Here is a 57,671-nt window from a genome sequence, read left to right on the forward strand (position 1 = left end):
TTCGGTTCCGGGGCGTTCGCCGATGTTGCGGACAGTCAGCCGCAGTGTGGTCTCGCCGTCGGTGGCGAGCTCCGGGGCGTCGCACTGCGGTTGGCCCCAACTGAACGTGGTGTAGGACAGGCCGTGACCGAACGGGTACAGGGGGGTCGGGTCCACGGTGCTGGGGAAGCCGTGCCGACCGAGCGGCGGGGCGAGGTACGGGGCGGGCTGACCGCCGGGACTGCGCGGCACCCCTACGGGCAGGCGCCCGGAGGGGTCGACGCGGCCGGAGAGGACGCCCGCGACGGCACCGCCGCCCTCCTGTCCGGGGAAGAACGCCTGCACGACGGCGGCAGCCCGGTGGACCCAGCGGCCGAGCGCATAGGGCCTTCCGCTGAGTACGACGATGACGACCGGCGTGCCGGATGCCATCAATTCGTCCAGCAACTCGGCCTGTCCGTATGGAAGCTGCAGGTCCTCGGCATCGCAGCCCTCGCCCGACGAGCCTCGCCCGAACAGACCCGACCGGTCCCCGACCACGGCCAGGCAGACGTCGGCCGCCGCCGGATCATCCGCGAACACGGCGGTCGGCAGCTCGGCGCGCAGAGCCTCAGCGAGAGTCAACACCTCGACACCTGTGGGTAGTTCGGGATGGTGCACGCCCACGTGCCGGGGGAACGTGTAGCAGCCGAGCATGGCCGCCTGCTCGTGGGCGAGCGGACCGTGGAGGGCGATGCGCAGCCCATCGCCCAGCGGCAGCATGCCGGAGTCGTTGGCGAGCAGGACGACGGACTCCTCCGCGACCTTCTTTGCCAGCTCCCGCATGTGCGGCGGGTTCAGGTCGACGGGCGCGCCGCCCGCGACGGGCTCCCGGTCGGGGTCGAGCAGCCCGAGTTCGCACTTCTGCGTAAGGACGCGCAGCGCGGCCCGGTCGAGCAGGTCCACGGGGAGCGGGACCGCGGGGTCGAAGCAGCGGGCCGCCGGCAGTTCCACGTCGACCCCGGCCGCGAGGGCGAGCCGCGCGGCGTGGCCCTCCCCGTCGGCGACCCGGTGCGCTTCCTCCAGCAGCGAGACGCCGTAGTAGTCCGACACCACGGTCCCGGTGAACTCCCACTGCTTACGTAGCAGTTGGGTGAGGAGCTCGGCGTGGGCGTGGGCGGGGAGGCCGTCGACGTCGTTGTAGGCGGGCATCACGGAGCGGGCGCCGCCGTCGCGCACCGCCATCTCGAACGGGGGCAGAATCACGTCCGCGAGTTCGCGCGGGCCGAGCGAGGCGGGCGCGTGGTTGCGGGCGGCGCGCGAGGCCGAGTACCCGGCGAAATGCTTGAGCGTGGCGACGATCCCTGCGGCCTCAAGACCCCGCACGTAGGCGGTGCCGATGGTGCCGACGAGGTACGGGTCCTCGCCGATGCACTCTTCGGTGCGACCCCACCGCGGATCCCGTACGACGTCCAGGACCGGGGCGAGGCCCTGGTGGATGCCGACCGCGCGCATCGACGTACCGATCGCCTCGGCCATCTCGGTGATCAGCGCTGGGTCGAAGGTGGCGCCCCAGGCGAGCGGGGTGGGGAAGACAGTGGCCTGCCAGGCCGTGAAGCCGGTCAGGCACTCCTCGTGGGCGATCGCGGGCACCCCGAACCGGTTGCCCGCGCGGATCGTGCGCTGCAGCTCGGCGAGGCGGGCGGCGCCTTCTGCGGGGTCGACGGGGACTGTGCCGAAGGGGCGGGTGAGGTGGCCCAAGCCGTAGGGAAGGAGCGCGTCGAGGGCGGCGCTGTGGGCCGCGTAGGTGTTCTGGCCGGGGGCGACGTCGGCACCCTCGGTGTCGGCGCCGATCCAGACGCTGGACAGCTGGGCGGTCTTCTCCTCGGTGGTCATCCGGGCGAGCAGGTCCGCCGCCCGGGTATGGGCGGGCAGAGTGGTGTCCTGCCATGGCGCGACCATGGAGCTCCTCAAGTGCAGTACGAGTAGGGGGCGTTGTTCTGCAGAGCTCAGCCCTTGGTGGCACCCATCGTGATGCCGCCGATCAACTGCCGTTCGGCGACGGCATAGAAGGCGAGGGCGGGCACCATGGCAAGGACGAGATAGGCGAATACGCGGGCGATGTCGGCGGCGTACTGGCCCTGGAACTGCTGGACGCCGATGGGGATCGTCCACCAGGTCTGCTCGCTGAACACCAGTAGCGGGAGCAGGAAGTTGTTCCAGCTGCCGACGATGGCGAGGATCGACACGGTGCCGAGAGCGGGCCGCGCCATGGGCAGCAAGATCCGCCAGAAGAAGCCGAAAGCCGAGCAGCCGTCGAGGGTGGCGGCCTCCTCGATTTCTCCGGGTATCTCCCGGAAGAAGCCGCGCAGGATGACGATGGTCATGGGCAGGCCGAACGCGGCCTGCGGCAAGATGACGCCCCAGGGGTTGTCGAGCAACCCGAAGGTGCGCAGCAGAACGAACAGCGGCAGGATCGCCACGGCGAACGGGAACATCAGCCCCACGGTGAAGAGAGTGAAGAGCACCTCCCGCCCACGGAAGGCGAATCGGGCGAGCGCGAAGGCGGCGAGGGCCGCGGCGCCCACCGTCAGCACGGTCGTGCCTACGGCGATCAGTGTGGAGGAACCCAGCATGCGCCAGAACGAGCCGGAGGCGAGTACGTCGGTGTAGTTGGACGTCACCCACGACGAGGGCAGGCCGAACGTGTTGCGGGAGAGCTCGTCGGTGGACTTGAACCCGGACACGAACGCGTACAGCAGCGGCGTGACCATGGCTACGCCGACCAGCCACACGATCACGTACAACGGCACGGAGCGCAGCCTTCTGCGCGCGCCCGCGCTCATCGGGAGGCTCGCATGGTGGTGAGGGCTCCTTCGGTGTCGCGGCGCAGCACGGCACGCTGGTAGATGACGGCGAAGACGAGGCTGATGAGGAACATGCCGATGCTGATCGCGCTGGCGTAGCCCATCTGGTAGCGCTTGAAGCCGAACTGGAACATGGTCACGGCCATGGTCTCGGAGTGGTGGTCCGGACCGCCCTGCGTTATCACCCACACCAGGTCGAAGAGCTGAATGGCGCCGATCACGGAGAGGAAGACGCTGATGCGGACCGTCGGCCCGAGCAGCGGCAGGGTGATGTGACGGAATCGTTGCCAGGGGCCTGCGCCGTCGATCCGGGCCGCCTCGTGCAGTTCGGCGGGTATGCCCTGCAGTCCGGCCAGGAAGAGCATCATGTGGAAGCCGAAGTATTTCCATGTCATGACGAGGAACAGGGTCGGCAGCACATGGTTCTGGTCGGCGAACCACAGTCCGCCGAGGCCCTCGAGGCCGACCGCGCCGAGCACCTGGTCGGCGAGCCCGTCGTCCGGCGCGAAGATCATGGAGAACAGGACGCCGGTGATGACCTCGGACAGGATATAAGGGGCGAAGAACAGCATCCGGTAGAGGGCACGCCCGCGCAGTTTCTGGTTGAGCAGCACGGCCATGCCGAGCGCGAACGGCAGTTGCACGCACACCGAGAACAGCACGAGCAGCAGGCCGCGCCACAGGTCGCCGATGAAGACCGGGTCGCGGAGGAGCCGGCTGTAGTTGTCGAGGGCGATGTAGTCCGAAGGGGCCCCGAATCCACCCCAGTTGAAGAGGCTGACGTACAGCGCGTACGCGATCGGGGCAAGCACGAGTGCGCCGAACAGGAGCAGGGCGGGCAGGGTAAAGCAGAAGGCGGTCAGCCAGTCGACGACCCGCTGGCCCAACGGTCGGCGTGCTCTCGTGTCCGGTTGCTTCGGTGGAACGGTGGCGGGCGTGGGGCCCTTCACGGTAGTGGAGGTCATGTCGGCTACTGGCTCTTCGCGACCTGGGTGACCGAACGGGCGACCTGCTCGGGTGACTTGGACCCGGCGATCAGGGCGGCCACCGAGTCGTTGACCTCCTGGCCGACGGCGGGCGGGTACGCCTGGTCGAGGTAGAGCTGGAATCCGGTCGCCTTGCCGAGGGCATCGGAAACGAGCTTGAGGCTGGGGTCGGTCAATGCGCTCGTGGCGTCCTTGACGACGGGCATCATCGAGCCCTTCGACACGAGGATGCGGTCGGACTCGGCCGTCATGAAGAACTTCAGGAAGTCCGCGGCCGCCTTCGGCGCGCCCTTGCGCACCGCGTAGCCGCCACCTCCGCCGAAGACATCGGTGGCCGCGCCCTTGCCGCCGCCGACCGCGGGGAACGGGAAGAACCCGAGGTCCTTGCCGATGCCCTTGCCCGCGTCGGCCTGCACGACGGGCGCCCACTGGCCCATCAGCTCCATCGCCGCCTTGCCGTTGCCCATGGCGGCTGCCTCGCCGGTGGGCGTCGAGTACGCGGCACCGAGAAAGCCCTTCTGGAACGGCTGGAGTGCGACGAGCTCCTTGAGGTGCTCGCCCGCCTTGACGAAGTCGTCACCGGTGAAGTCCTTGGCGTCAGCAGCCTTCTGCATGCCGTCGACCCCGGTGATCCGCATGGCCAGGTACGCCCAGTAGTACATGCCGGGCCACTTCTCCTTGCCCGCGAAGGCGATGGGGGTGATCCCGGCGCTCTTCAGCTTCTTGACCGCGTCGAGGTAATCCGCCCAGGTGGCCGGCGGAGCACTGATGCCCGCCTTGGCAAACAGCGCCTTGTTGTACCAGAAGCCCACCGCACCGATGTCGAAGGGCACGGCGTACGTCTGCCCGTCGAACTGATACGCCTTGACCGACGCCGGCACGAGGGTGTCGTTCAAGGAGCTGACGGACGACGTGAGGTCCTCCACGAGGCCCGCATCAATCTGCTGCTTGAGAACGCCGCCGCCCCACGTGTGATAGATGTCCGGCAGCTTGCCGGAACTGGTCAGCGCTGTCATCTTCGACTTGTAGGCGTCGTTCTCCAGCATGACGAGCTTGATATGCACGTCGGGGTGCGCGGCCTCGAACGCCTTGGCCCGCTCGGGCCAGACTGACTTCGACGGCTCCGTGGTCTGGATGTTCCACCACTCCACGACGGTCCGGCCCTTGCTGTCGGTGGTCGCGGACCCGGAATCCGAGCAAGCGGAGAGGCCGGCCGCGCCCAGCCCCACTGCCGACGCTGTCCCCAGGAACCGGCGACGGGAGAAGGCGAAGGATGCGGCGTCGGATGCGGACGCGACGGCTCGGTCGAAGGCTGACATGGTGTACCTTCCGAAAACTTTCCGAGAATTATCGGGGGACGGCCATGGAAGTTACGGGCATGCGTCGGGGGTGTCAACGACCCTGACAAGAAAGTGCGTTGACACCCCCGGAGCACGCCGTTCCGTTACGCGCGGCGCGGCGGTGCGGTGCTCGCGCGGATCACCAGCTCGGTGGCGAGTTCCACCCGCGGAGAGGCGGGCTCGACGTCCCGTGCGAGGTCGAGGAGCATCCGCGCCGCCAACTTTCCCATGTCGGACAGAGGTTGGCGGATGGTGGTCAGCGGCGGCGCTGACCAGCGCACCTCCGGCAGATCGTCGAAACCGACGATGCTCATGTCCTCCGGCACCCGAAGACCGCGCCGCCGCAGCGCCTCGATCGCGCCGAGCGCCATCTGGTCGCTCGCGGCGAAGATCGCGGTCGGCGGTTCGGACAGCTCCAACAACTGCTCCGCGCCGGTGAATCCTGACGCGTGGTAGAAGTCGCCGGGTACCACGAGCGCGTCATCGACGGCCACGCCCGCCACATCCAACGCGGCCCGATAACCGTCGAGCCTGGCCCGGGAACACAGCAGCCGCGGCGGCCCCTCGATGAACCCGATCCGGCAGTGCCCGAGGTGCAGCAGATGCTCGGTCGCCGCCATCCCACCCGCCCAGTTGGTGGCGCCGACGGTGGGGGCCTCGGTCGCCGGTGATCCGGCAGGGTCGACCACCACCAACGGCACACCCAGGGAACGCAGTTCCTCGTGAAGCCCGGGTTCGAGCGCCGACGTCACCAGGATCACGCCGTCCGACGCCCGGGCGCGCAGGTTGGTCATCCACTGCCACGCGGCGCCCGCCCGATCGTGAAGGGCAGAGACCACCGTGCCCATACTCGCCTCGTGGGCGACCTCCTCGACACCACGAATGATCTCCACGGCCCAAGGGCTGTCGAGATCGTTGAAGACCAGGTCGAGCAGGGCCGCCCGGGCCCCGGGGGCGGCCGGTCGGCGCTGGTAGCCGTGACGGTGCAGCAGGTCCTCGATACGGGCCCGGGTGGCGGGCGAGACATCGGAGCGACCGTTGACGACCCGCGAGACGGTCGGCACGGACACTCCGGCCTCCCTCGCGATCTCGGTGATCGTCACCTTGGCCGGCCTGCCCGGGCCCTGTGTGGCTGTCTTGCGCTGAGTGCCTTCCCCGGCCACCATCCCCACCTCCGTAGCTGTACTTCCGGAATGTATCCGGGCATCTACCGGGAACCGTAGGACATGCCGTCGGCCGCCCGCCGGTCGCCCCACACTTCCGTCCGACACCTCGGACATACGCGTGCTCTACTTCACGCTGTGTAACCATTCAGAATGCCGCACAGCAGTGACGCCGTGACCAGCACCGCTGCCGGGTCAGGGACGAACCCGGCGACGGCGGCGCGGACCTCCCACGTCCACTCCGGAGAGGGCGCGCATGGTGGGCGCTGGACCGCCGGGGCCTCGGCGTGGGGTGGCACCGCCGCTGCCGTACCGGCCGCGGTAGTCCACGAGCAGATGCGCATATCCGGCGCTCACCCAGGCCCGGCACCGACGCGGCAGTGGCCCCGGCGGCCTTCCGGACGCAGGTCCAGAAGTGGAGCCACCGTGACGTTTCACGTGACGAGTCCGGAAGCTCGGTGAAAGGCACCGTCTGCTGACGGTCCCTCGCTCCGGGTGCCGAACCGGATACCCGGGGTCTCCCCCGGTCCGTTCAGCTCTTCGGCGGGGCCGTGCTCTCGCGGAAGATGCGGGTGGCGGCGTTCTCCACCCCCGCCCGGGGCACGTCCTCGCCGCGGCCCAGGGCCGGTGCCGGCTCGAGGCGGCCACCGCCAACTCCGCCAGAGGGCTGGCAAGCCGTGCTCAGGGGCGGGTCCACCAAGGCCACGGCCTAGCTCACCCGCGGCCTGGTAGACCCCCATGGCCTGCAAGTCGGTGGACAATTCGCGCCGGAGAGCTGGTCGCGTACCGCCGTGCAGCGGTCCTCGCGGGCGAGGAGGGTCTTGACACCAGGTCCGGATCTACCGCCAGGCCCGGCTTCCGTGAGTGCGGAGGTGCAGCCGCCCAATCGCGCGACTCAGAGCGGACGAGGCCTCCCTCCACCAGGCTCTGCTCTGCGAACACCGCCTCCTCCAAGCCCTGTTCGCCGGCCGTGACGAGTCTGCAGGCATGAGCGTTTCCTGAAGGAGCTTCTCCATCCTTCAACCTGAGATAGGCGACGCCAAAGTGGAGCCAGGTTCATCCTGGCTCCACTCCATCGTGCGGGCGTGTCACTGGAACTGTGCGAAGAACCTCCAGATCTCTCCCTTGGTCCAGGTGGCAACGCCGCTCTCGTTGGAGGAGCCGTCGACCGGACCGGGTATGTGGCCTCCGTCGAACGCGGCCCATTGGACCGGGTACCCGGAACGGCAGCCCGAGTAGGAGGTGGTGATGTGCGTCCGACTGCCCGGGGCGGGCTCGCGCGGGCTCTGGGCAGTGCAGCCGTTGTTGCTGACGAACCTATCGCGCAGGGACCGTCCTTGGCCGATGTTGAGGACGGAGTCGCTGATGCCGTGGATTCCGAAGTAGGCGATGGGCTGGGTGCCGCCGCTGCACCCGCTGATCTGGCCGCCGGAGATGACCGCGACGGCCCTGAAGACGTTCGCCCGGGTGCATGCGATTGCGTAACTCATACCGCCGCCCCAGCTGAAACCCGTGGCGAAGCGCTGTGCCGTGTTGACGCAGAGGCCGCCCTCGATTCGCTGGATCATGTCGTCGACGAAGGTGACGTCCTCACCGCCCGAATTGGCCCAGCCGTTGCCGAAACCCTGGGGTGCGACGAGGATCGCGCTGTCGTTCGACTGTTCCTGCTGGCCGTAGTAGGACCAGGCGCTCCCGCTCGTTCCGCCCGAGGCGACGTCGCCGGCGGTTCCGCCTCGCCAGTGGAACGCGAAGATCAGCCGGTAGGGGTGGCTGTTGTCGTAGTTGGCGGGAACCCTGAGGATGAAGCTGCGGCTCTTGCCGTTGCTCTGGATCGTGTGCGTGCCGCTCGCCAGAGTCGGGGCGCTACCGCATCCGCCGCCGCCATCGGACGACAGCTTGACCATCTGCCATTGCTGGTTGGCCCCGCCCCAGTCGGTGTACTGGACGACGTTGCCGCCGCCGGCGGTGGAGGCTCCCTGCACCTCCGCGGCCTTGCCGCTGTTGCGGTTGATCAGCCGGACGTGGCCCGCGTCGGAGTCGGCCAAGCGGAACTGCTGGTTGGCTCCGTTGCGGTCGGCCCACTGCGCGATCGCGGCACCGTCGGCGGTCGAGTCGCCGGCCACGTCGAGTACCTTGCCCGAATTCCGGGACTTGAGCCGGTAGAAGCCGCCGCCGGAGTCCACGAACTGCCACTGTTGGTTGGATCCGTCGTGACGCGTCCACTGGCTGACCCGCGCGCCGTCGGCGGTGGACACGCCAGAGACGTCCAGCGCCTTACCGCTGTTGCGATTGACCAGGACGTACCAGGCATTGGTGTCCACCGTCGCCGCCTCGGCGGGCGCCGGGTTCACGGCGACGAGCATGCCGATCGCGAGGGTCGCCGCCACCACGGCGGCGACCCGGGACCACCAGCGATGTCTTTGTGGAGGGGCGGGGAAAGCCGCGCCGTAGGTCTTCATCGATTCACCTTTTCGCTGTGGCACGTCAGGTGCGGGTCCAGCGTTGGTTGCTGCCGTTCGAGCAGGAGTAGAGCTGGATCAGGGTTCCGTTGGCGGTGCCGTTGCCGACGGCGTCGAGGCAGAGGCCGGACTGGACGCCGACGATGGATCCGTCGGAGTTGAGGCGCCATTTCTGGTTGTCGCCGCCCCAGCAGCTGTAGATCTGGACTTTGGCCCCGTTGCCGGTCCCTGCGGCGTCCAGGCACTTGCTGCCGTAGACCTTGAGCTCACCGGCGTCGGTGTACGCCCACTGCTGGTTGGTGCTGCTGTTGCAGTCCCGCAGCTGCAGCTGGGTGCCGTCGGTGGTGCTGCTGCTGGGCACGTCCAGGCAGCGGCCCGACCCGACGCCCTTGATCTGTCCGGAACCCGAAGGGGGCGTGGTGGAGCCGCCGTTGAGTGCGTTGAGGACCGCGGTGTAGGCGGGCTTCTTGCTGCCGTCGCCGTTGAACAGCAGCGGCGTGTCCTGCGAGCGCCAGGAGTCGGTGTCGCGCACGCCCCAGACGGTGACGCCGAGGCAGCGAGAGACGGCCAGGCAGTCGTTGGTCACGCTGGCGTAGGTCGAGGCCGGGGCGCCCTGGATGTCGAGTTCGGTGATGGCCACGTCGACGCCGAGGGCGGCGAAGTTCTGCAGAGTGGTGCGAAAGTTGCTGTTGTAGGGACTGCCGCTGTTGAAGTGCGACTGGAAGCCGACGCAGTCGATGGGCACGCCGCGCTGCTTGAAGTCCCGGACCATGGCGTACATGGCCTGGGTCTTGGCCCAGGTCCAGTCCTCGACGTTGTAGTCGTTGTAGCAGAGCTTGGCCGCCGGGTCGGCGGCGCGCGCGGTGCGGAAGGCGACCTCGATCCAGTCGTTGCCGGAGCGCTGCAGGTTGGAGTCCCGCCGGGCTCCCGAGCTGCCGTCGGCGAAGGCCTCGTTCACGACGTCCCACTGGGTGATCTTGCCCTTGTAGTGGGCCATCACGCCGTTGATGTGGTCATTCATCGCCTGGCGCAGTGTGCTGCCGCTGAGGCTCTGCATCCAGCCGGGCTGCTGGGAGTGCCAGGCCAGGGTGTGGCCGCGCACCTGCTTGCCGTTCTGCACCGCCCAGTTGTAGACGCGATCAGCGGAGGTGAAGTTGAACTGGCCCCGCTGCGGTTCGGTGGCGTCGATCTTCATCTCGTTCTCGGCCGTCACCGAGTTGAACTCACGGCCGGCGATCGTCGTGTACGCCGAGTCGCCCAGCTTGCCCGAGGCGATGGCGGTGCCGAAGTACCGGCCGCTCTGCGCCGCCGCGGCGCCGAGCGTGCTCTCGGCGGCGTGTGCGGTCGGCGGGGCCACCAGTGTGGCGACCGCACCGAGGACTCCGACGATCAGCGCCAAACACAGACCGCCGATCTTCCGGCGGATCGTGGGTGGGCGAATGGCATTTGAGCCCATGACTGAGCCTCCGGGAGAGAAAACATGGAAGGATTAAAGCGCGGCAGAATGAATCCGCGTCAATGACGCCCGCGTCCATTAGCAAAGGACGCTGACCACCAGGGCGTAAAGATCCAAGGCCGGCACCCGACACCTGGCTCTTCCGGGCGGACGGGCGACACCGCTTCGGGACTCAGTGTGGAAATTCCGCCGGAACATGTCAAGAGTTTCGAGAAAGTTTCGAGACTCCTTCCCTCCAGGCATCCCAGAGCGGCTTTCGTTTGCACAAAAGGTCATCGAAGGATTTCGAAAGGAATCACCCGGACCGGGCTGTCGCCGAAGGGCCGCGTACGGATTGCACGTGAAGTCGCGCCCCCAACTTCAACGGCGGCGGCCGCTCCGGGACGGCGAATATCGGCCTCCCAGAGATGCGAACTGACGGAAATACTCGTTTACGGCCCCTCGACGTCGGCGATACGTGTGGCCAGATATGCCCAGTTGCGCATCCCGGGCCACTTCTCTTTGTCGGCCGGCGCGATCGGGGTGTACCCGGCGTCCTTGAGCTTCTTGACCATGTCGAGGAAGTCGGCCCAGGTGGTGGGCGGGGAGTCGTCCCCGGCCTTCTTGAAGGGCGCCTTGTCGTACCAGAAGCCGACGGCGCCGATACCGAAGGTGTCGGCGTACATCTTGCCGTCGAACTCGTACGCCGTCCGCGAGGCGTGCACGAGCGTGTCGACCCAGGGCTCGACGGAGTCGGTGATGTCCTCGACGAGCCCCGCGTCGACCTGCTGCTCGAGGACGCCGCCACCCCAGGTGTTGTAGATGTCCGGCAGCTCCTTCGAGTTGGTCAGCGCGGTCATGTCCGACTTGAACGCGTCGTTCTCCAACATCACGATCTCGATGCACAGGTCTGGGTGCTCGGCCTGCCACCGATCAACGCGGTCCGGCCCGAGCTGTCCGTGGTGCCGGAGTCCGAGCAGGTGGTGAGCACCATAATGCTCAGACCGGCCACCGAGTCGGCGCCTCACTCGCCCTGACCACCAGTTCCGTCGCCGGTTCCACCCCTGGCGAGGCAGGGGCGACGGACGAGGCCAGGCAGAGGACGGGCCGGCTCCCCAACATACGCATAACAGACAAAGGTGACGGTCGTCGTGAGCGGCGGTTCTCGTTCTCGGCGCACCTCCAGCCCCGCCGAGAACGAGAACCGCACTCACAGCCTGACCACCACACCAATGGTGTCCGTCAATGCGGAACAAGCTCCATCCAAAAATTCTCCGGACCCCTTCCGGAAACCGTCGAACATGACATCGACCGGCCGTCGGACAGAGCCGGACATCCGTACGGGCACCCGCTGTACGCAGTGCTGTGTCAAGTCCTGGCCCCTCAGGACGCCGCGCAGTCAGGAGATTTGACAGCTCGCCGTGTGCGCGTACCCAGCATTGGCCCAGATCAGCCGCTCGAGCGGGGCCCCGACCGCGCCCGTACCGGCGAACCCAACGACTGCGGACAGGAGTACCCACAGGGGAATGACTGTCACACTGGGTCAACGAACTTTCCGGTCGCCTACCTGGCCGTCGTGCCGGCCGCGCGTTCTCGATGGAGTCCGGCCCGGTCGTAATTCCGTTGCCGGTACACCGGCGTCTGCGATCGAATGCCTTCATGACTCATGACGGCCCTGCGGACCATCTGGAGCAAAACCGCCGCTACTGGGATGACGAGGCGGCCGCGTGGCACGGACCGCTCGCCCGCGATCACTGGTCGCAGGTGGAACCGCGCTGGGGATTATGGGCAACTCCTGAGTCGCAGGTCTCCGTGCTTCCCGACGGCATAGCCGGGATGCGCACCATAGAGCTGGGCTGCGGTACTGCCTACGTTTCCGCTTGGCTGGCCAGAGCGGGAGCCCACCCGGTCGGGATCGACCTCTCGGAGAAACAGCTCGCCACGGCTCACACGATGCAGGCGGAGTTCGGCATCGATTTCCCCCTCGTCCTGGGCAACGCTGAAAAGGTGCCCTACGAGGAAAACACGTTCGGCCTGGCGATCAGTGAATACGGCGCCTCCTTGTGGTGCGACCCTTACCAGTGGATCCCGGAGGCCGCCCGGCTTCTCGCTCCTGGCGGCCAACTGGTGTTCATGCGCTACTCACCGCTGTTCGCGCTGTGCGTGCCGCCCGAGGGACCGGCGTCCACCACCCTGTCCCGCCGACAATTTGGCCTGAATGGGCTGGACAAAGGGAATCACGTGGAGTTCATCCTGCCGCATGGTGAGATGCTTCGTCTGCTGCGCTCCTGCGGCTTCGTCGTTGAGGATCTGATTGAGATTCAGGCACCCCAGTCTGCGCACCAGGACTACGCAGAAGTTTCCGCCGGCTGGGCTCAGCAATGGCCCAGCGAGGAGATCTGGAAGGCTCGCCTGACAGGCTGACGGCTCCTCTGAGCTTGTTCCGCTATGACGGACACCTTGGGTGTGGTGGTGAGGTTGTGAGTGCGGTCCCGCACTCCGGCGGGCGCCGTAGGAAATCTGTCCCCCAACGCCCGTCCGCCGGAGATACCGAGGACGCATGCTCAGGACGACCAGCGCCGCGACCACGGCGGGCGATAAGAGGGATCTCGTCCTCGTGAAATCCCCCTCTTGAAAACGTGGTTGCTCACGCGCGGGTCCACTTCTGGTTGGCCTGGCCGTTGCAGGTCCACAGGACCAGCGGGGTCCCGCCCGCGGTGCCGGCCCCGTTGGCGTCGAGGCACAGTCCAGCGTGGACGTTGCGGATCGACCCGTCGGAGCCGACCGCCCACTTCTGGTTGGCCTGGCCGTTGCAGCGCCAGGTGATGACCGGGGTGGAGTTGGTGGTGCCCTGGTTGTAGGCGTCCAGGCACTTGTCGCCGAAGACGCGGATCTCGCCGCCCGCCCACGTGGTCCACAGCTGGTTGGCTGCCGTGTGGCAGTCCCACAGCAGAACCGTGGCCCCCTCACCGGTCGAGGCACTGTCCACGTCCACGCAGCGGCCGGAGCCGTTGCCCCGCAGACGCGAGGTGGTGGCGGCGAGCGGGCTGCCGCCGGTCACCCGGAAAACGGCGACGCCGTGCGCGGGGATGCTCGCCGATATCTGCCCGGACGTGCTCGACGTGCCGCCGGTCCACAGGTCCGTGAGGGTGAAGGGCCCGCCGGACAGGCCGACTTGCGCGGCCGACGTGGTGACCGTCGCCGCGCCCTCTCCGCGGTTCAACAGGCCCACCGCGACCGAGCCGTCCGACAGCGGCTTGGCGAACACCTCGGTGCTGCCGTCGTCGCGCACCCTACGCCCGCCCGCGCCCAGCGAGTCCTGGTTCACCGCCAGCAGACGCGGATTGCGCAGGATGGCGCTCACGTCGGCGGACATGGTGCGGATGTCGTTACCGGCCATGAGTGGGGCACCCAGCAGTGCCCACAGGGCGAAGTGCGAACGGGACTCGTTCAGCGATAAGCCGGGGCGGCCGACGACCAGCATGTCGGGATCGTTCCAGTGTCCCGGGCCGGACTGTGCCGCCAGCGGCGCGGTGATGTCCAGGACGTTGGCGACGCCCATCGGGTAGCTGTTCGTGTTGCCGTTCTCCCAGATGTCCAGCAGATCCTCGGTCGTCCGCCACAGGTCGGCGACCTCTCCCCAGTTGTAGTCGGCGCCGGTGATGGCATGGAAGCTGTTGGGGTTGATGCTGTAGACGATGGGCCGCCCGGTGGCACGCAGGGCGTCGCGCATCAGCGAGAAGCGGGCGACCTGCTCGTCGCGGGTGCCGCTGGAGGAACACCAGTCGTACTTGAGGTAGTCGACGCCCCACGAGGCGAACGCGGCGGCGTCCTGGGCCTCGTGCCCCCTGCTGCCCGTCGACCCGGGATAGGCGCCGCTGGTCTGCGCGCAGGTGCGTTCGCCCGGCACCTGGTAGATCCCGAACTTCAGGCCCTTGCTGTGTATGTAGTCCCCGAGCGGCTTCATTCCGCTGGGGAACTTGGTCGGGTTGGCCCGCAGGTTGCCTGCCGCGTCACGCTGCGGGTCGAACCAGCAGTCGTCGACCACCAGGTACTGGTAGCCGACGTCGCGCATGCCCGAGGACACCATCGCGTCGGCGGCCTGGCGCACCTGGGTCTCGGTGATCCCGCACCCGAAGCTGTTCCAGCTGTTCCAGCCGAGCGGTGGGGTGAGCGCCGGGCTGTCGGGCGCTGCCGAGGCGGTGGAGTGCGGGGAAGCCGTGACGGATGCAGTGACCGTCAGCACGGCTGTCGCGAGAAGACGGAACAGTCGTCCGCCTGATCGTCTGCGCACCAAGGGCTCCTTTGACGGAAGGGCGCCATGGGCGGGTGACCCCGGGATCGATGTCACGTCCATGACACTGACAGAAGAGAGAAGAGGGGTTCGAACTTTCGTGATCCATACAGAAACTATCGGCAACTACGAGTCTCACGGATACTAGGGAAGCGATCGAGCATGTCAACACCCATCGCCGAACCGCCTCCACGATGCGGCCACACAGACCGCGGAAGGGGGCGCATCTGCATGATTCGGGCAACCAGCCTGCGGCGACACAGTGCCATGCGCTTCGAAAGTTTTGCAGGCACCGACGATTTATGCGAGAGGTATTGACGGGATTCACCGGCCCCCTATCATTCAGGTGGTCGGCAAGCCGATCTATGTTCGATATCTCGTGCACAGAGCAGTCGCCGCACTCCGGCCGCCACCGACCCGGCCGTCGGCGCCCTGCTTCCTCCGGCAGCGGCCCCCGCTGCCGCGGCGACCTGCACGAGCCTCACCCGGGAGAGAATCCCGACGCGGGCGGCGACTGCAAGCTCCTCCCGTGGCGGCTCGGCCTCCTGACCCGGACCAACTCGACCTGCTAACCGACCGTGTCGCGCGGAACGCTTCCGATGGGAGCGCTCCCGCCACCGTCACCCATCCGATGCATCCCTGTCAGAAACCGAGGTACCGTCATGCGCCGCAGACTGCTCGCCCTCGTGACAGCCCTCTCCTCGCTGCCACTGGCGCTCGCCGCCGCACCGTCCGCACACGCGGCCGACCCGACGACCATGACCAACGGGTTCTACGTCGACCCGGACTCCAGCGCGAAGCGGTGGGTCGCAGCCAACCCCGGTGACGGCCGGGCTTCCGCGATCACCGCCTCCATCGCCAACACTCCGACGGCCCGCTGGTTCGGCTCCTGGAGCGGCACCATCGGCACCGCCGCCGGCGCGTACGTGGGCGCCGCCGACGCCCAGGACAAGCTGCCCATCCTTGTCGCCTACAACATCTACAACCGCGACTACTGCGGCGGGCACTCCGCGGGCGGAGCCTCCTCGCCGTCCGCCTACGCGAACTGGATCGCCCAGTTCGCGGGCGGGATCGCGAACCGCCCGGCCGTCGTCGTCCTCGAACCGGACTCCCTCGGAGACTACGGCTGCATGACCCAGGCCCAGATCGACGAACGCGAGACCATGCTCACCGGCGCGCTCGCCGAGTTCAACCGCCAGGCTCCCAACACCTGGGTCTATCTCGACGCCGGCAACCCTGCCTGGACGAGCGCGGCGACCATGGCCCAGCGCCTCCACGAAGCCGGCCTCCGACAGGCCCACGGCTTCTCACTCAACGTCTCCAACTACCTGACCACGGCCGAGAACACCGCGTACGGCAACGCCGTCAACGGCGAACTCAACGCCCGGTACGGCTACACCAAGCCATTCGCCGTGGACACCAGCCGCAACGGCAACGGCGCCAACGGTCAGTGGTGCAACCCCTCAGGCCGCCGTATCGGCACCCCCACCCAGCAGGGCGGAAGCGCCGAGATGCTCCTGTGGATCAAGGTCCCGGGCGAGTCCGACGGCAACTGCGGCGTCGGAACCGGCTCCTCGGCCGGACAGTTCCTCCCCGAGGTCGCCTACAAGATGATCTACGGTTACTGATCCAGGACCGCTCGGGCGCAGTCCGATACCGGGCCAGGGATGAGCGGGGCTGTCCAGGGGGCATGCTCGGGGATGCTTCGAAGATCGATGCAGTCATCGAGGTGTCCCTGGTCGCTCCGTTCCCGATCCGGCGAGCAGGTTTTGTCTCTCACTACGCGGGTTGCGCGGGGCGAGCAATCCGGACGGTACGACGGCGATGTCGCTGCGAGACCTGCTGGACGGGCTGTGGTGCGGCAAGGACTTCGCCGGCTGGTACTCGCGCGACGGCATCCGGGCCTGTCGCCCGCCCGGTCGGCCACCGTCTGTGTGCTGCAGTTCCTGCTCTGCTCTTCGAACCGGCAGGCGGCCGAGGCGGTGCGCTGTCGCATCGACCTCACGTACGCACTGGCCATGGAATGGGATGCTATGCGCTTTGCGAGGTTGTCGATCGAAGCGATACGAGCCTGGCCCTTGCCCAGGGCATCATGGTCGCCCCGGGCAAGGGCCGGACGTGTGCGGCGGCGTCAGTCCGTTGCTCTGCCGGTGACGGTGGTGCCATTCCTGGTGACCTGGTAGGTCACCTTCGTGCCGGTCCAGAAGTGGAACGTCGGAGTGACGGGTCCGCCGTCCCGCACCGCTTCGAAGAAGGCCGGGAGCGGGGCGATGGTGTCGCCCTCGCGGTCGGGGGCGAAGCTGCGGTTGTACTCCTTGTACGTCGTCCGGTCGGCGGGCCCGGCCGCCTTGCCGTCGGCGTATGTCGTTTCCATGGTGGCCAGGAGGTCGCCGCGGAAGGCCGTCGGCACGGTGAAACCGGCCGTGGTGCCAGAGGCGTCCGAGACGGTCGGGGTTCCGGCGGTGATGATCCGGAACCCCCAGGGCAGGCCGGTGGAGGAGTCCGCGTACAGGCGGGCGTTGAGGCCGAGGGCGCGGTCCCCGGCGAGGCGGGTGAGCAGCGACGCCTTCAGGGTGAGCTGGTCACCGGAGACGGTGTAGTCGGCCCTGTCGACGGGACCCGAGGCGGTGTGCAGCCCTTCGAGCCGCGCGCCGTTGAGATGCCCGTGTGTCAGGCGTCGGACGGAATCGCCGCCAGGTTCGGATACTTCTTGGCCTGCTCGCCCGCCAGATAGGGCCGAGGACCATGAACTTCGCGGTGACCGCGTTCGCGATCTTGCCGACCAGTTCCCAGCGGGGCACGACCATCATGTCGGGCATGGAGCTGGAGGCGAGGACGGCGCCGAGCTTCTGGCCGTAGGTGCCGCCTTCCTGATTCTGCCAGGTGACCTTGGTGCCCGCCGCCGCGTCGACCGCCTTGTAGTAGGTGCACCCGGCCTTCGGCGGGCTGCCCCAGAACGGGGACATGATCGTGAAGGGAGCGCCGGTACCGAGCTTGTCCGGGACCGAGGTGGCGACAGCCGGTTCGACCGGCGCGTCCGCGGGGCCCAGGGTCTCCTGGAAGCCGTTCTCTTCGCCGACGAGCCGCCGAACGGCCCGAACCCTCCGACGACACGGCACCCGTCGCCGTACAGATTACCGGCGGTCCCGTCGGCGATCCCACCACACCGGATCCGCAGCCAACCACGGCTTCCGGGGAGAACACCACGAACGGCGCGGTGGAGGACCGCTGCACCGAAAACGGAGGCAGACGAGGAGTTCCCGGACGAACTCGCCGGCGCAGGCGGCGACGTACCACCGGTCACGGACGGATGCGGCCACCGCGGTCTTCTGGAGCGGTCGCGACCGTGGCCCAAATCCACGAACGTCAGGCGCAATTGCGGTCACCATCAACGATTCCGCCGAACTTCGGGACGCCCGTCCGGCCACCCTCCAGCAATCATGTGCAGATTCTTGACGGCCGTCGGATAATCGCCGTACGTTCCCTCGCGACGACCGGTCCGAGACCTGGCCGGCCCACAAGACAGGGATGGCAGCCATGGCAGACACCACAAGTCCCGCTTCCTCGCCACCACCTCCACAGAGCCCGGCCCAGCTGCGCCGCGCGGTGACCGGCAGCTTTATCGGCAGCGTGATCGAGTACTACGACTTCCTGCTGTACGCCACGGCCTCCGCCGTGGTGTTCAACAAGGTCTTCTTCTCCAGCCTCGACCCCCTCGCCGGGACGGTGGCGAGCCTCGGCACGTTTGCCGCCGGGTACGTGGCGCGCCCGCTCGGCGGCATCATCTTCGGGCACTTCGGCGACCGGCTCGGCCGCAAGCGGATGCTGGTGACGACCATGACCCTGATGGGCGTGGTCAGCTTCCTCATCGGACTACTCCCGACGGATCGTCAGATCGGCGGCTGGGCCGCGGTTCTCCTGGTCACGCTGCGCGTCCTCCAGGGCATTGCGGCCGGCGGCGAATGGGGCGGGGCGGTCCTGATGTCCGCCGAGCACGCCACCAGCCGGCGCGGGCTGTGGGCCGCGTTCACCAACGCCGGGGCACCCTGCGGGACCATCCTGTCCACCGCCGCGCTCACCGGCACCAGTGCGATCGTCGGCGAGGAGGCGTTCCTGTCCTGGGGCTGGCGGGTGCCGTTCCTGCTGAGCATCCTGCTGCTCGCCGTCGGCCTGTTCATCCGGCTGCGGGTGGAGGAGACGCCTGTGTTCACGGCAGCCGGCCAGAAGCCGGAGCCGCGCGGGATCCCGCTGCTCCAGGTCCTGCGCGACCAGCCGCGCGTGCTGCTCCTAGCGATCGGCACCGGCCTCGCCGCGTTCGTCGCCCAGGGCACGCTGACAACCTTCCTCATCGCGTACGGAGTCCAGCACGGCCACGAGCGCCAGACCGTCCTGAACTCGCTCACCCTGTCGTCGGCGCTCGCCGTGATCGGCATCCTCGGCTGGTCCGCCCTCTCCGACCGGGTCGGGCGCCGGCCCGTTGTCCTGACCGGTGCGGTCGCGATGGCCGTGTTCGGCTTCGTGCTCTTCCCGCTGGTCGACTCGGGCAGCCCCGGGCAGCTCGTGCTGGCCCTGATACTCGGTCAGTCCCTGATCCATCCGATGATGTACGGGCCTCTCGCCGCGCTCTGCGCCGAGTTGTTCGCCACGCGGAGTCGCTACACGGGGGCCTCCCTCGGCTATCAACTCGCTGCGCTCGGCGCCGGATTCGCGCCGCTGCTCTTCGCCGAAATCCAGCGTTCCTCAGACAGTTCGGACACCACCGTGATTTCCGTGGTCATCGCCGCGTTCTGCGCCCTGAGCGTGGTCAGCATCCTGCTGCTCGGCGAAACCAGCACCCGCCGACTCACCGACGGGGACGTCGAGCCCGGTCGGACCGGTGAAGCCCCCGTGAATCCCACCGCCCTCCCCAGCCAGAGCGAGGCCCGTCCGTGAAGCTGTTCTCCCCCGCGCTCAGAGGCCCGGCCGCGCTCGCCGTCGTCCTCACCTTTGCCGCCACCCCGGCGCATGCCGGGACGCAGCCTGTACACCTGGAGGGAACACTCGCCTCCGGCGCCACCTATGTGATCGACGCCCCCGCCGACTGGAACGGCACCCTGCTCCTCTTCAGCCACGGCTACACCCCGACAGGCTCCCCCAACCCGGCCACGAACGCCCCCGACACACCGACGAAGACCCGGCTGCTGGCCGAGGGCTACGCCCTGGCCGGATCCTCGTACGCCACCACCGGCTGGGCCGTCGGCGAGGCAGTTCCCGACCAACTGGCGACGCTCGACCGGTTCGCCGCACAGGTCGGCACGGCCCGCACCACCCTGGCCTGGGGAAGTTCCTACGGCGGCCTGGTCACCACCGCGCTGGCCGAACGCCACCCGGGCCGCATCGACGGCTCGCTCTCCGAGTGCGGCCTGCTCCAGGGCGGCGTCGCCAACTGGAACTCCACCCTCGACCCCGTCTTCGCGCTGAAGACCCTTCTCCCGGAGGCCAAGGACATCCAGCTGACCAGTCTCGGCGACGCGGCCACCGCGAACAGCGCCGCGAACACCCTCTCCGAGGCCGTGACCGCAGCCCAGGCCGATCGGGCCGGTCGGGCCCGGATCGCGCTCGCCGCCGCCCTGCACAACATTCCCGGCTGGAACTCCCCCGCCCAGACCCGTCCCGCCCCGGACGACTACACGGCGCAGCAGGCCAATCAGTACGAGGCGCTGTCCGGTCTGGTCGCCCTGCCCGCCTTCCGCTGGCGCCTGGAAGCCGAGAGCCGGGCAGGCGGCAACATGTCCTGGAACACCGGGGTCGACTACACGACGATGCTGCGCGACTCAGCCACGTACAAGCAGGTCAAGGGTCTCTACAAGGCGGCGGGCACCTCTCTGGAGAAGGATCTCGCCCGCCTGGAGCGGGCGCCGCGGATCAGCGCGGCCCCGGCCGCCGTCGCCTTCATGACCCGGAACATCGCCTTCACCGGTGAACTGCGCAAGCCTCAGCTGGACATCCACACGACCGGCGATGCCCTCATCCCGGTCCAGGCCATGAGCGCCCACCGGCGGGCGGTCACCGGGGCCGGGAAGCAGACCCTGCTCCGGCAGGCCTACGTGGAGAACGCCGGGCACTGCGCGTTCTCCGCCGCCGAGCAGGTCGCCGCGGTGCACGCGCTGAAGCAGCGGGTGGACAGCGGGCGCTGGGGGAACACCGGTGCCGAGGCCCTCAACGCCGAGGCGGGCAGGATCGATCCGGCGGACCCGGCCCGGTACCTCACGTACGAGGCCGGGCCGTACCCCCGCGCTTACGACCTCGCCCGGCCCTGGCGCTGACGGCGGTCCCCCTCAGTCCTCCTGGGCCGGCACCGTCTCCAGGAGTTCCTCCGCGAGCCGTCGGGCCGCCGCGTCCACCCGCGCGTCGGCCCGGCGGAATACGTCCTGGGCGCGGGCGGCCGGCCAGTCCTCGGGAAGATGCCGGACAGGCAGGTGGGGGTCGGCGCGGACGATGACCAGCCACTCGGTGAGCAACCGCAGTTTGACGGCGAGCGGGTCGGTGTCCGTGGCGTCATCCGCGCCGTCGGCCAGGGCGGACCAGCGGTCGGTGAAGGCGCGATAGCCGGCGGCGGGGGTCGCCAGGTCCCAGGTCTCGTGGACCATGCGGGCAATGTCGGTGGCCGGGCCGACGGCGGAGTGGAAGACGGTGACCCGGCCAACGAAGCCGGGGTCGGCGGTGATCTCCTCCGTGTCGGTCCGGCCGGGCGCGATCCACAGTCCGCCGATCAGCGGGCCGAAGCCGGCCCAGGCCAACTGGGCGCGAAGTCCGTGCCGTTGGCGCTGGCTGGCCTCGGGGAGGGAGAAGGCGAGCAGGGTCCAGGTGCCGTCCCACGAGTCGTTGACCGCGCCCTGTTTCCACACTCGGTCCTCACCGTCGCGCAGGATGGTGACCGCGCGGTCGGTGAGGCCGAAGTACATCCGGCGGCCCACCCGGCGGCGGTGCAGCAGTCCGCGGCCGACCATGCGGGTCAGGGTCGAGCGGGTGGCGTGCTCACCGACGCCCGCGCGGCCGAAGACGTCAATGATGCTTCCCGAGTAGACGTAGGCGTCGCCGCCGAGCACGTAGTTGCCGAGGAAGGTGAGCATCAGCGACTGCGGACGCAGTCCCATCTCCCCGCCCTCTTCGGGCACTTCGGCTTCCTCTGCTGCTGCCATGACGTCCTCCCCTTCTCCGCTTCACCACTCCGGCACGCGCACTTGATCACGACAGCTCATTGTTGCGCACTCCATTGACCGCAGCAATATAACTGCCTAACGTTGCGCGCATCCCACCCACCGAGGAGACCCACCCATGGACCTTTCCGGCAAGACCGCCGTCGTCACCGGTAGCGGGCGCGGCCTCGGGCTCGCCTATGCCCGCGCCCTGGCCGCCGCCGGCGCCTCGGTTGTCGTCAACGACGTCGATGCGCAGGCCGCCGAGGCCGCCGTCAAGCAGATCTCCGGGGACGGCGGCCGCGCGGTCGCAGAGACCGTCGCGGTCGGCACCGCCGAGGCGGCCGACGCGCTGGTCGGGCGGGCCGTCGCCGAGTACGGCCGGCTCGACGTGTTGGTCACCAACGCGGGCGTGCTCCGCGACCGCGTGCTGTGGAAGATGTCCGACGACGATTTCGACACCGTCCAGCAGGTGCATCTGCGCGGCACGTTCACCTGCGCCCGCGCCGCCGCGATCCGCATGCGCGAGCAGGGCGGCGGCGGCCGCATCATCGTCGCCGGCTCGCCCGCGGGGCAGCGCGGCAACTTCGGCCAGACCAACTACGCCGCCGCCAAGGCGGGAATCGCCGCGATGGTCCGCACCTGGGCCATGGAGCTGGCCAGGGCCGGCATCACCGCGAACGCCGTCGTCCCCAACGCGGCCACCGAGATGACGAAGACGATGCCGCTGTTCGCCCCCCACATCGAGGCGTACGAGAACGACGGCACGCCGTTCCCGGACGCCCTGCGCAAGGGCATCGCCTTCGGTACCGCCCAGGACTGCGCCGGACTGGTCGTCTTCCTCGCCTCCGAGGCGGCCGCGGACATCACCGGCCAGTGCGTCGGCATCGGCGGCGACAAGCTGTCGCTGTGGTCGCATCCCCAGGAGATCTCGGCCGCGTACGCCGACGGCGGATGGACGGCCGACGCGATCGCGGCGGCCTGGCCGACCTCGGTGGGACAGCGCCCGGAGTCCTACGGCATCCCCGCTCCGAAGCTGTAGAGGAGGCGACCACTCCATGGCTGGTATCGATATCGACGCGATCAACGCGATCGACGTACACACCCACGCCGAGGTGTCAGCGCGCGGGCAGGGCTCACTCTCCGCCGATCTCGAGGACGCCTCCAGTAAATATTTCAAGGTCGAGGGTGGCCACCGCAAGCCGACCCTGCCCGAGATCGCCACGTACTACCGTGAGCGGAAGATGGCCTGCGTCGTCTTCACCGTCGACGCGGAGGCAGCGACCGGCATCCCCGCCGTGCCGAACGAGGAGGTCGCCGAGGCTGCCGCCGAGAACCCTGACGTGATCATACCCTTCGCCTCGATCGACCCCGCCAAGGGAAAGGCAGGCGCCCGCGAAGTGCGGCGGCTGGTACGGGACTTCGGGGTGCGCGGCTTCAAGTTCCATCCCAGCGTGCAGGCCTTCTACCCCAACGACCGCTCCGCGTACGTCCTGTACGAGGCGATCGAGGAAGCCGGCGCGATCGCCGTCTTCCACACCGGCCAGACCGGCATCGGCGCCGGCACGCCCGGCGGCGGGGGCATCCGCCTGAAGTACTCCAACCCGCTGCACATCGACGACGTGGCCGCCGACTTCCCCGGCATGCCGATCATCATGGCCCACCCGTCCTTCCCCTGGCAGGACGAGGCCCTGTCGGTGGCCACACACAAACCGCAGGTGTACATCGATCTGTCGGGCTGGTCGCCGAAGTACTTCCCGCCGCAGCTCGTCCAGTACGCCAACACGCTGCTCAAGGACAAGGTGCTGTTCGGAACGGACTACCCGCTGCTCACCCCTGAGCGCTGGCTGAAGGACTTCGCCGCGCTGCCCATCAAGGACGAGGTCCGGCCGAAGATCCTCAAGGAGAACGCGGCACGGCTGTTCGGCTTCACCAAGGACTGACTCGAGGACCGGCCCGGGGCACCGGCCCGAAGGCCTATTCACCGGGTGGCGACCCGCCGAAAACCGGCCCCGCCCACCCACACAGCTATCGAGGGACGCGAAGGAGCTCCCGCATGCGCGACCAAGGCATCGGATCCTGGACCGCACGTCGCGCCCGTAAGACCCCGGGCCGCGTCGCAGTGGTGCACCGCCAGGACGACCGGATCACCCGTCACACCTACGCCCAGCTACACGATCGCACCACCCGCCTCGCCCGCCATCTGCACACCCTCGGCGTCCGCCGCGGCGACCGGGTCGCGTTCCTCGGACCGAACCACCCCGCCTTCCTCGAGTCGATGTTCGCGACGGCCCGGCTGGGCGCGGTGTTCGTCCCGCTCAACACCCGGCTCTCCCACGCCGAGTTGCGACACTGCCTCAGCGACTCAGGCGCGCGCCTGCTCGTGCACACGGTGTCGTTCGGCGCGTTCGCCGGTACCTGCGGAGCCGTCCCGCTCGTCACCGTCGACGACACCTACGAGGACGCCCTCGCCCAGGCCTCCACGTCCCCGGTCGACGAGGCCGTCTCCCCCGACGACCTCGCGATGATCATGTACACCTCGGGGACCACCGGCCGCGCGAAGGGCGCCGCTCTCACCCACTCCAACCTGACCTGGAACAGCGTCAACACCCTGGTCGACGGCGACTTCGCCGCCGACGAGGTCACACTCCTGTCGGCTCCGCTGTTCCACACGGCGGCCCTCAACATGACGTGCCTGCCGACCTTCCTCAAGGGCGGCACACTCGTCCTGGAGGAGTCGTTCTCACCCTCCCGCACCCTCGCCCTGGTCGAGGAGCACGGGGTGACGTTGATGTTCGGTGTGCCCACGATGTTCGCGCAGATCGCCGCCGAGAAACGCTTCGCAGGAGCCGACCTGTCGTCCGTACGGAAGCTGATGTGCGGCGGAGCCCCGGTCCCCCAGGCCCTGATCCGTACGTACGAGGCGCGCGGTCTGCGCTTTGTCCAGGGCTACGGCATGACCGAGGCGTCACCGGGCGTGTGCCTTCTCGACGCCGACAACGCCCTGGCCAAGGCGGGAAGCGCGGGCCTGCCGCACTTCTTCAACGACATCCGGATCGTCGACCCGTCCGGCATGGATGCCGAGCGCGGCGAACTGCTCGTCAAGGGCCCCACCGTCATGTCCGGCTACTGGGGCCTGCCCGAGGCGACCATGGCGGCCCTCTCGGACGGCTGGCTCCGTACCGGAGACGTGGCGGTGGCGGACGCCGATGGATACGTCACGATCGTCGACCGCGTCAAAGACCTGATCATTTCTGGTGGGGAGAACATCTACCCGGCCGAGGTGGAACAGGCCCTGTACGAGCACCCGGCCGTCGCCGACTGTGCCGTGATCGGCGTGCCCGACGCGACATGGGGCGAGGTGGGCCGCGCAATCGTCGTCCGCACACCGGGTTCCGAGGCCGACGCCGACGCGATCCTCACCTCGCTCGACGGGCGGCTCGCCCGTTACAAGATCCCCAAGTCCGTCGTCTTCGCCGACGCGCTGCCCCGCACCGGCGCCGGCAAGCTGCTCAAACCCCGCATCCGCGAAGCCTACGGAACCCACCCTCTCCCTGGAGCCGACTCATGACCGCACTCCGTACCGTCACCGGCCTCGACGAGATCAAGGCCCTCACCGGCGCCGACCTCGGCCGCACCCACTGGCTGGAGATCACCCAGCAGCGGGTGAACACCTTCGCCGACGCCACCGGCGACCACCAGTGGATCCACACCGACCCCGAACGCGCGGCCGCCGGCCCCTTCGGCGCCCCGATCGCCCACGGCTACCTGACGCTCTCCCTCGTCATCCCGCTCTTCAATGACCTGCTCGCGGTCGAAGGCATCTCGATGAGCATCAACTACGGCCTGGACAAGGTGCGTTTTCCCAGCCCGGTGAAGGTGGGGGCGAAGATCCGACTGCACGGCACCGTGGATGCCGTGGACGAGGTCAAGGGCAACGGTGTCGAGATGCGACTGACCTTCACCATCGAGGTGGAGGGCGTGGAGAAGCCGGCGTGCGTGGCATCGGCGCTCTACCGCCACTACGCCTAGCGGCAGAGAACACGCCGACTCCCACCGCACCCTCTGGTCCACGCGGGCACCGGCCCCGTACGGTGCGGCAGCCCCTGCGTGTACGACCAGGTCCGGAGTGTCAGGTGCGCAGGTTCGCGGCGAACGACGCGGTCCCGCGCACCGGCGTCCGCAGGCCTTCCGGAAGAGGCGCCATCGCGCGGCGCCCTCGCCCGGATCACACAGCCCGGCTGGTCCGCCCTGTCCGGGCGGACCTGCCCGGCGCCCCGAGCTGTCCCTGCCCACCGCGCACCGTCTGGTGGCCACGCTGAGGCTTTGCGTAGCACCCGGTACACCGGCGCCAGCTGCAACGGCCCGGCGCGTCGGACCCGAGGCCCGCTACGTTCCAGCCCCGGACTGCCCCCGGGTGGCTGGCACGCCAGTGGTGTTCTACGGCGAGGGTGCGGCGCTCGGTAGTCCGTACGGCGGCCGGGCGTCGCCGGTGCGCAGAGGGCGGAGCCTGTTGGTGGACACGTAACTGATCCGCACGGGCCCTGGTTACCGGCCCGTCAGCCGAGCCGCGATCCTGGACCGCAGCCGCGTCGCCTGTTCAAGGCCGGCGGCGGTGTAGGCGTGCTCGACCGCCCCTGGGACCTCGTCGAGCCGCGCCCGGCTGCCCACGGCATACACCAGGGGTCGTAACGGATCGCTCCGGGCGCGACATCCACACACACGGTCCGGCCAATGGGGTCGATCGCGGTCACGCATCCAACGTCCAGCTTGACCGATGTACCGCTGAGCTGTTGCCGCAACGACGGCTCCGCCCGTCGCTGCCCGGCGGCAGACCTGCGTGACCGGCGCCCACGACGACGAGGCGATAGCTCATCTGCATGTCTTCCTCTCCGGACTACGGCGGCCTTCGCCGAGACGTTGGTCAACCAGTCCCCGTGCATCGGCATCAGCCGCTGATCTGGCCAGGGCAACCGCCCAGGCGATGTAGAAGACGTTCACCACCAACCGAGCCACCGCACCGACCGGCCGCTCCAGCAGCCGGGGTAGATCCGGCCGCGCGCGTCGAAGCGCGTCCACGTGGGACACCGGGTAACAGGCGAGCAGGACGGCGGCGGTCCAGCCCCCGACCGGTCGGCTGCACGGAACCAGCACCAGCGCACCTACCAGGGCCTCCGCCGCCCCTGTGACGGCCACGAGGAGCCGCTCCCGGCGGAGCCACGCGGGTATCAGCCTGCAGAAATAGCCCGGGGCCAGGAAATGCATGACCCCGGTGACGACCAGGAACACCGCCAAGGTGACGGCAGCGGTAGCGTGCATGGCACGATGATCTGCTCACCTCGTGCCTGGGCACTTGCACAAAACGATCGCCGCATCGTCTTAGCCTCCGGTACCGAAGCGACGATGTTCGCCCAGACCCGCCCGTTCCATGTCGCCCTGCCACCGACTGCCAGCGTGGAAGGCCGTGCTGCCGATCAGCGGCCACGCCGAACTCCGCCAGCCGGGACGGCCCTTGGTTGCGGCGTCCCGGCTGATCGTTCCGCCTCAGCTGGCCCACAGCTGTGCGGCGACCTCGCCCTACATCGCCCTGTTCATCGATTCCTGGCTGCTGCCCTCCTGCCCGCAGCCGATACAGCTCGATGCAGGCCAGGTCCGCCGCGTGTTCGCCGCGCTCGGCTCCACCGGTTCCCACGGCCCCGACGCCGACGTGGACCTGGCCGCCGGATACACCGAATTGCGGGCACGGGCCGGGCACCCGGCCCCGCTCGACCCGAGAGTCGCTTACGCCATCCACCAGTGCACGTTGCGAGACCGGGACATGCCCATCACCTCAATCGCCGACAAGGTCGGTCTGTCTGCCCCGCGGCTGCGCGGCCTGGTTCGGCAAGACGTGGGCCTCGCGCTCCCGCTTGCGCCGATGGGGCCGGCTCCGCACCGCCACCGCCTACCTGCCGGATTCGACTGCCGCCCTGGCCGCAGCCACCGCGGGCTTCGCCGACCAGGCCCACCTCACCCGTACTGCGCGGGACTTCATGGTTTACACCTGCCTCGCTGCGACACGCTGTGGACCGCCCGTCTGCGTGCGGAGAACGCCCGGCCTCGGGTCGGCTGACACTTCACAGTCCTTGGGACGCCGACCGTCTCCATGATGACGCGGATCGAGGGTCGTAGTGCCGCGTCCTCCCCGGGTCTGCGACCTGCACGGCATCCGCCGAAGCATGGGCAGAGTCGGCTCGAGCCCTGCCAACGCTCTGGTCGAGAGCCTTGGCAGGGATCGAAACGGGAGACGGTGCCGGAAACTGTTCGCGACGATGAGTCAGGTGCGGCTGGAAAATTTCAGTGGCTCTCCCCCTACAACGCCCGCCGCCGGCACAGGGCACGGCCTGCCTGTCCCCGATGGAGTTCGAAAAGCAGCACCACAAGGAGGCTAAACTCTCCGCACCATGATCCCCCCTGTCCACAGTCCGGGGATCATCTCAGACAGTCATGGGGGTGCGTCGGTGGACAGCGGGAAGGCCGCGCAGAGTGACGGGCCGACGTCGGTGAAGATCGCGCATATCGCCGAGCTGGCGGGCGTATCAGTGCCCACGGTGTCGCGGGTGCTCAATAGCCGACCAGGGGTGTCCTACGAGACCCGGGCCCGAGTCCAGGATCTGATCGACGAGTACGGCTACCGCAAGTCCTCCGACAACAAGCAGAAGTTCGTAGAGCTGATCTTCCGAGAGCTGGAGAGCATGTGGGTGGGGGAGATCATCCGCGGTGTCGAGGAGGTGGCCCGCAGGAACCGCGCCGGCGTCGTGGTCTCCAAGTTCGGCCTGCACGACGCCGACGCCTCGGTCGACGACACCGTGGGACGACGCCCCCTGTGTGTGCTGTCGGTGTTCCAGCTCCCTGAAGCGGAACGGGAGCGACTCAAGGCGAAGGGCATCCCCTACGTCGTCTTCGATCCGGTGGACGACGTTCCCGACGGTGTTCCCTATGTCGGCGCCACCAACTTCAGGGGAGGCCAGTCGGCGACGCGCCACCCGATCTCGCTGGGACACCGGCGCATTGCCATGATCGGCGGCCCCGATCACGCGTTCTGCCTGGCCCGGGCGGCGGGCTACCGGTCCGCTCTCGAGGCGGCCGGGCTCCCCGTGGACCCGGATCTGATGGTCCGCACCCAGCTCACGCGCGAGGGCGGCCAGGCCGCCGCACGCACACTGCTCGGCCTGCCTGACCGGCCCACCGCGATCGTCACCGCGAACGACATGCAGGCACTCGGTGTCTACCAGGCGGCCCGCGAGGCCGGTCTGCGCGTCCCACAGGATCTGAGCGTGGTCGGCTTCGACGACATGCCGGTCGCGGTCTGGGCCGATCCACCGCTGACGACGGTGCATCAGCCGTTCAGCGAAATGGCCGCCTCCGCCACCGAGTTGGCCCTCGCGCTCGGTCGTGGGGAGAGGGTGCCGCAGCTCGGCCTGGAGGTTACCACCAAACTCGTGGTCCGACAGAGCACGGCCCCACCGAAGAGCTGAGCGCGGCTCCGTCGGCGAAACCGAGCGCGGCGTCCGGCTCGACCAAGTGTGCCCCGGTGTCTTACAAGTCACCCGCTCACCATAGGTGTTGAAATTTTCGCGCAAACCTTTCGGAGCCAGGACCGAAATATTGCGCGCAAAGTGTTGACCGGGCTCCGTCAAACGCTCCATTATTCCTACGTCCGAAGATACGGCCGCCGTCCGGTATATCGACCACGCTGCGGTCTGGGCCGGGGCCGTTCAGCCGGCCAAACCCACTTCACCGCATGCGCACCAGTCGAGCCGCTATGGAGTTGCCCATGCCCTTGACGCATCGCCTCCGCCCCCGCCCCTGTCGCCGCCACACCTATGTGGCCCTGCTCACCGCCCTGCTGACGGCGTTCTTCGCCCTGCCGGCCGAGGGAGCGACACCGGGGGGCACCCTCCGGCAGAACCTGCCGGGCAGTTTCCGGTGGTCATCCACAGGACCGGTGATCTCACCGCAGCAGGACGGCAGTAACTCCGTCGCCGTCAAAGACCCGTCGGTGGTGCAGGACAAGGACGGCAGATGGCACGTCTTCATGACCACCGCGAGCACCTCCGGCGACTGGAGCCTGGCCCACACCAGCTTCTCCGACTGGCCCCAGGCCGCCGGTGCGAAGCAGACCCACCTGGAGACCGCCTCCGGCATCGGCCCTGGCTACCGTGCCGCCCCGCACGCCTTCTACTTCGCCCCCAAGGGCGAGTGGTACCTCGTTTACCAGACCGGTCTGCCGTCGTACTCCACGACGAAGGACATCAACGACCCGACCAGCTGGTCCGCGCCGAAGAACCTCATGAACAGCGTGCCCGACGTCGTCCGGCAGAACATCGGCAACGGCAACTGGCTCGACTTCTACGTGATCTGCGACGACGCGAAGTGCTACCTGTTCTCCGCGGACGACAACGGCCACGTGTACCGGTCCGAGACCACCGTCGCCAACTTCCCGAACGGCTTCAGTAACACCCGGATCGTGCTCGAGGACTCCCGCTTCGCGCTGTTCGAGGGAGGCGCGGTCTACCGCGTCAAGAGCACCAGCACCTACCTGCTGATCTGGGAGGCCATCGGCAGCGACGGCAACCGGTACTACCGCTCCTTCACCTCCAAGGGCCTGACCGGCACCTGGCAGCCGCTCGCCACCACCGAAGCCAACCCCTTCGCCCGCTCCACCAACGTCACCTTCCCCGGCGGCGCGTGGACGAAGGACATCAGCCACGGCGAACTGATCCGCGCCACCAACGACCAGACCATGACCATCGACCCGTGCCACCTCCGGCTCCTCTACCAGGGCCGGGACCCCAACTCCAGCGGCGAGTACTCGCAGTTGCCTTACCGACTCGGCCTGGCCACTCAGGCCGACTCCCCCTGCTGAGACCTCCCTCCCCCACCCACTCCCCCCACGCAAGGAGTCACGCATGTCGTTAAGTCGACGTACCTTCCTCGGCCTGACCGCCGCCGCGACAGCGGGCCTGAGCACCCCCCTGCTCGGCTCCGCACTGCACCATGCCTCCGGCGCCGAACTGCCGGCGTCCGGCACGGAGTTCGCTGTCGGCGTGCGCCAGTTCAACTGGAGCCGCGGTCCCCGCTCGCTGTTCACCAAGGTCTTCTACCCCACCCCCGGCACCCCCGGCGGCTCCCCCGTTCCCGACGCCCCTCTCGCCGACGGTGTGTTCCCCGTCGCCGAGTGGAGCCACGGCATGGGCGGCAACTCCGACTCCTACGCCTCGCAGACCCATGCAATAGCCTCCGCCGGCTTCATCTGCCCCGCTCCCTCGTTCTCCGACAACACCAACCTCGGCTCCGTCTACGGAGGCGAATGGTCGAGGGACGTCTCCGAGGTCATCACCCGGACCCTGGCGCTCAACGACGCCACGGGCGGCCCCTTCGCCGGGCACATCGACACCGCGGCCGGCGTCGGCGTCTCCGGGCACTCGATGGGCGGCATGACCACCCACGGCCTGGTGACCGCCTGGCCCGACAACCGTATCGTCGCCGCAGTCCCGGTCGCCTGCGTGGACATGGGCGCCCCCGCCGCCTCGGTCCGTGCGAGCGTGCTGTTCATCCACGGCGACAAGGACCCGACCTGCGACTACGCCCTGGCGCGACGGGCGTACGACGAACTGCCCGCGCCCAAGGCGTTCCTCACCCACCTCGGCGCGGACCACGCCGCGTACCTGAATCCGGGCTTCCCCACCTTCGGCCGGACCCAGAGCACCCTCGTGGACTGGTTCCGGTGGCGTCTGCACGACGACACCGCCGCCCGCGACCGCCTCCCCGCCGACGCCACCGGCTCCGGCACCCGCTGGGAAGCCACCCTGGCCTGACGGCCGACGGCCGCACGAGTCCAGGCCCAGCACTGCCACCCACCCCCACCAGAGAGGGACACGCAATGACCGGCAAATCCTCCCGAAGGCGCGCCCCACGACGTACCCGGTCGGCGGTCACCGTCGCGGCGACCGGCGTCCTGGCGGCAACGGCCGTCGTGGCGTTCTCGCCCACCGCTCAGGCCGCCGAGACCCTCGGCACCGCGGCCTCCCAGAGCGGCCGGTACTTCGGCGCCGCGGTCGCCCCCCACCTCGGTGAGACGGACTACGAGTCCACTCTCAACCGGGAGTTCTCCAGCGTCGTCGCCGAGAACGCGATGAAGTGGGACGCCACCGAGCCAAGCCCGGGACAGTTCAACTTCAGCGGTGGCGATCAACTCGTCGAGTACGCCCAGCAACGCGGCAAGTTCGTACGCGGCCATACCCTGGTGTGGCACGCCCAGCAGCCCGGCTGGGTCCAGGGGCTGACCGGCGACGCCCTGCGCCAGGCGATGCGCAACCACATCTCCAAGGTCGCCGGCCACTACGCGGGCAAGATCGACTCCTGGGACGTGGTCAACGAAGCGTTCGAATGGGACGGCAGCCGTCGCCAGTCCAACCTCCAGCGGCAGCTCGGCGACGGCTGGATCGAGGACGCCTTCCGCACCGCGAAAGCAGCCGACCCCAAGGCCAAGCTCTGTTATAACGACTACGGCACCGACGGCATCAACGCCAAGAGCGATGCCATCTACCGGATGGTCCAGGGCTTCCGCGCCCGGGGCGTTCCGATCGACTGCGTCGGCTTCCAGAGCCACCTGGCCTCGAACTCCAACCTCAGCACCTACCGGCAGAACCTCCAGCGCTTCGCCGACCTCGGCGTGCACGTGCAGATCACCGAGCTCGACGTCGCCGGCTCCGGCGCGGCACAGGCCAATGTGTACCGGCAGGTCACCCAGGCGTGCGTGGCCGTCGCACGGTGCAACGGCATCACCGTGTGGGGCGTCACCGACAAGTACTCCTGGCTCGCCCAGGACACTCCACTGCTCTTCAACGGCAACTATCAGAAGAAGGAGGCATACGGCGCGGTCCTCGCGGCGCTGAACAGCGCAGCGAGCTGAAGCCGGGCCGGGGCCCGGCGGCCATGTCGCCGGGCCCCGCATCCGTACGCAACGTGTGGCCGTTCGTGGTCCGCACACGATCGAGGGCACTCACGAGGCGTCGTCGGTCGGCGAATGCATGGCGCATGGACGCAGGACCATGAGCGAGCTTTCCAGGGTCGTCACCATGGCTGGTCCCGGCGCTCGTAGGAGGTGGGGACTTGCGAAACGCGTCGATCGTGTCCGTGACCGCCGGCGCGTGCACAGCGCCGGCCTTCGCCGCCTCCGGCGCGGTGCCGCCCATCTCCCGCACCCACCGCCCCACCTCCGACGCAGCCGACGCGAGCCCAGCTGTCGTCAGGTTCCACATATCCGGGCGTACCGGCCGACCGTTCGCCGGCTGTGCGAGGTCCGGCCGACCGACTCCACCCAGCCGACCGAGCGCAGATCCTTGCACGCCTTTAGAGCTCCTAACAAAGGCGTTGGACGTGGCGGTGGGTGATGAGGCAGGTGGCAAGGCCGAGGAAGGCTTCGTGGATGTCGTCGCGTCGTTCCCACCGGACGCGGAGACGTCGGAAGCCGTGGAACCAGGCGATCGTGCGCTCGACAACCCAGCGATGAATCCCGAGGCCGGAGCCGTGCGCCACTCCGCGGCGGGCGATGACCGGTTTGATGCCCTGAGCCCAGACCAGGCGGCGGTACTTGTCGTGGTCATAGCCGCGGTCGCCGAGCAGGACGTCGGGCCGTCGACGTGGCCGTCCCACGAGCCCTGGGACCGACGGGATCTTGGCGAGCAGGGGCATCAGCTGGGTGACGTCGTTGCGATTTCCGCCGGTCAGGGACACCGCGAGCGGGATGCCCTGACCGTCGACGAGGATGTGATGCTTGCTGCCCGGCCGCGCGCGGTCGACCGGGCTGGGGCCGCTTTTGGGCCGCGCCGAGCGGCCCGGACGTGGGAAGAGTCGATCACCGCCCGCGACCAGTCGAGCTGTTTCGCCGCTCGCAGCCTGGCCAGCAGCACGACGTGGAGCCGGTCCCAGACTCCTGTCTCATTCCGGGCAGCGAGCCGGCGCCAGCACGTCATGCCTGAACCGAAGCCCAGCTCCTGCGGCAGGTACTCCCACTGGATCCCGGTATGCAGCACGAACAGGATGCCGCACAGCGCTTGGCGGTCAGGAACTCTCGGCCGGCCGGGCACCAGCTTCGGCGCCGGAACAGGCAACAACGGCTCGACCAACAACCACAGTTCATCCGAGACGATCCACGGACGTGCCTCTCTCTTCCCCACGTACAGCCCAACGAGCATCCAAGCCGACAGTCACATCATCTGAGGCTTCTGTTAGGACCTCTTAGCCCAGCCGGGCGCTCGGCATCGGACGGCCGAGTGCCGCGGTGTGCGGGCGCGGACTCGAGGTGTCTCGAGAGAGAGGGGTTAGGGGCAGGTGACCAGGATGATGGACAGCGCGTTGCAGGTGACGGCGGCGGTGTCGTTGGGGGGGTTGGTGTCGGTGGGTGCGGAGGCGGTGCGCTGGCCGGTGACGGTGACCGGGCCGAGGCTCAGCAGGCCGAGGGGGACCCGGAAGGTCTTGTTCACGCTCGCATTGTCGGCGATGGTGCCGTAGGTGCAGGTCAGGGTGGAGGCGGCGGTCGTGCAGCCGGTGGAGAGGTTGGTGGCTGCGGCGCCCGGTGGGAGGGTCGCCTTCACGGTCGCGGAGGTGACCGCGTCGGGGCCGGTGTTGTGGGCGGTGAGGGTGTAGGTGATGTAGGGGGCCAGGATGCCCAGGCGCGGCTGGGCGGTGAGGTTGACGTCGATGTCCGCGGTCGGCGGGGTGGCGACAGTGGTGGACTTGGCCGCGGTGTTGTTGCCGGGGACCGGGTCGGTCTCGGTGGCGTTGGCGGTGGTGGTGGCGGTCAGGGTGCCGGCCGCGGTCGGGGTCGCGTGCACGGTGATGGTGGCCGAGGCGCCGTCGGCGACCGTACCCAGGGCGCACGTGATGGTCGGCGCGGTGATGAGGCAGGAGCCCTGGGAGGCTGTGGCGGAGGTGATGGTGCGGGCGGTGCCGGTGAGGGTGATCGTGGCAGTGGTGCCCGTGGCGGCGTCGGAGCCGTTGTTGCCGATGGTGGCGGTGTAGGTGAGCGGGTCGCCGGCGTTGACGGGGTCGGCGGAGTCGGCGACGGCCACGGTCAGGTCCGCCTCGGGTACCGCGGTGACGGCGGGGGCGAAGGCGACCGCGTAGGGAAAGGAGCCGAGCGCAAAGGACGCGGTCACGGTGTTGGTGGCGGTGTCGATGACCGACATGGTGCCGGCGTAGCCGTTGGGGACGTACACCGAGGCGCCGTCGGGTGTGACCGCGGACTCGAACGGTCCGTTGCCGACGCCGACGGTGGCGACGACAGTGTTGCTGGTGGTGTCGATCACCGAGACTGAGGAATCGCTGTTGTTGCTGGCGTAGGCGCGGGTGCCGTCCGGGGGCAGGGAGAGGCCGAACGGGCCGATCCCGACGGGGACGGTCGCGGTGACGGTGTTGGTGGCGGTGTCGATCACCGAGACGTTGTGCGAGTTCTGGTTGCCGACATAGGCACGGGTGCCGTCCGGGGTCACCTTGATGACGTTCGGCTTCTGGCCGACGCCGACGGTCGCGGTGACGGTGTTGCTGGTGGTGTCGATCACCGAGACCGTGTTGCCGTTGTTGTTGGAGACGTAGGCGCGTGTTCCGTCCGGGGACAGGGCGATGCCGAACGGGAGAGCGCCGACCGCGACGGTTCCGGTGACCGCGTTGGTGCTCGTGTCGATCACGGAGACGGTGTTCGCGCCGGAGTCGGCGGTGTAGAGGGTGTCGCCGTCCGGGGACACGGCGAGCTTGATGGGGCCGGTGCCGACCGCGATGGTCTCGGTGACGGTGTTGGTGGCGGTGTCGATCACCGACACCGAGGCCGAGCCGTTGTTGGCGGCGTAGACGGACGCACCGTCCGGGGACACCGCCACCCCGATCGGGGAGGAACCGACGGGGATGGTCGCGACCACCGTGTTGGTGGCGGTGTCGAGCGCCGTCACGGTGTTGTCGAGCAGGTCGGCGACGTACGCCACCGGGGCGGACGGCGCTGCCTGCGCGGCGGGGGCGGGCAGCGCGACCAGCCCGGTGATGGCGAGCGCGCCGGCGGCGACCAGCGCGGAGAATCTGAGTCGCAGACGCGACGGGTGTAACGCGGAACGTGAGGACATCAGGTGCCTCAACCCTTCTTCGAGGCCCGCCCCGGCGTCAGGATGTCAGAGGGGCGACCCGCAGGGGCCGCGTGTTCACCGGCCCCCGGTCACCGCCACCGGGACGTACCCGCAACGGAGCGAACATCCCTGGCGGCCAACGACGTTGGCCCCCTCGACTCCCCCAGCATGACACCCCGAACTCCCGCATCAGGTCGGAACGAACACATGCCCGCTTTCCACACTCGAGCAGACGCCCTGTCAGGTCGTTGTCGCCTCGCTTGTCGGAGTTCCGAGTCCTTGCGGGATTCGGCCATGGCAAACCCAGAAGGTCCCCGCGCCTGCTCGCCGGTGAGCAGATGGGCCACTCGGCCGCAAGTCTCCTCCTCCGCGGCCAACGCGCGCTGCCGACCTTCTTCAGCAGCGAGACCACATCCGGGCCACCACCTTCGCCGAGCGCAGGTACTCACACCCCAGCCGGAACAGCGCAGGCCCCAGGAGTCGTGCTCCATCGTGCGGGCCAGCAGGAACGCTTCCAGCTCCTCGAGCTCGATCGCCTCCGCCTACTTCCACGACAGGTACGCCAAAATCTCCCCGCAAGTGATCTGCTCGGGTCTGCTCGCGCTCTCCGTAGGCCGCAGAGTCGGCGACGGCGACCCCGAGCTGCCTCGCCAGACGTCACACCGCTGCTGGCGGCGCGGCGAGGACATCATCGGGAACGAACCCAGCCACCCCTGTTTCTCCTGGAATGCCGCGCGCTGGGGACCGAACGGTCAGCTCGGCGGAGCCCCCTCCGCGAGGGCGGGTGCGTACGAGATGGCGGCGGCCTGCTCTGATCACGAGGGCTCCTCGCCGGTGCCCGTGCTACCCATCTCGGCGGACTGAGGGCGCCGGCCGCTTTGAGTCCGGGGAACGGCGATCGCGTACGCCACGAAGGCCGAAGCGCAGCCGGAGAGCAACGCCCTGGCGGGCCTCCTGGGAGCCGGCCGTCGCCCCTGTTGCCTGGTCGGTCCGCACGACCTGGTGCGCGTTCCTCGCATGCATCCCGGACCTCGATAGGAGCTGAGGCTCTGTGTTCCTGGGGCGGCCGGTGCCCGCGCCACCCGCTTCGGCGGCCGTTGGGCTGCCCCGGTTCGCGGGGGCAGACGTGCGGGCCCCGGCCTTGTCAGGCCGGGGCCCGCACAGTCAGTTGAGCATTGGGGTCAGCTCGGCTGGTCGCCGGTGTACCGGTAGATGTCGCCGGCGCTGTTGACGTGCCAGGCGGTGCCGTCCGCTCCGGCTGCGATGTCGGTGGCGGTGCCGGGGATGTTGACCCACGGGTTGGCGTCGTTGTTGGTGTACCGGAAGATGGCGCCGGCCGCGTTGACGCCCCACACGTTGGTCCGGGAGCCCACCGCGATGCGGTTGAGGCCGCCGGTGATGTTCTTCCACGGGTTCGAGCTGTCCTGGTCTCCGGTGTAGCGGAAGATCTGGCCGCCGCTGTTGACACCCCATACGGTGCCGTCGGCGCCCGCACCGATGTCGCTCAACGCTCCCTGGATCTTGATCCAGGGGTTGGCGTCGTGGTTCGTGTACCGGTAGATGGCGTGGGCGGAGTCCACCCCCCATACGTTCGTGCGGGAGCCCGCGTCGATGCGGACGAGGCTGCCGTTGATGCTCGTCCACGGGTTCGACGCGCCCTGGTCTCCGGCGTACCGGAAGATCTGGTTGCCGCCGTTGACGCCCCACACGGTGCCATCAGCGCCTGCGCCGATGTCGCTCAGGCCTCCGGGGATGTTGATCCACGGGTTGGCGTCGTAGTTCGTGTAGTGGTAGATCGCGCTCGCCGCGTTCACACCCCACACCGTCGTCCTGGACCCCGCCGAGATGGCCGAGAGACCGCCCGCGACCTTCACCCAATCCGCCATGCCGAACACCTTTCCTCAAGCCGTTGTTGCGACCATCCTGTGCGGCCGGAGGGGGCAATAAAGTGCCTGAACGCTTGTCTTGATAACAAACAAGACAGCAAGTCATGGTTTCAGCTTCTTCTGTCCCAAGGACCAAGGCAGGCAACAGTCCGCCTGGCGTCTATTCGACGTGAAGAGCTGTCCTGCTCCCGGGGGATCGACATGATCGTCAGCCCGTGTATCGACCCGGCGGTTCGCCTTCGCAGAGACCAGTGAGGACGAGGGTGGGAACGGGCCACTGCCGCCCGGGTGCGCTCCCGTCTTGCGTAGCTACTGCGTCTCGCCGAACGGCACGACATCGGCTTCGGTGGCGTCCAGGCGGAGCCGCGAGCGAGTTGTGGGGTTTGTCCAATGAGGCCGAGGTGACCTCGCCCAGCACGCCGGGCATCGCCCCGGCTGCTGGTGACGCCTCAGGCCCCGAGCTGCAGCACAGGACAACCCTGGGCCCCCTGGTCCGCAGAGGCGAGTGCGTAAGCGATCGAGCGTCCGAGTACTTGATCCCCGGCCACCACGGCGTCCGCGCTGACCACGCCCTGCCCCACCGGATGCCCCCGTCTGCCGGGTGCGCGTGGCTCCGTCGAGGAGGCCACTGCACAGATTTGAGCGACACGTCGATCGGCACGATCCGGTACCGCGATTCCGGTCGAACCAGCCTGCGGGCTGGCCGTCCGCGCGACACCGACGGTCATCAGGGGGCACCCCACTGTCGCCCATCACCCGGCGCACCATGGCGGCGTCTCACAATGGCGCATATCAGGGTTTCGGGCGAAGGGCTCATGGCGAATTACTGTGACTATGGGCTTATCACCGGTTGTCGGGCATCCTGCTGTCGCTGTCTTTCGCGAGCCCCGAGGCGGGCGGCCCGGCCCTGCGTTGGGCTCGCGGGTCGAGGCTGAGGCAAGGCGGACTGCTCATGTGCTGGCCGGGGTGGCGACCCATGCCAGACCCCTCGAGCGGGCCCTCGCGCTACGACAAGCCACCGCAGCTGCCGGAAAGTTGGCGGCTGTCCTGTCGGATCAGGCTCCGGCCGTGGCCGGTGAAGGGCTGCCCGCCGAGTCGACCAGCCAGTCCTTTTTCCGGGTCCGTGAGGAGGAACTGTCCGATCAGCAGGCCGCCCTGCACGGCGTCCTGGTCGTCCACCGCGCCCTGGAGGACCTGTGTGAGGCGCCGCTGTCAGGCGGCGACCTGGCACTGGAGATGGCCGGGATGTGTCAGGCGGTAGTCGACCTCACCGGCGCGACAGCGGGCGCCGACCATGACCTCGACCCACCAGTCGTCGGCCCCGAGCCTTGCACAGAAGCGTCGTTGGAGGACGTGTGGAGCGCTCGGTGGCTTATCGGGCACCAGGTTCATGTCCTGTTCAATGTTTGCGCCGCTGTCGCCGTGGCCGATGCCGCCGGCCATCTGCGTAACGGCGACAGCGGCCCGGCGCTCCTGAAGCTGGCGGACGCCACGGTGTACGTGCGGGGTTTCCCTGCTGCCATGACCCACGCCAGTACGATTCCGGCCGACTACTACATGGCGGCGGTACGCCACACCATGGCACCCCCGTCGGTGGACATCCCGTTGAGCGGGCGTCAGCACCGCGGATACAAACTGTTCCGGGCGGCGATGAAGGATCTGCTGTCCGTCATTCCCGACGCCTACGATTGCCTGGCGGCCCGGGCCCCGGAGCTGGCCGAGGCGCGGGGCGCTCTCCTGGAAGCCGACATTGTCGACGGTGAACGGCACATCACCCTCGCTTACTCGATGGTGCACCTGGACCGTTCCATCGCTCAGAGAACGGAAGGCCCCGACAACGCCGTCGCCGAACTGCGGCTCATGCGGCATCGCCGCGCTGCCCAGTACGCCTCCCTGATCCGCTTCGGGGACCACTACGTCGCCGACGCCGTGGCCGGCCTGCGCCATTCGTGAGTCCACGTGTCCGCCGCCCACCCTCCCGGCAGGAGACTTTGATGGCCGAGACAACGCCTGACAACACCCCCAGCACCGGCGTCGCCCGCCGGGAACTCGACCCGGCCGACACCGCCGCGTGCGAGCAACTGGCCCGCACCTTGTGCACCGGCGAAAACCACCAGGTCGACAGCCCCGAGTGGGTGGAGCGCGCCCGCGACGCCTGGGAGGAACTTCCGCTACGGCTGCGCCGCCAAGTGCGCCGGTTTCGAAGGCATTCCGGCCCGACGGGCACCCTGGTCATCAGCGCACTGCCCGCCGGGCAGGGAGCCCTGCCCCCGACACCGGCCGTACCCGGCTCGGTCCAGCGCCGGGCAACCATTGGGGCTGCGGTGCTCACCATGGTGGCCTGCGGCCTCGGGGAGCCCATCGCTTACCTCGCGGAGAAAGCCGGCGCCCTCGTACAGGACGTGGTCCCCGTGCCCGGGCAGGAGACCTTCCACGGCAACGCTGGATCGGTTCCGCTGTCCTTCCACACCGAGAACGGCTTCCACCCTCACCCGCCCGACTATGTCGTCTTCCTGTGCCTGCGGGCCGACCACGACCGGCGTGCCGGTATGCGCATCGCCGGCATCCGCCAGGCACTGACACACCTCACCCTCGCCAGCCGTCAAGCCCTGTTCACACCGGAATTCCACACCGCCCCACCCCCCTCCTTCGGCCCGGCCGCCGGTGAACCGGACGCCAAGCCCCGAGCGGTGCTCTCCGGAGCCGTCGAAGACCCCGACATACACATGGCCCAACTCGTCACCACCCCCCTCACCCCCCGGGCCGCCACAGCCCTGACCGAATTCGGTCACGCCTGCGAGGCGACCGCCCACACCCTCCGCCTGACCCCCGGCGACCTCGTCATCCTCGACAACCGCGTCACCGTCCACGGACGCACCGCCTTCCACCCCCGCTACGACGGAGCAGACCGCTGGCTGCAACGCACCTATGTCACCACCGACCTGCGCCGCTCCCGCGATTACCGCCCCCACGACGGCCAAATACTCGCCCGGTAACCCCGACCGGCCGGGTTTCAGCGGCACGGTCTTGCCCACCAACCGCAGACAGCCGGTGCTGCCGTAGCGGCCCAGGAGCAGGACCTGGGGCCGGTGCAAAGAGCCGGTGATGGCGCTGATGAGTGCTTCGGTGGTGTTCCTGCGGCGGACCTTGGTCCAGCCCCGTACGCCGGGCCGGTAGCGGCCCGTCAGGCTCTTGGCCACGCCGCCTTCGACACCGGGAACGTCGGTCCACTCATGCAGCCACTCGTCCGCGACAGATGGGTCCGTGGTCGAGGGGCACAGCGTCCACGGCGGGCCGAGCCGGTGGTCGGCGAACAGCGCCTCCAGGACCTCGCGGCGGGGAGCGAACGAGGCGTCCAGCAGCTCCTGGCCATCAGCTTGGAGGACGTCGAAGGCGATGAAGTGGGCGGGCAGCTCGGCCGCCAAGGCGTGGGCGTTGCGGCCGGCGGTCGCGCGGCGTTGCAGGGCGGTGAAGAGCTGCCCGTCGGGGTCAAGGACTGCGAGCTCGCCGTCGAGGACGAGACCGGCCGGGAGACTGCGGGCGGCAACAGCAAGGGCAGGGAAGCGGTCCTGGACCAGCGCCCCGCGCCGGGTCTGCAACAGCCCGCCCGGGCGCAGCGGGGTGAAGAGCAGCGCCCGGAACCCATCGAACTTGGGGCTGCACCCCCGTGCGGCCGGGGCCGGTGCCGAGGGGTGGGAGGGTGTCGCGGGCTTGCGCTAGCATCGGTTCCACGTGCGGCCTCAACATCACGCGGGCTCCCTCCCGGTCGGTCAGGTGCTGGGTGTCAGGAGTCGGGGTGCGCATCCGTCTGAAGCGTCCACGAGCCCCCGGGCCAGCCTGTTGGGAGAGGCGGGAAGCGGTGCCCCTTCACGTCGGTACTCCAGTGGTGGCCCGCACCGCAGTCACACGCGTAGATCCCGCTCTCCGGCACGACCTCGCCCGGATGCCACGACTGCTGTTCCTCACTCATGTATCCGGTGTACGGCGCCCCTCCGCAGGGTGCGAGCGGGAGCGTGCCCGGCATGCTGTGACAGGCCCGGCCGGTTCTCCACCAGGTCGCCGGCCCGTCGCCGGTCCGTCGCCGGTCGGGAGCCCGGCGACGGGCCGGAACCGTCCGGCCGGGTAGCCGGGGGGGCGTCGCGGGTTGGTCCGGCGTGAGGAAGAAGCGTGGTGCCCCGTCTGCTGTGCAGGCGGGGCACCGGGTCACGTCGCTGGATCGGTCAGTCCTGGCGGTCGCCGGTGTAGCACAGGATGCAGTCGCTCTTGCGCCAGACGGTGTCGGCGGTCATCGGCTGTGTCTCCTCGTGCGTTGGGAGGTGCAGGCTCAGCCGAGCGGGTTGGTGGTGTCGCCCAGGGTGGTCAGAGCCGGTGCGTACATGCGGGCCTTGATGGTGCCGAGGGTGTCGCCGGCCTTGTTCACCTGTGCCTGAGCGATCTCGATCGCGGTGGAGCGCACGGCGTCCTCGGCGACGGCTTGGTCGACGATGCCGGCGGTCGCGGCGTCGGTGCCGCCGTAGCGGTGGGCGGTGAGCATGGCCGTGTGCGCGGTCTGCGGGGCCAGCCGGGACTGGATGAGTGCGGCCATGCCGGGGGTGAAGGGAATGTTGATGTCGGCTTCGGGCAGGCACCAGTAGCCTCGGTCGGCGCGCATGACGCGGAAGTCGTGGGCGAGTGAGAACATCGCGCCGGCGGCGAAGGTGTGCCCCTGCAGCGCGGCGACCGTGATGACCGGCAGCGACAGCATCCGCGCGAACAGGTCGTGGACGGAGACGACATAGTCCTGGTGCTGGTCGGCGTGGGCGAACAGCCAGTCCAGGTCGAGTCCGTTGGAGTAGAACTTGCCGGTGGCGGCGGTGACCAGGGCGCGAGGGCCCTCCGCCTTCTCCACCTCGTCGAGCGCGGCACTGACGGCGGTGAGCCAGTCGGGGTGGAAGCGGTTTTCTCCGTCCCCGAGGTCGAGGACGAAGACGTTGTCGTGGCGGTCGAGCGAGGGCATGGCGACTCCTTCGTTACTGATCTGACGTGCATCAAGGTCTGCGAGCTACACCTTGGGTCGAGGCCCGGATCCGGTATCCGGGCGATCGCGCAGGGCGTAGATGAGCAGGTCGTGGATCTCGGCGGCGGCCGCCTCGATCGGGGCGGTGCTCTGGTCGGCCCGGCACATGATCACCGCGCCTTCGACCGCGGCGATGATGAAGGCGCCGAGTCGGCTGCTGCGCTCCTCGGTCAGGCCGTGCCGGACGAGGAGTCCTGCGAGGGCTTCCTGCCAGCGAGCGAAGACGGCGGCGGCGGATCGGGCGAGCTGGGGTGCGTCGTCGTTGGTCTCCACGGCCACCGCCACGATCGGGCAGCCGGCCCTGAACCCGCTCTCCACGAGCCGGTCGCGCCACAACACGAAGAACGCGTCGACGGCCTCCACTGGATCATCCGCCTGCACGGCGGCATCGATCAAGCCCGCGATGAAGTCCCCCGCCAGCGCGACGGCCTCGTCGATGAGCTGCGCCCGTCCGCCGGGGAAGTGGTGGTACACCGAGCCCCGGGGGGCTCCGCTGTGGGCAAGGACCCGGTCGATGCTGGTCGCGCTCGCCCCGTACTCGCGCAGCAGAGCAGCAGCACTGAGGATCATCCGGTCACGGCTTTCACTCCTGCGCGGACTCACCTGCCCAGCACCTCCCGACGACGTGGCCTCCGCGAACGAATGGGCTACCTGTCAGTAACTTATGGGGTCTGTCATAAAACATGCAAGAGGAGTTGCAGCAGTCATTGAAGCCGCACCGGTAGGGGACTTGCCCGGCATGCTGTGACCGGCGTGGAGTCGCACCCTTAAGAGATGAGCGCGCCGATAGTCATTCACCGCCTCTCCCCCACCGGCGGCCGGCGGGTCACCATCCGCGGGCAGATCGCCGGACTCGCCCACGACGATCACGACGTCGTGGAGTTCCTGCGCCGGGCCGGGCTCCCGGACGCGGAGCAGCTGCTGGACCGGCCGGAGCGGGTGGAGTGGCGGGGCGGCCGGGCGCATACGTACGTGGCGGCTTAGACCGGGGCGGGGTGAGGACGGCGCCGGCGGTGGTGTCGGTTCAGCCCCGCAGTCCGGTGTCCGGCCGGCAGACCTCGCATGGCTCGATGTCCGGTTCCGCCAGTGCGACCATCGCGTCTTCCCGCCACCGACGAGGAGCGCTGCGGCTGGACCTTCCACGACATCTCCGCCCGCGCCCGCCGCTCTCGCTCCTCAACTTCCTGGATCTCCAGTTCACGGATGCGGCGCTCAGTCTGTCCGACCTGCCAGCGCAGCCAGTCCAGGAGGACCCGGTTCTTCTCCAGGTCGCTGATGGTGCCGGTATGCGGGGTGGCGTCGGGCATGGCTATGCCTCGGGGACCGCGGGGTCGTGGGCGTGCTTGCCATTGGCACATGAACCACGGGACAGAGCTCAGACGCAGGTGCTCGTCTCCGGGGTGCAGAAATGGACCTGCGGGTAGCGCGTGGACGGCTTGTCCAGGAGGGGCTGCGGTCGGTGGCGCAGGTGCAGGTCGAGGAAGGCGCGGGTGTATCCGCGGACGATCTCTGCGGCCCGGGCCGCCGGCAGGTCGGCGCCGATGTCGAGTCCCAGCTGCTCCGCCAGTAGTCCGACGTCGGTGAAGGTGGCGTGTTCGGCTCCTTCCACCACAAGCCACCGTTTCCACCCGGTCAGTCGTTGCCAGTCGCGTTCCCAGGTGGCGACTGCGCCGTCACCGGTGCCCGGGGTGTACTGGTTCTGTCTGCCGAGGAACAGGAACGGCCGGGACATGCCGCTGTCCGGGATCGGGATCTGGGTCGTACCGTCGATGTCGATGCCCGCGCGCACCCGGGGGTCAGCAAGCATGGAGGTGACGGCGCTCGCACCACCGACAGAGTGGCCCGCCATCGCGATCTGTGACGAATCGATGAGCCGGGCGCCGTTCCATCGCGCGTGCGCTCCGGTCAGTTCATCCAGCACGAAGGAGACGTCGGCGGCCCGGCTGCCCACCAGCCGGTTCCAGAACGCTTCGTCATGCGGAACCTCGCAAGAAGTGCAGGTAGCCACCCGCCCGTCCGGGAAGGTGGTGGCAACACTTTCGTAGGTGTGGTCGATCGCGACCACGATGTAGCCGTGGCTCGCGAGGTCCTCGGCGAGGGTGGTCAGCGTGGCGCGAGGCTTGGTGAAGCCCGGTGAGAGCACGACCAGCGGCAGACCTCGCACGCGCCCTGTCGGCCGGGCGTCGGTGAAGGCATTGGTTCGCACCGTGCTGAGCACGTCCGACGGCACACCGGTGATGCCCCCATCCTCGAGGAGCAGTTCCGACTCCGTCGGCGTCATGTACTGCACCCGACGCCCGTTCGGCGCGGCCGTCGGGTACCACAGGGAGACCATGAGTTCGCGTGCGTCGACCCCGGATGCCCATGGGTCGGGGCGTGAGTCGTCCGTGAGGTGCAGGGACGTGGTGCCGACCGCACGGGGCCCGGTCGGTCTGGGCAGATACGGTGCGCTGTCCCGATCGTCGGCCGCCGCGGCGGGAGGTCCGCCCAGGCCGACGGCGAGCGTGAGCAGTGCAGTAGCGACGGTGAGGCTACGGCGGAGGAGTGCAGTGTTCACGAGTCCGTCCGTTCTCCACTCGGAGCGGGCGGGCCGTCGTAGCGGCGGCTCACCTCACGCAGTTCGATCACTGGCATGGCCATGAAACGGCTCCTCGGGTAGGGCAGTTGGCTTCGTGAACGGTAGGAGCGGGTCCAGCTGTTACACGTCACCCGCTCGAACCTTTTGCGGTACCGCGCTGGGACGATCGCCGGAAACGTCATCCCTGCGATGTAGGCGGGTGATGTACCCGGTGCGAAGAAATGACCGCCGAGGTGGACTCTGCGGGACCACGTGGCAGCAACAATGAACCGGTGATGAACGTACGTACGGGGCTGGAGCGGCTTCAGGAGTCCGCGCGTCAGGCGGTGCGTGGCCTCTGGCTCTCCAGCGGGCCACCTTTGCGGCCCACCGGGCGTGCCTGGCAGTTCGATGTGCTGGTGGCTCTGACGATCGGTGTCGCCACGGTCTACTACGGCATCGACAACGCCGCCAACGTGGTGGTGCGGGAGATCGCGCCCGGTGTGGAACGCGTTATTCCGCGCCCGAACGGCCCCGGTGGCATGGCTTTCATGGTGACCCTCGCGTTCATCGCCTCGGGCGCCCTGGTACTGCGGCGCCGCTGTCCGCTGGCCGTGTTGTGCGTCGTGACGGCCGCGACACTGGCGACGCCGCAGAGCGTTCTGCGGCTGACCTTCTACGCGTTCGTCATCGCCGTCTACAGCGCCGCGGTGTACAGCCCCTACCGGGCGGCGACCCTGGCGGCGCTGCCGGTGTCGGTCGTTCTGGTCAGCGCCTCGGGGAACTCGGTGACCCCGATCGTCCCCAATGAATACATCGCCCTGCTGATCCTGGTCCCGATGGCCGTGGCCGCGGTCGGCCTGCGTACCTGGAAACTCCGCACCGACGAGGGGCGCACCCGGCTCTCCGCCCTGGAACGCGAACAAGTTGAGGCGCTGCGCTTGGCCGTCGCGCACGAGCGGGCCAGGATCGCCCGTGAGCTGCATGACGTCGTCACGCACAACGTCAGCGTGATGATCATCCAGGCCGGCGCCGCCCGCAAGATCATGAATGCCTCCCCCGAGCAGGCAGGCCAGGCACTCCTCGCCGTCGAGGCGGGCGGGCGAGCGGCCATGACCGAACTGCGCCACGTCATGGGATTGCTCACCATGGCGGACGAGAGCGAGGTGACAGGTATGGAGGGTCCGGGGCCGGTGATGGCCCCGCAACCCGGCCTGGACCAGCTGGAATCGCTGGTCGGGCGAGTACGGGACACCGGAATCCCGGTCGAACTGACTGTGACCGGCCCGCCCCGCCCCCTCCCGCCCGGTGTCGAACTCGCCGCGTACCGCGTAGTCCAGGAAGCCCTGACCAACACCGTGAAGCACGCCACCGGTGCCACCGCCGCCGTGACCGTTGACTACGGTCAGGATCAGCTTCGAGTAGAGGTCACCGATACCGGAGGACACCCGGGTGCGGGCGCGGCCGACGGAAACGGTCGGGGGCTGATCGGGCTGCGCGAGCGCCTCACCGTCTACGACGGAACCCTGGACTCTGGCCGGTCTCCGGCCGGCGGATACCGTGTGGAGGCCCTGATTCCCTTGGAGGCACCGTGACCGAGCAACTGCGTGTCCTCCTCGCCGACGACCAGACCCTCGTCCGCACCGGGTTTCGGATGATCCTCGGCGCCGACGGCATTGACGTCGTCGCCGAGGCGAAGAACGGGGCCGAAGCCGTCGAAGCGGCGCGCCGCACCCGTCCCGACGTGGTCCTGATGGACGTCCGCATGCCCGAGATGGACGGCCTGGAAGCCACCCGCCGCATCCTCACCGGCACCCCGGGCGAGCCCCGCATCATCATCCTGACCACCTTCGATCTCGACCGGTACGTCTACGCAGCACTGGCCGCCGGGGCCAGCGGCTTCCTCCTCAAGGACGTCACCCCCGAGCACCTGACGGCGGCCGTCCGCACCGTCCGCACCGGTGACGCCCTCCTGGCGCCGGCCATCACCCGCCGCCTCGTGCGGCGTTTCGCGGAGCGTGACAGCGGCGCCGCCGCCCTCCACCGCGACCTCGCCTCGCTCACCCGGCGTGAACTGGAGGTCCTCGGCCTGCTGGCCCGAGGGCTGAGCAACGCCGAACTCGCCGCCCGCCTCCACCTGGCCGAGACGACCGTCAAGACACACGTCGCCCGCATCCTCGCCAAGCTCGGACTCCGCGACCGGGTCCAGGCCGTCATCGCCGCGTACGAGACAGGGCTGGTCAGCGCAGGCGGACGTGAGGCCGCCGAGCAGACCTAGGCCGAAAACCGGAGCCTGACCTGGAGTTGTGCAGAGGCCGGCTCCCGGCAGCTGTCGGCCGTAGTGTCGGGCCCTGAGAACCCGGAGCGGCCGCAGCAAGGGCGCACCGGGGCCGATGGGCGCACAACCAGACCGCCAAACAGCGCAAACACCGGAGCGCCGGGAGGCCCGTGACTCGCGGCCAACCGCCTTGGCCCCCTACAGCTGGTCCCCCCTGCTGGGTGGTTCCGGAGGATGCATCCCGCCACCGTCCTTGATGTCCGCTTCGCAGGTGCGTCGGTCGTAGGACTGGTCATTGGGGATCAACAGCACTGCGTCAACCTGCTCAGGGTGCTCGACGGCGAGCCAGCGCCCGAAGGCCTGGGACGAGGAAACCGTCTGACACCCCAACGCCACACGCCCCTTGTCGACTGCACAGGCGTCCACCGCGGGGTCCGAATATTCATCGGCGCCGTCGAAGCGAAAGCGGACGTGGACCTGGTCACCTTCGGAGGGCACCTGCGGGTGGGGCTCAAGGCTCCAGTCAACGACCGCCGCAGTGACGCCGAGAGGCTGCCCACCCGTGTCCACGACCTGCACCCTGACACCGGCCTCACCGCGCTCCGCCATCGTGTCGGTGCAGACCCAGGAAGAACAGCCGGACAGGGCGAGAACCACCAGAACCAGCGGGGAAAAGGCGAATGCCCGTGCGGGGAACACTGAGATGACCTCCGGTCGGGGTGGGCGGGGAAGTCTAACCCCAGGGCCTGCAGCTGCAGGTGATGGTGGCGAGCGCCTGCGGCAGCGAAGCCGAAGCGCAGAGGAACCCCGTGAAGTGGGTGAATACCTGAAGCAACTGCGTGGGACCAAGAGCCTCGCGTGCACTGCCTGTCCGGCCGCCACGGCACACGGCCTGAGAGGCCGCCAGACGCGTCCCAGCGCCCCCAGCGGGCCCGCCGTGCCGCCGGGCGCCCTACAGGGCGACGCGGCGTCTCACACCAGCGCAGCCTCGTCTTCCCCGAGACCACGCCCGCCCACCGCCACCACACCCACCATCCATAGCCGGACAGCCAGGTAGAAGAGGGGAAGTCTGAGCACTCACCAGGGGAAAATCGGGGGGTGACCTGCCGTTATGCAGAGGTCCGCTCCCGGGAGGTGCCGGTCATAGTGTCGGCCATGCTCTCGGTCATATCGTCGGTCATGGTGTCGGGATTGGTGTCGAGCCCCATGCGGACTGCGCGTGCGGCCGACGGACCCTTCACAAGCCGACGCGCTGCGCAGCGGACCGTCCGGCGCTGCAGCGGCAGTGCTCAAGGACCAGAAGGAGCCGCAGCCCGGCAGACGCCGCGGATTTCGTGTGCCAGGGTGTCGGGGCCCGGAGCGGGAGGCTCGTCTCTGGCACCGGCGACGGCACTTCCGCTTCGGGCATCTGGGCCCGGTAACGCCCAGGTGCGGGCCCGTTGCGGGCCGACTCCCAGCAGAGTGGGTCAGCCGGTCGCGTTCGAGCAGTCGACCCAGGCGACGAGGTCGGTGCTGAAGCCGGGATCGTTCACGTGGACGACGCCGAACCTGATGTGCTGTCGGCAATCCTCACGAAGGGCCGTATCAGCTCAGGAATGCTGTGAGGTGCTCGTTCAGCAGTTGCGGTGCGGTGAGAGGCAAGGAGTGGTGGGTGGCTCCGGGCAGTACCACCACCGTGCCCTGCGGGAGCTTTCGGGAGGCTCGGTCGGCGACCTTCCCGGAGCGGTGGGCGCGGCTGTGTTCCGCGAGCAGGACGAGGACAGGCATGCGGAGGTCGGCCACCCGGGGGCGGCGGCCTGCGATCAGCTTGCGGCCGGGGACGGTTGCGGCGAGGGCATACAGGCGCTGCCAATTCTCGTCCGGACGGGTTCCCTGCGTCTCCCAGGCCAGGAAGGCGGCGGCGCGGGTTTGGCTGGAGTGGATGAGATGGGGTAGTGCGCGTAGCAGGTAGGTGGGCCGGAAGCCGGCGAAGACCTGGGTGGGGTCGAGGAGGGCCAGGCGGTTCACCCGCTGGGGTGCGTGGAGTGCGTATCTGGCGGCCAGCCAGGCGCCGTAGGAGTGACCACACACGTGCGTACGGGCGAGGCCGAGCCCATCCAGCAGGGTGTCCAGCCAGGCGGTCAGGTCCTCGGCTGTTTTCAGGGGTATGCCGCCGCTTCGGTCGGTACGGCCGGCATCGCCCAGGAGATCCACCGCATGGATCCGGTGGCGGCGCCCCAGGGCCGGTGCGTTGGCGAACCAGACCAGACCGGTGGCGGAGCCGCCGTGCAGCAGCAGCAGCGGGGTGCCGTCGGCCGGACCGTACACATGGACCCGGGTCCGCCCGTAGGGGGTGCTGATGTCGCAGTCCTCGGTGGAGTGCGGCCAGTGGGCTCGGAGTTCGTCGTAGGCGAGGTCGAAAGCGGTCTGGGACACTGGGCTTTCCTCTCGTTCAGCGATAATCTCGTTCAGCGAGATATTACGCATGGGTTCCAGGGAGCGTGCATGAACGACCAAAGCCCCGAGATGAAGCTGGTCCACGTGTTGCGTGCGGTGACCGTGGAGTTCGATCTGCTGGGCGCCGAGTTCGCGGCGCGTCACGGGCTGCACCCCACCGATGTAAGAGCATTGATCCACCTGCTGGACGCGGCGCGGGACAACGTCCCCGCCACGCCGGGATGGCTCGGTCGTCAGATGCACCTGAACTCCGCAGGCACCACCGCCTTGGTCGACCGGCTGGAGCGGCTCGAGCTGGTCCAGCGCACCAAGGACACCGTCGATCGGCGACGCGTGCTGCTGGAGGTGGAGGAGAAGGCCACGGAACTCGGGTGGTCCTTCTTCGGGCCGGTGCTCGCCGACGTGGTGGCGGTCGCGGAAAGCTTCGACACGGATGAGCGGGAGACGGTGCGCAGCTTCCTGACCGCCGTACTGCAGTCCAGCCGGCAGGCACGATCGTCCTGATCAGTGCCTCCGTGCGGCCGACATCGCCGCCGCCATCTACCTCGCCGGACGCTACATCGCCGCCATCTTCATCTGGTCGGCGAGATAACCCGAAAGAAACTGCCTGACCTGAGCGGCAGCATCCGCAGGTGCTGGGCCGTCACGTGGTCTGCGTCATCGCCGCTGCCCTACTCTCCGCCGGCACTCCCCCGCCCGTCACCGCCTCCTCAGCCCCGGTCTGCACTCGTGCGACTGGGTACCGGGCTGGTCCGATCCCCCTCGGCCTTCCCTGGGCTGTTCGACACGCTCGCCACCGCGCTCCCGACCAGAGGGAAACGCCGAGAAGCGGACCGCACCCTGCGCGAACCGGCCTCCAGGCCCTGTCGACGAGTGTCCGCACTGGCTGCCTCACAGAGCAAGACCAACACCACAGCCGTCTGCGCGTGGGGGCTGCAAAGCCTTTCAAGCCCAACAACTACCTTTGAGCTGCTGGAAGTTACAACAAAACAATATTGACTGAAAAGCTTTGCAGAAACTTGCATCGATGCCCATGTGGGCTGAGGATGCGGGACATGGCAAACCACATGGCACGTATATCGCGTCCCCTCGTTCTGGCCACCTTGACCGCGGCGGGTCTCATGATGCCCCTGGCCACCGCCCCGGCCGCTGGGGCGACCACCAGCTCGCCGGCTCCGGAGTGCGTGGAGTACTTCCAGAGCTGGCGCTACACCGACGTCCACAACGACTGCGGCAACCCCGTCTCCGTCACGGTCGAGTACTCGAATGGCCAGTGGGCCCCGTGCCGCGTGATCGAACCCGGCGGCTGGGCGACCTTCTCCGGCTACGGGACGGGAGGCAACTACGTCACGGTGCTGCGGACGTGCGATCCCGCCACCGTTACCGCCTACGGCGTCTGAGCCTCAGAGATTACGGGCCGACGAGAGCCTGAGAGGGCGGTTCGTGACTTTATATCTGTTTCCAGGTGAGGTGGAGACAGGACGACTGGTCGATGGCCTTTTCGGTTACTTCTTCCTCAGCGTTGTCCCGTAAATGATCTACGGCGTGCTCGCTGACCTGCTTGTTTCTTCGTCACCCCGCGAGGGTGAGGTTGTGCAGGCGGGCGATGCCGAGCATCGCGTGGTGGACGCCGTCACCTTTGAGGCGGCAATCGCGGAGGATCTTCCAGGTCTTCATCCGGGCGAAGGCGTGCTCGACGCGGGCGCGGACCTTGCGGTGCGAGGCGTTGTGCTCCTCTTTCCATGGCTCCAGTTCACTCTGGCCGGGTTCGCGGCGGTGCGGAATGACCAGGCCGGTGCCCCGGTAGCCGCCGTCCGCGATGACCGTGGTCCTGCCGACGGCGGCCTTCGCACCGGACAGCTCCCACGCCTTGCAGTCGTTGCGGTTGCCGGGCAACGGGCGGCCGACCGCGACGACCAGCCGGGTGTCCGCGTCGATGACGACCTGGTGGTTGGTGGAGTATCGGTAGTTCTTGGACTGCTCGGCGATGCTGTGGTCGCGGGTGGGGACCAGGGTGCCGTCCACGATCAGCACGGTGTCCTTGCGGAACCGCTTGCGTTGCTGGAGCGCGAGCGACGGCCCGAGATGGTCGATGATGCGATCGGCCGCGGACTTCGACACCCCAAAGAGCGGCGCCAGCTGCCGCAGGGTCAGGTTCGTCCGCCAGTAGGCGGCGACCAACAGGACGCGGTCCTCCAGCAGCAGGCTCCACGGCCGGCCCTTACGCACCGGATCCGCACCTTCCCGCCGGAGCGCAGTGATCAGCTTGCCGAACTGACGCGGGCTCAACCCGCTGAACGGGCCTATCCAGGAGGGCTGCGACGCCGTGATCACACCAGACACAGCAAGATCATCTCACCCCTGACCAGCAGTTACGGGACAGGTCTTCGCAAAGCTGCCGGTGTCGATCTCGGCGAAAATTCCGAGCTTGGCCAGGCGTTTCAGCTTGGCGCGGGTACCTTCGACGTTGGGGTGTGTGCCCTTCTTGCTGGCACGATGGCGGGTTTGGTCGAAATCGCGGCCGTAACTCCTGCTTCGCCGCGGGCCCCGCCTGGCACCCAAATCGCACATCGGTGCCGCCGAGTAGGGTGCCCAGCGCAAGCGCCCACCCGCGAGAGGCCTTCCGGGGGTGCGGCATAGAGGACGCTGACCACTGCGCCCGCCGTCGCCAGGGCGAACACCCATGTCGCGCCGGAGCCGATGGAGAACGCGGCGCCGGCGTTGCACAACAGCCGGAAATGGATCAGAGTCGGGATCGCGGTGACGCTCTCACCGGTGGACAGCGCGGAGACCGCCCAGAACTTGGCGAGTTGGTCCGCGAGCAGGACCACTGCCGCCAGTGTGAGCATCACGCTGGCGAGCCGTGCGCCGCGCCGTACCCGCAGTTTCACCCGGCCCTACGACGTGTGGGCGTGTGACGGCGGCGGCATGCAGCCCCAAGACCAGAAACACCGTGTAGACATCGAGAAGCAGCATGACCAGGTGGGCGACCGGATACGCGGCGAGCATGAAGGACACCCCGACCGTCTCGACCACGAACACGAAGACCAGCCCATACGTTGTCGGCGCCTGAGCATGCGCGTACGCGACAGCTATGTCCGCTTCCCTCCCTTGAGGGTCGGCCAGTCCCGGGGCGTGGGCCGTGCTCCAGCGGGCACCGGGCACCGGGCACCGGGCACCGGGCACCGGGCACCGGGCCACCGTGCACGAACACCACGGCCGGATGCGGCCCCGGGCCGTCCGGCAGGTACAGGTCGGTGTTCCCGGTCCGCTCGCGCGGCCGTTCGGGTACGTCGAGGAGGAACGGCCGCAGATGGGCGGGCGGTCGGGCATCGTCGCCGGAGGCGGCATCGATCAGGACCTCGGCCAGCGCGACGGGGCAGGAGAGCATGGGCCAGTCTCCCGTCGGCAGTTCGAAGAAGGGCATCCGGGCGTCGGCCAGGGCCCGCAGGGCGGGATCACCCACGTCCACCATCATCTGGAGCATCTCGATGCCTGGCCCGTTGCCGGTGCACAGCACCCTGGTCACCGGCATCGCGGTCACGGCGCCGGTGAGCCGCAGCGGCTGGAGCAGCGTCCCCAACGGCTGCGGCGCCGCGAGGGCCGTGAGCCCGTCGAGCGCCGCATCGGAGAGGCCTGCGGTGCTTCCCCAGCGTGACCACTCGTTCTGGGCCGGGGGCAGCAGCTCACCGGCCACGGCTGGCTGCCCTTTTCGGGTCGCGCGCTCCGACAGCTCCTGGGTGGAGTGGCGGGGCGGGCGGGCGCATACGTACGTGACCGTGGCAGGCCGAGTGCGGCGCGGCCGGTGGGTGTCGCTTCATCTCAGCAGTCCGGTGTCCGGCCCGGGATGCCACGCGAGGAGTAAGCCTCGGGCCCGGCGGAGCCCGCTTCTCACCCGGGAGGGCGACCGCACCGGGGAGCGTGACCGTGCCCCGAGCCCTTGTCTGGCGGAACGGCCGAGAGGGTGAGGCTGCTGGCGTTCCGAGTGTCGCGGGGCACCGGCCCGGCGGCTATGCGGGACAACACGACCACGGTCGGCCAGCGGGGAAGCCGCGCAAGGATACGCCCCACTGGCCTGCCCCAGACTCCGGGGCCCTTGGAATCCCGCCCACACCTGCGGCAACAATTGCCGCATGACAGCTGATGAACCCGCCCCCTCCCGGCCCGCGCCGCTGCCTGTCGTCTCCCCCACCGGCGAGCTCGACATGGACTCCATCACCCCCCTGGCAGCGGAGATCGAGATTGCTATCGCCCACCACGACAGCATCGTCCTGGACGCCAGCGGCATCACCTTCGGCGACTCCATGTTCCTCAGGCTGGTCCTGAGCACCCACCACAAGGCCGACCTGCGCATCGCCGCACCCTCCCCCGCCATCACCAGGCTGTTCCGCGTCATCGGCGCCGACACCGTCCTGCGGATCTACCCCACCCTCAAGGACGCGCTCGCAGCGTAGCTCTCGCCCGGGGCCCCGCAGGTTCTTGCGGGGCCCTACCCGCGCGTCAGCCCGGTGTCCGGCCGGCAGACCTGGCACGGCTCGATGTCCGGCTCGTCCAAGGCCACCATCGCGTCTTCCCGGGACATGAGCCCCACCTGGTCCGGTACGGGGCGCAGCCGCCACGGTGCAGCAGTGCCACTGCGGAGGAGCGTTGCGGCTGGATCTTCCACGACATCTCCGCCCGCGCCCGCGCCCGCTCCCGCCGCTCCTATGCTTCCTGGTCTCCAGTCCCGGACGCGGCGCTCGGCCGGACCGGTCCTGTTACCTTCTCCGGTCGGCATTCGTCATAGGTGTGACGGCCAGTTACGAATGGTCGTCGCATCGACTAGTGAATCGAGGACCGGATGCTGACCAACATCATGTACGTGACGATCTACGTCACCGATCAGGACCGCGCGCTGGAGTTCTACGCCGAGGGGCTCGGCCTGGAAAAGCGGCTCGACTTCCCGGGGCCCGACGGACGCTTCCTCACCGTCGGCGTGCCCGGCAGCCCGGTGCAGATCATCCTGTGGTCGCATGCGCCGGCCGCGGGACAGCCGGGCAGCGCTGGCGCACCCGGCCCGCTGATCCTCGAATCCGAGGACTTGCGAAAGGATTTCGAGATCATGCGCAGGCGCGGCGTCGTCTTCGAAGAGTCCGAACCCGTGGACTACCCGTTCGGGGTGCGCGTCGAGGCGGTGGACCCGGACGGCAACCGGGTTTCGCTCCGTCAGCAGGGGAAGCGGTGACCGCCCATCCGTCCGGCCTCGTGGCCGAGGCGTTCGAAGCCCAGCGCGACCGGCTGCGCGCTGTCGCGTACCGCGTGCTGGGCTCGCACGCCGATGCCGAGGACGTGGTCCAGGAAGCCTGGATGCGCCTGGTCCGCCAGGACGAGGCGGCCATCGGCAATCTGGCAGGCTGGCTGACCACCGTGGTCGGCCGGATCAGCTTGGACCTTCTGAGATCCCGCCGGGCCCACCCCGAAGCCCCCTTGGAGCAAGAGTTCGCGAACCTCGTGGTGACACCCGACGACGCCCCCGCGCCGGAGGAGCAGGTGGCACTGGCCGATTCAGTCGGCCTCGCCCTGCTCATAGTGCTCGACTCGCTCACCCCGAGCGAACGCCTCGCGTTCGTTCTGCACGACATGTTCGCGGTCCCGTTCCAAGAAATCGGTCAGATCCTGGGCAAATCCACCGCCGCCACCAAAATGGTCGCCAGCCGTGCCCGCCGCAAGGTCCAAGCAACAGACCGGCCGGCCGGCACCAGTCGCGAGCACCGAGAGGTCGTCCAGGCATTCGGCGCCGCCGCCCTCAGCGGCGACTTCGAAGTGCTCCTGCGTGTCCTCGACCCGGATGTGAAGCTGACCGTCGACACGCCCGATGGCGTGGTCGTCACCCTCGGCGCCACCAAGGTCGCCTCCGGCGCCCGCATGTTCTCCGGCAAGGTCACTCGCCAACGCCCCGTGCTGGTCAACGGCACCCCCGGCCACATGTCCTGGAGCCCCGACGGAACGCCTCTCTCCATCATCGCCTTCACCGTCACCGAAGGCCAGATCACCGGCATCCACATCGTCGTCGACCCGGCCAAACTCGCCTCCATCCATCTGCCCACCCCGGACTGAGCCGGTGTCGTCAAGGGCTGCCCGTATGCGCAAGTCATCCCGAGCCAACCGAGCAGGCAGATCGGATTCGGGTCGCTCCTTGGGGAAGCCGGCTCGCCTCCTGCCACTTTGCGTTCCGCGCCCGGCATGCTGCGACCTGCCAGCATCCGCACTCTGGAGAGACGAGCGCACCGATAGTCATCCACCGCCTCTCCCCCACCGGCGGCCGACGGGTCACCATCCGCGGGCAGATCGCCGGACTCGCCCACGACGATCACGACGTCGTGGAGTTCCTGCGCCGGGCCGGGCTCCCGGACGCGAAGTAGCTGCTGGGCCGGCCGGAGCGGGTGCAGTGGCAGGGCGGCCGGGCGCATACGCAGTCCGGTGTCCGGCCGGCAGACCTCGCACGGCTCGGTGTCCGGTTCCGCCAGTGCGACCATCGCGTCTTCCCGCCACCGACGAGGAGCGCTGCGGCTGGACCTTCCACGACATCTCTGCCCGCGCCCGCTACCGCCGCTCCCGCTCCTCAACTTCCTGGATCTCCAATTCACGGATGCGGCGCTCAGTCTGTCCGACCTGCCAGCGCAGCCAGGCCAGGAGGACCCGGTTCTTCTCCAGGTCGCTGATGGCGCTCGAGTGCAGGGTGGCGTCAGGCATGGCTACGCCTCGGGGCCGGCTGCGTCGTGGGCGTGCTTGAGGGCGGTGCGGGTGCGGGCTTCCACGAACACGTGCATCACGTCAGAGATCGCACGCTTGATCAGGGCCTTGAGCGCGACGTCCATGTCGCCACCAGTGCGCACGAGCTCCGCGTGGACGGCGCGACTGATGAGCCCTGCGGTCTCCTCCTAGGCACGAGCGGCACTGCGGGCACGGTGCACCGGGCGCGCCGCCATCGGCACCGGAGCCAGCGCAACGGGGACCGGAGCGGGAGCGGGAGCAGCCGGCTGGGCGGGTGCCGGCGAGGCCGCAGTGGCCGGGCTGGCGGGCTGGCGGGCTGGCGGGCTGGCACAAGGCCAGGGCACCATCGCCCACCGGCCCCGGGTACGACATGTGCGATGGTGCCCCCTGCCAGGACGGACACCGGCGGCCGGGGCCCGAGCGCCGGATACCAATCGTCATCTCAACGGCCGCGGCGCTCCCTGTCGAAGGCGAGTGGGTCCACCGCGTCGGCACTGTGGCCGACCGGGAGGGCAGGGGCCAGAACTCGGCCCCTGGGCCCCGCTGCTGCGGTCCTGCGGGGCGATTTCGTACTCCACCACCGTGTCCGGGCGGTCGCCGGCCGTCTCCTCCAGCGCGGCCCATTCCTTCGCGTCGACGGTGAGCTTCCGCGCCAGGCATGTGCGTAGCACCGGGCTACCTGCTCGCGGCACCGGCCCGTTGCGCCTGGGCCTGGATCGGGAGTCAAGGGGGCCTTTCCGGTTCCTTTCATGGCTTGTTGGGAGCTTTTCCGGATCTTCTGCTTCTCTGGCGCCTAGCCTGTGGCCAGCTGTTGTCACGCGGTCGCGGAGCGTCATAGCCCGGGGGGTGCGCTGTAGTAGGAGTGA

51 protein-coding genes and 2 pseudogenes (1 of these 53 only partly in view) are annotated in these 57,671 nt (G+C 68.9%); 24 read left to right on the forward strand and 29 right to left on the reverse strand.

Features of this window, described 5'->3' with window-relative positions; all coding sequences use genetic code 11:
• The 8 genes from OG379_RS00615 to OG379_RS00650 all read right to left on the reverse strand — a co-directional run.
• Positions 1-1,920, reverse strand: partial view of a glycoside hydrolase family 3 N-terminal domain-containing protein gene (locus OG379_RS00615; RefSeq protein ID WP_405658116.1) — the 5' portion only. The gene continues 351 nt to the left of window position 1, outside the view; 1,920 of the gene's 2,271 nt are visible here — the first part of the coding sequence; its start codon is at positions 1,918-1,920; its stop codon lies off the left edge, out of view.
• A gap of 47 nt (positions 1,921-1,967) precedes the next feature.
• Positions 1,968-2,804: a carbohydrate ABC transporter permease gene (locus OG379_RS00620; protein ID WP_405658119.1), complete on the reverse strand. Its 837-nt coding sequence runs from the start codon at positions 2,802-2,804 to the stop codon at positions 1,968-1,970.
• Positions 2,801-3,790: a carbohydrate ABC transporter permease gene (locus tag OG379_RS00625; RefSeq protein ID WP_405658121.1), complete on the reverse strand. Its 990-nt coding sequence runs from the start codon at positions 3,788-3,790 to the stop codon at positions 2,801-2,803. Before OG379_RS00625 ends, OG379_RS00620 begins: the two co-directional genes overlap by 4 nt.
• Positions 3,791-3,795: 5 nt before the next feature.
• Entirely contained in the window at positions 3,796-5,130 is a 1,335-nt protein-coding gene (locus tag OG379_RS00630; RefSeq protein ID WP_405658123.1) for an extracellular solute-binding protein, read from the reverse strand.
• A 125-nt stretch (positions 5,131-5,255) separates the two neighbouring features.
• On the reverse strand, positions 5,256-6,317 hold the full coding sequence (locus tag OG379_RS00635) for a LacI family DNA-binding transcriptional regulator (RefSeq protein WP_405658125.1): 1,062 nt from the start codon (positions 6,315-6,317) through the stop codon (positions 5,256-5,258).
• A gap of 1,085 nt (positions 6,318-7,402) precedes the next feature.
• Positions 7,403-8,704: an RICIN domain-containing protein gene (locus tag OG379_RS00640; RefSeq protein WP_405668348.1), complete on the reverse strand. Its 1,302-nt coding sequence runs from the start codon at positions 8,702-8,704 to the stop codon at positions 7,403-7,405.
• Positions 8,705-8,798: 94 nt separating this feature from the next.
• Positions 8,799-10,229, reverse strand: coding sequence for an endo-1,4-beta-xylanase (locus OG379_RS00645; RefSeq protein WP_405658127.1), 1,431 nt, complete (start codon positions 10,227-10,229; stop codon positions 8,799-8,801).
• 431 nt (positions 10,230-10,660) lie between these two features.
• A complete protein-coding gene (locus OG379_RS00650; protein WP_405658129.1) occupies positions 10,661-11,098 on the reverse strand; it encodes an extracellular solute-binding protein in 438 nt (145 codons plus the stop codon).
• Positions 11,099-11,867: 769 nt separating this feature from the next.
• Here OG379_RS00650 and OG379_RS00655 point away from each other — a divergent pair.
• Positions 11,868-12,632: a class I SAM-dependent methyltransferase gene (locus tag OG379_RS00655; protein ID WP_405658132.1), complete on the forward strand. Its 765-nt coding sequence runs from the start codon at positions 11,868-11,870 to the stop codon at positions 12,630-12,632.
• Positions 12,633-12,855: 223 nt separating this feature from the next.
• Here the strand turns inward: OG379_RS00655 and OG379_RS00660 are convergent, their stop codons facing one another.
• A complete protein-coding gene (locus OG379_RS00660) occupies positions 12,856-14,502 on the reverse strand; it encodes a glycoside hydrolase family 27 protein (RefSeq protein WP_405658134.1) in 1,647 nt (548 codons plus the stop codon).
• 662 nt (positions 14,503-15,164) lie between these two features.
• Between OG379_RS00660 and OG379_RS00665 the strand changes: the two genes are divergently transcribed.
• Entirely contained in the window at positions 15,165-16,130 is a 966-nt protein-coding gene (locus OG379_RS00665) for a glycoside hydrolase family 6 protein (RefSeq protein WP_405658137.1), read from the forward strand.
• Positions 16,131-16,633: 503 nt separating this feature from the next.
• Here OG379_RS00665 and OG379_RS00670 read toward each other — a convergent pair.
• The gene (locus OG379_RS00670) at positions 16,634-17,176 is read right to left on the reverse strand and encodes a X2-like carbohydrate binding domain-containing protein (protein WP_405668350.1); all 543 of its coding nucleotides are present in this window, start codon (positions 17,174-17,176) and stop codon (positions 16,634-16,636) included.
• The gene (locus tag OG379_RS00675; RefSeq protein ID WP_405658139.1) at positions 17,085-17,621 is read right to left on the reverse strand and encodes a hypothetical protein; all 537 of its coding nucleotides are present in this window, start codon (positions 17,619-17,621) and stop codon (positions 17,085-17,087) included. Before OG379_RS00675 ends, OG379_RS00670 begins: the two co-directional genes overlap by 92 nt.
• A 418-nt stretch (positions 17,622-18,039) precedes the next feature.
• Between OG379_RS00675 and OG379_RS00680 the strand changes: the two genes are divergently transcribed.
• Complete coding sequence (locus OG379_RS00680) at positions 18,040-19,434, forward strand: MFS transporter (RefSeq protein WP_405658140.1); 1,395 nt, start codon at positions 18,040-18,042, stop codon at positions 19,432-19,434.
• On the forward strand, positions 19,431-20,807 hold the full coding sequence (locus tag OG379_RS00685; RefSeq protein WP_405658141.1) for an alpha/beta hydrolase family protein: 1,377 nt from the start codon (positions 19,431-19,433) through the stop codon (positions 20,805-20,807). The genes OG379_RS00680 and OG379_RS00685 overlap by 4 nt, the downstream gene beginning before the upstream one ends.
• A gap of 12 nt (positions 20,808-20,819) precedes the next feature.
• On the opposite strand, the gene OG379_RS00690 is transcribed toward OG379_RS00685, so the two are convergent.
• Positions 20,820-21,683, reverse strand: coding sequence for a PaaX family transcriptional regulator C-terminal domain-containing protein (locus OG379_RS00690; protein ID WP_405658144.1), 864 nt, complete (start codon positions 21,681-21,683; stop codon positions 20,820-20,822).
• A gap of 136 nt (positions 21,684-21,819) precedes the next feature.
• On the opposite strand from OG379_RS00690, the gene OG379_RS00695 reads away from it, so the two are divergent.
• The 4 genes from OG379_RS00695 to OG379_RS00710 all read left to right on the forward strand — a co-directional run bounded on the left by OG379_RS00695 (position 21,820) and on the right by OG379_RS00710 (position 25,712).
• Positions 21,820-22,722 (forward strand): SDR family NAD(P)-dependent oxidoreductase, encoded by a 903-nt coding sequence (locus tag OG379_RS00695; protein ID WP_405658146.1) that lies wholly within the window; start codon positions 21,820-21,822, stop codon positions 22,720-22,722.
• A gap of 16 nt (positions 22,723-22,738) precedes the next feature.
• The gene (locus OG379_RS00700) at positions 22,739-23,623 is read left to right on the forward strand and encodes an amidohydrolase family protein (protein WP_405658149.1); all 885 of its coding nucleotides are present in this window, start codon (positions 22,739-22,741) and stop codon (positions 23,621-23,623) included.
• 113 nt (positions 23,624-23,736) lie between these two features.
• Entirely contained in the window at positions 23,737-25,251 is a 1,515-nt protein-coding gene (locus tag OG379_RS00705; protein WP_405658151.1) for an acyl-CoA synthetase, read from the forward strand.
• Complete coding sequence (locus tag OG379_RS00710) at positions 25,248-25,712, forward strand: MaoC family dehydratase (RefSeq protein ID WP_405658153.1); 465 nt, start codon at positions 25,248-25,250, stop codon at positions 25,710-25,712. Before OG379_RS00705 ends, OG379_RS00710 begins: the two co-directional genes overlap by 4 nt.
• Positions 25,713-26,552: 840 nt before the next feature.
• Here the strand turns inward: OG379_RS00710 and OG379_RS00715 are convergent.
• Positions 26,553-26,999 carry a hypothetical protein gene (locus OG379_RS00715; RefSeq protein WP_405658155.1) on the reverse strand — a complete coding sequence of 149 codons (447 nt, stop codon included), beginning with the start codon at positions 26,997-26,999 and terminating at the stop codon, positions 26,553-26,555.
• Positions 27,000-27,144: 145 nt separating this feature from the next.
• Between OG379_RS00715 and OG379_RS00720 the strand changes: the two genes are divergently transcribed.
• The 5 genes from OG379_RS00720 to OG379_RS00740 all read left to right on the forward strand — a co-directional run bounded on the left by OG379_RS00720 (position 27,145) and on the right by OG379_RS00740 (position 32,637).
• Positions 27,145-27,792, forward strand: a complete 648-nt coding sequence (locus OG379_RS00720) for a hypothetical protein (protein ID WP_405658158.1) — start codon at positions 27,145-27,147, stop codon at positions 27,790-27,792.
• A gap of 430 nt (positions 27,793-28,222) precedes the next feature.
• The gene (locus OG379_RS00725; protein WP_405668351.1) at positions 28,223-29,197 is read left to right on the forward strand and encodes a LacI family DNA-binding transcriptional regulator; all 975 of its coding nucleotides are present in this window, start codon (positions 28,223-28,225) and stop codon (positions 29,195-29,197) included.
• 299 nt (positions 29,198-29,496) lie between these two features.
• Positions 29,497-30,588: a non-reducing end alpha-L-arabinofuranosidase family hydrolase gene (locus tag OG379_RS00730; RefSeq protein WP_405658161.1), complete on the forward strand. Its 1,092-nt coding sequence runs from the start codon at positions 29,497-29,499 to the stop codon at positions 30,586-30,588.
• A gap of 43 nt (positions 30,589-30,631) precedes the next feature.
• Positions 30,632-31,540, forward strand: a complete 909-nt coding sequence (locus tag OG379_RS00735) for an alpha/beta hydrolase family protein (RefSeq protein ID WP_405658164.1) — start codon at positions 30,632-30,634, stop codon at positions 31,538-31,540.
• Positions 31,541-31,605: 65 nt separating this feature from the next.
• On the forward strand, positions 31,606-32,637 hold the full coding sequence (locus OG379_RS00740; RefSeq protein ID WP_405658167.1) for an endo-1,4-beta-xylanase: 1,032 nt from the start codon (positions 31,606-31,608) through the stop codon (positions 32,635-32,637).
• Between the two features lie 449 nt (positions 32,638-33,086).
• On the opposite strand, the gene OG379_RS00745 is transcribed toward OG379_RS00740, so the two are convergent.
• A protein-coding gene (locus OG379_RS00745; RefSeq protein WP_405658168.1) for an IS5 family transposase occupies positions 33,087-33,922 on the reverse strand; the annotation gives its coding sequence in 2 pieces (ribosomal slippage) (positions 33,087-33,541 and positions 33,541-33,922; 837 coding nt in all).
• Between the two features lie 126 nt (positions 33,923-34,048).
• The gene (locus tag OG379_RS00750) at positions 34,049-35,839 is read right to left on the reverse strand and encodes a beta-propeller fold lactonase family protein (RefSeq protein ID WP_405658170.1); all 1,791 of its coding nucleotides are present in this window, start codon (positions 35,837-35,839) and stop codon (positions 34,049-34,051) included.
• Positions 35,840-36,331: 492 nt separating this feature from the next.
• Between OG379_RS00750 and OG379_RS00755 the strand changes: the two genes are divergently transcribed.
• Positions 36,332-36,703, forward strand: a complete 372-nt coding sequence (locus OG379_RS00755; protein ID WP_405658173.1) for a hypothetical protein — start codon at positions 36,332-36,334, stop codon at positions 36,701-36,703.
• Positions 36,704-37,020: 317 nt separating this feature from the next.
• Here OG379_RS00755 and OG379_RS00760 read toward each other — a convergent pair whose 3' ends face one another.
• Positions 37,021-37,725, reverse strand: a complete 705-nt coding sequence (locus OG379_RS00760; protein ID WP_405658175.1) for a tectonin domain-containing protein — start codon at positions 37,723-37,725, stop codon at positions 37,021-37,023.
• A 1,068-nt stretch (positions 37,726-38,793) separates the two neighbouring features.
• Here OG379_RS00760 and OG379_RS00765 point away from each other — a divergent pair.
• Complete coding sequence (locus OG379_RS00765) at positions 38,794-39,678, forward strand: hypothetical protein (protein WP_405658177.1); 885 nt, start codon at positions 38,794-38,796, stop codon at positions 39,676-39,678.
• 41 nt (positions 39,679-39,719) lie between these two features.
• Positions 39,720-40,721, forward strand: coding sequence for a TauD/TfdA family dioxygenase (locus OG379_RS00770; RefSeq protein ID WP_405658180.1), 1,002 nt, complete (start codon positions 39,720-39,722; stop codon positions 40,719-40,721).
• A gap of 207 nt (positions 40,722-40,928) precedes the next feature.
• Here the strand turns inward: OG379_RS00770 and OG379_RS00775 are convergent.
• The 3 genes and pseudogenes from OG379_RS00775 to OG379_RS00785 form a co-directional block, all read right to left on the reverse strand.
• A pseudogene (locus OG379_RS00775) lies at positions 40,929-41,357 on the reverse strand (ATP-dependent DNA ligase); the annotation flags it as partial.
• 692 nt (positions 41,358-42,049) lie between these two features.
• Entirely contained in the window at positions 42,050-42,721 is a 672-nt protein-coding gene (locus tag OG379_RS00780) for an enoyl-CoA hydratase-related protein (RefSeq protein ID WP_405658182.1), read from the reverse strand.
• A 45-nt stretch (positions 42,722-42,766) separates the two neighbouring features.
• Positions 42,767-43,351: a TetR/AcrR family transcriptional regulator gene (locus OG379_RS00785; protein WP_405658184.1), complete on the reverse strand. Its 585-nt coding sequence runs from the start codon at positions 43,349-43,351 to the stop codon at positions 42,767-42,769.
• Positions 43,352-43,555: 204 nt separating this feature from the next.
• On the opposite strand from OG379_RS00785, the gene OG379_RS00790 reads away from it, so the two are divergent.
• Positions 43,556-43,765 carry a hypothetical protein gene (locus tag OG379_RS00790; protein WP_405658186.1) on the forward strand — a complete coding sequence of 70 codons (210 nt, stop codon included), beginning with the start codon at positions 43,556-43,558 and terminating at the stop codon, positions 43,763-43,765.
• A 40-nt stretch (positions 43,766-43,805) separates the two neighbouring features.
• Here OG379_RS00790 and OG379_RS00795 read toward each other — a convergent pair whose 3' ends face one another.
• On the reverse strand, positions 43,806-43,877 hold the full coding sequence (locus OG379_RS00795; protein ID WP_405668352.1) for a DUF6233 domain-containing protein: 72 nt from the start codon (positions 43,875-43,877) through the stop codon (positions 43,806-43,808).
• 279 nt (positions 43,878-44,156) lie between these two features.
• The gene (locus OG379_RS00800) at positions 44,157-45,338 is read right to left on the reverse strand and encodes an alpha/beta hydrolase family protein (protein ID WP_405658188.1); all 1,182 of its coding nucleotides are present in this window, start codon (positions 45,336-45,338) and stop codon (positions 44,157-44,159) included.
• A gap of 296 nt (positions 45,339-45,634) precedes the next feature.
• Between OG379_RS00800 and OG379_RS00805 the strand changes: the two genes are divergently transcribed.
• Entirely contained in the window at positions 45,635-46,933 is a 1,299-nt protein-coding gene (locus OG379_RS00805; protein ID WP_405658190.1) for a sensor histidine kinase, read from the forward strand.
• Positions 46,930-47,616, forward strand: coding sequence for a response regulator (locus tag OG379_RS00810; protein ID WP_405658192.1), 687 nt, complete (start codon positions 46,930-46,932; stop codon positions 47,614-47,616). Before OG379_RS00805 ends, OG379_RS00810 begins: the two co-directional genes overlap by 4 nt.
• 198 nt (positions 47,617-47,814) lie before the next feature.
• Here OG379_RS00810 and OG379_RS00815 read toward each other — a convergent pair whose 3' ends face one another.
• Positions 47,815-48,315, reverse strand: a complete 501-nt coding sequence (locus tag OG379_RS00815) for a hypothetical protein (RefSeq protein WP_405658194.1) — start codon at positions 48,313-48,315, stop codon at positions 47,815-47,817.
• Positions 48,316-49,200: 885 nt separating this feature from the next.
• The gene (locus OG379_RS00820) at positions 49,201-50,031 is read right to left on the reverse strand and encodes an alpha/beta fold hydrolase (protein ID WP_405658196.1); all 831 of its coding nucleotides are present in this window, start codon (positions 50,029-50,031) and stop codon (positions 49,201-49,203) included.
• 69 nt (positions 50,032-50,100) lie between these two features.
• Here OG379_RS00820 and OG379_RS00825 point away from each other — a divergent pair, with 69 nt between their 5' ends.
• On the forward strand, positions 50,101-50,556 hold the full coding sequence (locus OG379_RS00825; RefSeq protein WP_405658199.1) for a MarR family winged helix-turn-helix transcriptional regulator: 456 nt from the start codon (positions 50,101-50,103) through the stop codon (positions 50,554-50,556).
• Positions 50,557-51,107: 551 nt separating this feature from the next.
• Entirely contained in the window at positions 51,108-51,452 is a 345-nt protein-coding gene (locus OG379_RS00830; RefSeq protein ID WP_405658201.1) for an alpha-amylase, read from the forward strand.
• A gap of 172 nt (positions 51,453-51,624) precedes the next feature.
• Here the strand turns inward: OG379_RS00830 and OG379_RS00835 are convergent, their stop codons facing one another.
• From OG379_RS00835 to OG379_RS00845, 3 genes and pseudogenes are all read right to left on the reverse strand, one after another.
• Positions 51,625-52,395 (reverse strand): IS5/IS1182 family transposase, encoded by a 771-nt coding sequence (locus OG379_RS00835; protein WP_030639138.1) that lies wholly within the window; start codon positions 52,393-52,395, stop codon positions 51,625-51,627.
• A gap of 98 nt (positions 52,396-52,493) precedes the next feature.
• Positions 52,494-52,901, reverse strand: coding sequence for a signal peptidase II (locus OG379_RS00840; RefSeq protein ID WP_405668354.1), 408 nt, complete (start codon positions 52,899-52,901; stop codon positions 52,494-52,496).
• A gap of 249 nt (positions 52,902-53,150) precedes the next feature.
• Positions 53,151-53,866, reverse strand: a pseudogene (locus tag OG379_RS00845) (alpha/beta hydrolase); the annotation flags it as partial.
• A gap of 319 nt (positions 53,867-54,185) precedes the next feature.
• On the opposite strand from OG379_RS00845, the gene OG379_RS00850 reads away from it, so the two are divergent.
• Positions 54,186-54,506 (forward strand): STAS domain-containing protein, encoded by a 321-nt coding sequence (locus tag OG379_RS00850; RefSeq protein WP_405658203.1) that lies wholly within the window; start codon positions 54,186-54,188, stop codon positions 54,504-54,506.
• A gap of 35 nt (positions 54,507-54,541) precedes the next feature.
• Here OG379_RS00850 and OG379_RS00855 read toward each other — a convergent pair whose 3' ends face one another.
• Complete coding sequence (locus tag OG379_RS00855; protein ID WP_405658205.1) at positions 54,542-54,829, reverse strand: DUF6233 domain-containing protein; 288 nt, start codon at positions 54,827-54,829, stop codon at positions 54,542-54,544.
• 63 nt (positions 54,830-54,892) lie between these two features.
• Between OG379_RS00855 and OG379_RS00860 the strand changes: the two genes are divergently transcribed.
• Positions 54,893-55,276, forward strand: coding sequence for a VOC family protein (locus OG379_RS00860; RefSeq protein WP_405658207.1), 384 nt, complete (start codon positions 54,893-54,895; stop codon positions 55,274-55,276).
• Positions 55,273-56,148 (forward strand): sigma-70 family RNA polymerase sigma factor, encoded by an 876-nt coding sequence (locus tag OG379_RS00865; protein WP_405658210.1) that lies wholly within the window; start codon positions 55,273-55,275, stop codon positions 56,146-56,148. Before OG379_RS00860 ends, OG379_RS00865 begins: the two co-directional genes overlap by 4 nt.
• Positions 56,149-56,634: 486 nt before the next feature.
• On the opposite strand, the gene OG379_RS00870 is transcribed toward OG379_RS00865, so the two are convergent.
• Together OG379_RS00870 and OG379_RS00875 are read right to left on the reverse strand one after the other, a co-directional pair.
• Entirely contained in the window at positions 56,635-56,784 is a 150-nt protein-coding gene (locus OG379_RS00870; RefSeq protein WP_405658212.1) for a hypothetical protein, read from the reverse strand.
• Positions 56,785-56,786: 2 nt separating this feature from the next.
• The gene (locus OG379_RS00875; RefSeq protein WP_405658214.1) at positions 56,787-56,927 is read right to left on the reverse strand and encodes a hypothetical protein; all 141 of its coding nucleotides are present in this window, start codon (positions 56,925-56,927) and stop codon (positions 56,787-56,789) included.
• Positions 56,928-57,671: the final 744 nt, after the last annotated feature.

Origin of the sequence: Streptomyces sp. NBC_01166 (assembly GCF_045039765.1) — a bacterium.
Taxonomy (GTDB): domain Bacteria; phylum Actinomycetota; class Actinomycetes; order Streptomycetales; family Streptomycetaceae; genus Streptomyces.

Excerpts from the sequence above, each read along its gene's own strand:
- OG379_RS00620 (WP_405658119.1), bottom strand. The coding sequence starts at position 2,804 with ATGAGCGCGGGCGCGCGCAGAAGGCTGCGCTCCGTGCCGTTGTACGTG.
- OG379_RS00625 (WP_405658121.1), bottom strand. The coding sequence starts at position 3,790 with ATGACCTCCACTACCGTGAAGGGCCCCACGCCCGCCACCGTTCCACCG.
- OG379_RS00630 (WP_405658123.1), bottom strand. The coding sequence starts at position 5,130 with ATGTCAGCCTTCGACCGAGCCGTCGCGTCCGCATCCGACGCCGCATCC.
- OG379_RS00635 (WP_405658125.1), bottom strand. The coding sequence starts at position 6,317 with ATGGTGGCCGGGGAAGGCACTCAGCGCAAGACAGCCACACAGGGCCCG.
- OG379_RS00645 (WP_405658127.1), bottom strand. The coding sequence starts at position 10,229 with ATGGGCTCAAATGCCATTCGCCCACCCACGATCCGCCGGAAGATCGGC.
- OG379_RS00650 (WP_405658129.1), bottom strand. The coding sequence starts at position 11,098 with ATGTTGGAGAACGACGCGTTCAAGTCGGACATGACCGCGCTGACCAAC.
- OG379_RS00655 (WP_405658132.1), top strand. The coding sequence starts at position 11,868 with ATGACTCATGACGGCCCTGCGGACCATCTGGAGCAAAACCGCCGCTAC.
- OG379_RS00665 (WP_405658137.1), top strand. The coding sequence starts at position 15,165 with ATGCGCCGCAGACTGCTCGCCCTCGTGACAGCCCTCTCCTCGCTGCCA.
- OG379_RS00680 (WP_405658140.1), top strand. The coding sequence starts at position 18,040 with ATGGCAGACACCACAAGTCCCGCTTCCTCGCCACCACCTCCACAGAGC.
- OG379_RS00690 (WP_405658144.1), bottom strand. The coding sequence starts at position 21,683 with ATGGCAGCAGCAGAGGAAGCCGAAGTGCCCGAAGAGGGCGGGGAGATG.
- OG379_RS00695 (WP_405658146.1), top strand. The coding sequence starts at position 21,820 with ATGGACCTTTCCGGCAAGACCGCCGTCGTCACCGGTAGCGGGCGCGGC.
- OG379_RS00700 (WP_405658149.1), top strand. The coding sequence starts at position 22,739 with ATGGCTGGTATCGATATCGACGCGATCAACGCGATCGACGTACACACC.
- OG379_RS00705 (WP_405658151.1), top strand. The coding sequence starts at position 23,737 with ATGCGCGACCAAGGCATCGGATCCTGGACCGCACGTCGCGCCCGTAAG.
- OG379_RS00710 (WP_405658153.1), top strand. The coding sequence starts at position 25,248 with ATGACCGCACTCCGTACCGTCACCGGCCTCGACGAGATCAAGGCCCTC.
- OG379_RS00715 (WP_405658155.1), bottom strand. The coding sequence starts at position 26,999 with ATGCACGCTACCGCTGCCGTCACCTTGGCGGTGTTCCTGGTCGTCACC.
- OG379_RS00730 (WP_405658161.1), top strand. The coding sequence starts at position 29,497 with ATGCCCTTGACGCATCGCCTCCGCCCCCGCCCCTGTCGCCGCCACACC.
- OG379_RS00735 (WP_405658164.1), top strand. The coding sequence starts at position 30,632 with ATGTCGTTAAGTCGACGTACCTTCCTCGGCCTGACCGCCGCCGCGACA.
- OG379_RS00740 (WP_405658167.1), top strand. The coding sequence starts at position 31,606 with ATGACCGGCAAATCCTCCCGAAGGCGCGCCCCACGACGTACCCGGTCG.
- OG379_RS00750 (WP_405658170.1), bottom strand. The coding sequence starts at position 35,839 with ATGTCCTCACGTTCCGCGTTACACCCGTCGCGTCTGCGACTCAGATTC.
- OG379_RS00760 (WP_405658175.1), bottom strand. The coding sequence starts at position 37,725 with ATGGCGGATTGGGTGAAGGTCGCGGGCGGTCTCTCGGCCATCTCGGCG.
- OG379_RS00770 (WP_405658180.1), top strand. The coding sequence starts at position 39,720 with ATGGCCGAGACAACGCCTGACAACACCCCCAGCACCGGCGTCGCCCGC.
- OG379_RS00780 (WP_405658182.1), bottom strand. The coding sequence starts at position 42,721 with ATGCCCTCGCTCGACCGCCACGACAACGTCTTCGTCCTCGACCTCGGG.
- OG379_RS00785 (WP_405658184.1), bottom strand. The coding sequence starts at position 43,351 with ATGATCCTCAGTGCTGCTGCTCTGCTGCGCGAGTACGGGGCGAGCGCG.
- OG379_RS00790 (WP_405658186.1), top strand. The coding sequence starts at position 43,556 with ATGAGCGCGCCGATAGTCATTCACCGCCTCTCCCCCACCGGCGGCCGG.
- OG379_RS00805 (WP_405658190.1), top strand. The coding sequence starts at position 45,635 with ATGAACGTACGTACGGGGCTGGAGCGGCTTCAGGAGTCCGCGCGTCAG.
- OG379_RS00825 (WP_405658199.1), top strand. The coding sequence starts at position 50,101 with ATGAACGACCAAAGCCCCGAGATGAAGCTGGTCCACGTGTTGCGTGCG.
- OG379_RS00830 (WP_405658201.1), top strand. The coding sequence starts at position 51,108 with ATGGCAAACCACATGGCACGTATATCGCGTCCCCTCGTTCTGGCCACC.
- OG379_RS00840 (WP_405668354.1), bottom strand. The coding sequence starts at position 52,901 with ATGCTCACACTGGCGGCAGTGGTCCTGCTCGCGGACCAACTCGCCAAG.
- OG379_RS00850 (WP_405658203.1), top strand. The coding sequence starts at position 54,186 with ATGACAGCTGATGAACCCGCCCCCTCCCGGCCCGCGCCGCTGCCTGTC.
- OG379_RS00855 (WP_405658205.1), bottom strand. The coding sequence starts at position 54,829 with ATGCCGACCGGAGAAGGTAACAGGACCGGTCCGGCCGAGCGCCGCGTC.
- OG379_RS00860 (WP_405658207.1), top strand. The coding sequence starts at position 54,893 with ATGCTGACCAACATCATGTACGTGACGATCTACGTCACCGATCAGGAC.
- OG379_RS00870 (WP_405658212.1), bottom strand. The coding sequence starts at position 56,784 with ATGCCTGACGCCACCCTGCACTCGAGCGCCATCAGCGACCTGGAGAAG.